Consider the following 44,707-nt stretch of genomic DNA (forward strand, 5'->3'; position numbering starts at 1 on the left):
CACTCTTTCTTCTTCTGTATATTTTCTTATGAAATTCATAAAAACCCCCTCTCAAAACTCTAAATTAATTTTAAATTAACTGAGTTAATTATTCCAGCTTTATGAGGGGGCCTATGAGCTATTAATTCTTCATTATTAATTCTTAACTTGACAAGCTTTACTTCGCATTGTTTTTATTAAGTCAAAATTTTATATGTGTGAAAATTTGAGTAAATTAATAATTAAACATTGAATATAAACGTTATTCAAGAAAAAACTTTTTTACTTTCCATATAAAGACACATTCTTAATATGCTGGGCATAGGTTTCTGCAAATACATGTGTATTGGTCTTAGTGTCCAATACATAATAAAGATAATTAGTTCTTTCAGGATGAATTGCAGCATTTATGGACTTTGTCCCTGGATTACATATTGGAGATGGCGGCAATCCTTTATTTAAGTAGGTGTTATAAGGAGATTTTACAGTTAAATCCCTATTATATACCTTATCTTTATGTCCTATTACGTAGAGAATAGTTGCATCTATTTGTAATGGCATATTTTTATTTAATCTATTGTAAATAACACTGGCTATCTTTGGCCTGTCCACATCTTTTCGGGCTTCTTTTTCTATTAGAGAGGCTGTTATTACAACATTTCTTATACTTAAATTATTTTTAGTTATATAACTTTTACTTGGTTCTATATTTGTTTCAAAAGTTTTAAGCATTTCATTTATGATTTCTTTACTTGATGTGTTTTTTTCAAAAGTATATGTAGCAGGATATAAAAAACCGTCCAGCCTATGTTTGTCCTGAGGAAGACCTTTTAAAAACCAGTAACTGTTATCTGACCAGTTTTCCACTTGATTTATAAAATCTTTTTCTGTAACTAATCCTGATTTTTCTAATGTCTTTCCTATTTGTTCATTTGTATATCCTTCAGGTATAACGACTTTTACTACAGCTCTGTTAACTCTATTATGCCTATTAATTAATTTATTCCTTACATAAAATGAACCGTATAATGCTAAAACAATAACAACGAATATAGATATGATTTTTTTAAGTTTCATAATTATAATGTCTATATCAACCATGAATTATTAGGTTAATAAGAACAACTTCACTCCTTTTTATTGTTTAAATATTTTTATTATTAGTATACCATATTTTACTTAGGCATATTTAAAAAAATAACTAGTCAGTATCTAGCATATTTTACTGGTTATTTTCTTTTATATACCTTAGATTATTTTTTGTGAAACTTTAGAATATAACTGATTTTTATACAAAAAATAAATACAATAATTAAGGCATTTTCAAAAAAATAACTAGTCAGTATGCTAGCCTATTTTTTCAAATGCCTAATATATGGAGGCTTGTATTAATTTGAAGAAAAAATTAATTGTTATGGTATTTATTATTATAATGTTTATGGGTAATAGTACTTTTGCTAAATATGGTATTTGTGAAGTACATTTTATAGATGTAGGCCAAGGTGATTGCACTTTAATAAAGTTAGCTAATAAAAATTATTTAATAGATTCAGGAGCTGCATACTATACTAACAGGGTTATAAAATATTTAAGTTCAAATAATGTAAATAAAATAGAAGGGATAATACTAACTCATTATCATGATGATCATTATGATGGTATATGTAATATAGCTAAATCGGTAAAGGTTCATAAAGTATATTTACCTGATCATGAAAACAATATTAAATATTCTATAGAAGATAAATTGATTAAAATGGGAGTATCTGTGGAATATATAAGAAGAGGTTGGAGTGTAAAACATTATGGTATGAATCTTAAAGTTGTTGGGCCTATCTTTAAAGATGACAGTGTAGAGAACAACAATTCAATTGTACTTCAAGGAAAAATAGGAAGTTTAAATTATTTATTTGCAGGAGATTGTGAGAAAAGAGAAGAGAATGACATGATAAGGACAAAACAACTTAAAAAATGTGATGTACTAAAGGTGCCGCACCATGGTCTTAATACCAGCACAATGAGAGAATTTTTAAATAAGTTACAACCTAAAGTAGCAATTGTAACTAGTGATGGAATAAATACACCAGATAAACGAGTTGAAAAAAGATTGATAAATAAAGGAATTACAGTATGGAGAAGTGATATACAGGGAAATATTGTGATTAAAAATGAAATATTATTCTGCGATAAGAATAATACTACTATAAAATTAAAATAATCCTAATATAGTGTATATAATTAAGATAAGTGTCCATAATATTCAAAAAGGAGGGATATTATGGATAATAGAAAAGTTCGTACAATAGTATTAGTTATATTTACTATTTTAATTTTAGGTTTAAGTTGCTACATATGTGTAGTTGGATTTCAAAATGTAAACATGGATAGAGAAATAAAACAAGTTAGACAAGGAAATAAAACTTATGACACTGTGAAGACAAATTCTAGTATAAATACAACTGTTCCTGAAAAAGCTAAAATTATATTTAAAATAAAATATAATAAAAGTGGAGAACTTAAGACGGAAAAAGAAGAATTGGCTGGAAAATTAGCAGGTAAGACCAAAAATGAAGTTGAAAATATATACAAAACTGCTGGATATAAGGTTAATAAGTTCAGTGCAAAAGAAGTAGTACTTGTAAAAGAAGTGGATAAATATGAGCCTAATAAATATGTACTTGGAATAAAGAATGGTCTAATTGCTATATATAAGACAGATAATCAGGGGAATATGTTTATAGAAAATGAAAAGAGAGATGTAACTGATATAAAGACAAGCAAATTAAAAGAAGAAGATATAAGGCTTTTAACTAAGGGAGATAAGTACTTTGAGTGTAATACAAGAGACGAAGCAGAATCACGCCTTGAAGACTATGAATAATAGCCTTTGAGGCTTTTTTATTTATATTATTAAAAAATTTAAAAAAGATTAAAGTCCAAATAATGATGACTCCTTCGTACCTCAGGAAATCTATAATTTTAATACTTTCTGACGTTAGTGAAAAAAGTATCATTATCTGTTATTTGTTATTTAGCAAATTTTATATTGCCAATTGCAGTACTTGAACTAAAGTACTTAAAATGATAAAGTATTATATGTTACAATATAACGCTTTGTTTAATTTTAATAAGTCTCGATATTTTGGAGGAATTTTAGATGTATGAATATATAAAGGGAATATATAAAGGTGTAAATAAAGATTATATAGTAGTTGAGAATAATGGAATTGGCTATAAAATAAATACATCTGGCAGTACTATTGCAAAAACTCCAAAGGTAGGAGAAAACATAGTGTTGTATTTGCAGCAGATAGTGAGAGAAGATTTTATAGGGTTGTACGGCTTTTTAACTAAAGAAGAATTGAGTATGTTTAACCTTTTGCTTACTATAAATGGTATAGGGGCAAGAGCAGCACTTTCACTTTTATCAATAAGTGACGTAAATAATTTAAAATATGCTATAATATCTGAAGATGAAAAAAACTTGGTAAGGGCTCCTGGAATAGGTAAGAAAACCGCCCAAAGAATCATACTTGAACTTAAAGATAAGATAGATGTAGGTGAAATTACCAATGGAGAGGATAATATTGGCAATATAAATGCAACTCAAAATACTACTGAGGTTTTGGAGGCTCTTATAGCACTTGGATATTCGGAAAAGGAAGGAAATAAAGCCTTAGCTTCCATAGATAAAACAAAAGAAAGTTCTACTGAGGATATGATAAAGAAAGCTCTTAAATTTTTAATGAATTAGGTTAGGTGATAGGTATGGAAGATAGAATAGTTACCCCCCTTAACATTAAAGAAGATACAGAAAATGAGTACAGTTTGAGACCTAAGAGACTTAATGAATATATAGGTCAGAAAAAGGTAAAGGATAAATTAAAGATATTTATAGAGGCGGCTAGAAACAGAAAAGAAGCACTAGATCATGTACTTCTTTATGGACCACCAGGTCTTGGAAAAACTACTCTTGCTAATATAATTGCTATGGAAATGGGAGGAAACCTAAAAATTACTTCGGGACCAGCTATAGAAAGAGCAGGAGACCTGGCTGCAATACTTACCAGTTTAAATGATATGGATGTACTTTTTATAGATGAAATACACAGGTTAAATAGAAGTGTAGAGGAAATATTATATCCTGCTATGGAGGATTATGCACTAGATATAGTTATAGGAAAAGGAGCTGCAGCAAAGTCTATAAGATTGGATCTACCTAAATTCACTTTAATAGGTGCTACTACAAGGGTGGGACTTTTAACAGCACCACTAAGAGATAGGTTTGGGGTACTATGTCCTATGGAGTTTTATGGAGAAGATGAACTCAGTGAAATTATAGTTAGATCAGCTGATATACTTAAAGTAAAAATAGAAACGGATGCAGCTTTTGAAATAGGAAAAAGGTCTAGGGGAACTCCTAGGATTGCAAACAGATTATTAAAGAGAGTTAGAGATTATTCCGAGGTTAAGGGAAATGGTGTAATAGATATTAAAACAAGTCAAGCAGCTCTTGAAATGATGGAAGTTGATAATGAAGGTTTTGATAGTATAGACAATAAAATATTAAAAGCCATAATTGACAATTTTAATGGAGGTCCTGTGGGAGTAGAAACTTTAGCCTATTTTATAGGAGAAGAGCTAGATACTATACAAGATGTGTATGAGCCTTATCTACTCCAAAAAGGTTTTATAATAAGAACCCCAAGAGGTAGAGTGGCATCAGACAGTGCCTATAGGCATTTTAACAGAAAGAGAAGTACAAATTCTAAAAAAAATTTTAACCAGTCTTCATTGTTTGACGACAAAATGTGATTTACACAAGATGAATGGAGTGAAAATATTGAAAGTTACAGATTTTGATTTTTATTTACCAGAGGAATTAATTGCACAACATCCTTTAATGCAAAGGGATGAAGCTAGGCTTATGGTGCTTGATAAAAAAACTGGTGATATAGAGCATAAGGTATTTAAAGATATACTAGATTATTTGAATCCAGGTGACTGCCTTGTATTAAACGATACTAGAGTTTTGCCAGCAAGACTTATAGGTGCAAAAGAAGGCAGCGGTGGTAAAATGGAAATTTTACTTCTAAAGAGAAATGAAGATGATACCTGGGAAACTTTAGTTAAGCCTGGAAAAAGAGCTAAGGTAGGAAGTAGGTTTGGCTTTGGAGATGGAGAACTTAAGGCAGAAATAGTTTCAGTAAAAGAAGATGGAAATCGAATTGTTAAGTTTGAATATGAAGGAATATTTGAAGAAGTACTTGATAGGCTTGGTCAAATGCCTCTGCCTCCATATATAAAAGAAAAATTAGAGGACAAGGAAATGTATCAGACAGTGTATTCTAAAGAAGAAGGCTCTGCGGCAGCTCCTACAGCAGGTCTTCATTTTACCAAGGAACTGCTGAAAAAAATAGAAGATAGAGGAGTAAAACTTGCGTTCTTGACTTTACATGTTGGACTTGGAACTTTTAGACCTGTAAAGGTTGAAAATATAGAAGAACATAATATGCATTCAGAGTACTACTGCATGACGAAAGAAACTGCAGATATGATAAATGGAACTAGAGAAAAAGGAGGAAGTATAATTGCAGTGGGTACTACTTCCTGTAGAACACTTGAAACCATTGGAGATGAAAATGGAAGAGTCAGAGAACAATCTGGTTGGACGGATATATTTATATATCCTGGATATAAATATAAAGTAGTAGATAAACTTATAACAAATTTTCATTTACCCGAGTCTACACTTATAATGCTTGTAAGTGCGCTTTGTGGAAGAGAAAAAATACTAAATGCATATAACTGTGCAGTTAAAGAAAAATATAGATTTTTTAGTTTTGGAGATGCTATGTTCTTAAAATAGATTTGAGGTGTTTGAATGTATAAATTACTAAAGAAACAGGGAAGTGCTAGAAGAGGTGAATTTACTACACCTCATGGAGTAGTTCAAACTCCAGTTTTTATGAATGTAGGTACCTTGGCAGCTATAAAAGGAGCAGTTTCTACCTGCGATTTAAAAGAAATTGGATGCCAGGTGGAACTTTCAAATACTTATCATTTAAGTTTAAGACCTGGAGATAAGATCATAAGAAAACTTGGTGGATTACATAAATTTATGAATTGGGATAGACCTATTTTAACTGATTCTGGAGGATTTCAGGTATTTTCTCTGTCAAAGATTAGAAAGATAAAAGAAGAGGGAGTATATTTTAATTCACACATAGATGGAAGTAAAATATTTATGGGACCTGAAGAGAGTATGCAAATTCAAAGTAATTTGGCATCTACTGTAGCTATGGCTTTTGACGAGTGCATAGAAAACCCGTCTCCCAAAGATTATGTTGAACGTTCTGTTGAAAGAACCACAAGATGGCTCAAAAGATGTAAAGTTGAAATGGATAGATTGAATTCTTTGCCAGATACTATAAATAATAAGCAGATGCTGTTTGGTATAAATCAAGGTGGTGTCTACGATGATATAAGAATAGAGCACGCTAAAATAATAAGTGAAATGAATTTAGACGGATATGCTATTGGAGGTTTAGCTGTAGGGGAAACTCACGAGGAAATGTATAGAATTATAGAAAAAGTAGTTCCTCATCTTCCACAGGATAAGCCTATATATTTGATGGGAGTTGGAACTCCAGCAAATATACTTGAAGCAGTGGAAAGAGGAGTAGATTTCTTTGATTGTGTACTTCCTGCTAGAAATGGAAGACATTCTCATGTGTTTACATCACAAGGAGAGCTAAATCTTTTAAATGCCAAATATCAGTTGGATGATTTCCCTATCGACAGAGGATGCCAGTGTCCTACTTGTAAAAATTACACTAGGGCATATATAAGACATTTGTTTAAGGCAAAAGAAATGCTTGCTATGAGGCTATGTGTGCTTCATAATTTGTATTTTTATAATAATTTAATGAAAGAAATAAGAGATTCTATTGATGGAGACTATTTTCCTAAATATAAAAGGGAAAAGCTCGAGGAATGGAATCAATAAAATTAAAAACTCTGTTAAAAAAAGGAGGTGAAAAAATTGGATTCATTGGTTAGATTAGCACCACTTTTATTTATAGTAGTAATCTTTTATTTACTTATATTTCTACCAGAAAGCAAGAGAAAAAAGAAATATAATGCAATGCTTGAAAGCCTTAAGGTTAATGATGAGGTTATGACTAAAGGTGGCATAATAGGAAAAGTTGTAAATATTCAGGATAGAAATATAACTATTCAAACAGGACCAGATAGAGTTAGGATAAAGTTAGATAAGACAGGAGTACTAAATATTTTATCTGAACCTAAAAGTCAAGAAAATTCTTCTAAGAAAATAGAGGAAAAAAAAGAAGAAAAAAAAGAAGAAAAAAAAGAAGTTTAAAAATTAGGTATAAAGCACCTTTTATCTACATAAATACTATTAGATGGGAGGTGCTTTAATTTGGAAAAAGGTAGTAATTATCTTCCTGCAGTGGAAGGAGTTCTTAGAGGTTTTACAATTACAGTTGTTTTACTTTTAATTTTTGCAGTTATAATGACTTTTATAGATATAGGTTCAAGAGTAAGATACATATTTTATGTGATTACAAACATACTTAGTATAATGTATGGGGTTATTTATGCAGTGCGAAGAATAGGTAAAAAAGGATGGCTTGTAGGTATTGGAGTAACTCTTTTATATTTGTTTATACTGTATATAGTTTCTGTAGTCTCTGGAAACTCTGCAGCTATAAGTTCCTATGGAGTAAAACGATTGTTGCTTGACCTTATAGTAGGAGCTTTATCAGGTATGATCGCAATTAACTTATAAGGAATTTCTTGAATTTCACATTTGTGGACAACTTTATTTTATTATAGGTTTATGTTATAATCAAACAGATAACTTTATTAATTGGAGGAACTTAGTATGAAACATATAAAAACTTTAAATAATGCTAATATAAAAGAAAGTTTAAAAAAACCAGGATGCAAGGAATGTGCTAATTCATGCCAATCAGCATGCAAAACTTCTTGCACAGTTGCCAATTTAGCTTGTGAAAACTAATATGAATTTTAGGCAGTAACAAAAATAGTTACTGCCTAAAATTTATATAACGAAAAATTATACACTTTTATTAGGAGGAGAACAATTTGGCTAATATTCATAAATTTGTCCAGGGTGGATATAGATATGTTATAGATGTAAACTCTGGTACACTTCATGAAATTGATGAACTAGTATATGATATTTTAGATGATGAAGGACTGCCAGAACTTGAAAAGGCGGTAGAACTTCTTAAAGATAAATATAAGAAAGAAGAAGTTGAGGAGGCTTATGGTGAGATACAACAGCTAATTGAAAAAGAAATGTTGTATTCTAAAGATTTATATGAAGGAATTGCAAAAAAGCATGAAAGTGAACCTTCATTTATAAAAGCATTATGCCTTAATATTGCCCATGATTGTAATTTGAGATGCAAATATTGTTTTGCAGATGAAGGTGAGTACAAAGGACGAAGAAAACTCATGTCTGCAGAAATAGGAAAAAAGGCCATTGATTTTGTCATAGAAAAATCAGGACCTAGGAAAAATATAGAGGTTGATTTGTTTGGTGGAGAACCACTTATGGCCTTTGATGAAGTAAAGGAAATTGTAGAATATGCTAAGAAGCAGGAAAAGCTGCACAACAAAAATATAAGATTTACAATGACTACTAATGCTACCCTATTAAACGATGAGATAATGGATTATCTTGATAAAAATATGGGAAATATAGTACTTAGTATTGATGGAAGAAAAGAAGTAAATGACAAAGTAAGAGTTAGAATTGATGGAAGTGGAAGTTTTGATTCCATACTGCCTAAAATAAAAAAGATGGTAAAAATGAGGGACAAGTCTAAACAATATTATGCAAGAGGTACTTTTACTAGAAACAATACTGATTTTTTTGAAGATATAAAATACCTTGCAGATCAGGGATTTGATGAAATATCTGTAGAACCTGTTGTACTCCCAAAGGATGATCCATTATCTCTTAGAGAAGAAGACCTTCCGGTTATTTATGAACAATATGATAAATTGTATGATGAAATGATTAGAAGAAACAAGGAAGGAGGAAAGTTTAAATTTTACCATTTTAATATAGATATTACAGGCGGTCCTTGTGTATATAAAAGAATATCAGGATGTGGGGCAGGACATGAGTATGTAGCTATAACACCAGATGGAGATATATATCCTTGTCATCAATTTGTAGGTAATGAAGATTTTAAGATGGGAAATTTAAGTGACGTTGACAACTTGAGGAAAGACATTCCTAAGCAATTTAAGTCTGCTCATATATACAATAAACCGGAATGCAGAAAATGTTGGGCAAGATTTTACTGCAGTGGCGGCTGTCAGGCTAATAATTACAATTTCAATAAAGATATGAACATACCATATAGTCTTGGATGTAAAATGCAGAAAAAGAGAATTGAGTGTGCCATTGCACTTAAAAGTAGAATTTTGAAAAAATAGTAATAACATTTACAAAAACTTAATACATCATATTACTTTATTTGCAATATGTGTATTGACGGTGTTTTTTTTAAGTAATATAATTGCTAATGTAAACAGGTGAGGATAAAGGTATTTGGTTATTGACGAAGGAGGATAAAAATGAAATCTAAGGCGAAAAGTACCGTAGTTTTCTTTCTATGCGTAATTTTAATAGGCTTTTTAGCTTATACTGGAGCATATGGAGTAACTTTAGGTGGATATAAATTGAAGCCATTTAGTGAAGTAATAAACAAAGGACTTGACCTTCAAGGTGGAGTTTCTGTACTTGAAGAAATACAGTCTAAAAATGTAGATCAAGATACTGTAAATAGAACTGTAGACATGATTTCACAAAGGGTTAATAAATTAGGAGTAAGTGAAACTACGACTGTAAGAGAAGGAAAAGACAGGATAAGAATTGATATACCTGGAAAATTTGATGCAAAAGAAGTAGTAGATGGTGTAGCAAAAACTGGTGATCTTAAGTTTGTTGGACCGGATAACAATACTATACTTACAGGTAAGGATGTAAAAAATGCTACAGCTTCTATTGACTCTCAAAACGGCAGCCAAGGTGTAATAAATTTGGAGCTAACTCAATCAGGTGCTCAGAAGTTTGCAGATGCCACTCAAAAATTTATGGGACAAAAAATTACTATTTACTTAGATAAGGATAAACTGTCGGATCCGCAGGTAGATGCACATATAACGGATGGTAGAGCTATTATAAGCGGTCACATGACCATGAAAGAGGCTCAAACAAAGGCAAACCTGATAAAATCAGGCGCACTTCCAGTTACTGTAAAACCAGTACAGGTTAAAACTGTAGGAGCTTCTCTTGGTGCAAATGCACTCCCACTTAGTATATTAGCAGGTAAAATAGGTATAGGACTAGTAATGATATTTATGCTTTTATATTATAGATTACCTGGACTTGTTGCAGATATAGCACTTGTACTATACGTATATATAGTTTTAGCAGCTTTTGCTAACGTAAATGTAACTTTGACATTAGCTGGTATTGCAGCGTTTTTGTTAACAGTAGGTATGGCAGTAGATGCCAATATACTTATATTTGAGAGAACTAAGGAGGAGCTTAAAAGTGGTAAATCCATTAGGGCCTCTGTAGATGCGGGATTTAGAAGAGCTATGACGTCAATACTGGATTCAAATATAACTACTATTATTTCAGGATGTGTCCTTTATAATATTGGTACAGGTTCCGTAAAAGGATTTGCACTTACGCTTATTATAGGTACAATTTTGAGTATGTTTACGGCTATAACGGTAACTAGAACTCTTATGAAGTTACTAGCTAATATGGGTTGGTTTAACCATAAAGAGACAATTGGAACCTTTGGTGTGCATGACTTTAGAAAGGGGGTAGTAAAGTAATATGTATAAGATTATTGAGAAAAGAAAAATATGGTTTACTATATCCCTTATAATAATTGCTATTGGAATATTTACTATGGCTACTAAAGGTCTTGAATATGGACTGGATTTTAAAGGCGGTACAGTAGTTGAAATAAATGTGGGTCAGGATTTTAATAAACAGGATGTAGATAATATAGTAAAGAAATACTCCAGTGATTTTCAATCCAATAAAGTAGATAATAAATCTATATCTATAAAGGCTGCCACTTTAACTAACAATGATGTTAGTAATATTGTAAAAGCTATAAAGGCAAAGTATAAAAAAAGTAGTTTGACGAATCAAGAAAATATAGGTGCGGTTATAGGGCAAGAAACAAGGACCAAAGCTTTGCAAGCTGTTATAGTGGCAATTATAGCTATGTTTATATACATAGGTATAAGATTTGAGTTAAGTTTTGGTATAGCAGCTATTATATCATTAACTCACAATGTGCTTGTAATGCTTTCTGTATACGCAGTACTTAGAGTTTCCATAGATTCTAACTTTATAGCAGCAGCACTTACGGTTATAGGTTATTCTGTCCATGATACTATAGTTGTTTTTGATAGAATAAGAGAAAATCAAAAATATATGAGAGGACAGGAACCTATAGTTGTTGCAGATGCCAGTGTAACTCAGACATTGGCAAGATCTATAAATACAGTATTGACTGTTGTAATAACTCTAACATCAGTATATGTTTTAGTGCCTTCTGTAAGAATTTTCTCAGAGCCGATACTTATAGGAATAATTACAGGATGCTATTCTTCTATATGTATAGCTAGTCCGTGCTGGGTAATTATAAAGAAACATATGCTTCGAAATAAAAAAAAGTTGCATACAGTAAGTGAATAAGCTATAAAATATACATTAAATATGATAAAATAAAAAATCTAGAGTATATTGGTACTCTGGATTTTTTTATTGCAAATAATCTAACCATAATGTATTTGTAATAGAAGACAATATCATTTATAATATAAGTGCTTTCGATAAATTTGGAGGATTTTATTATGGAGAGGCAAAAAGATAATATACAGGATTTTAATTTTTTAGGTATGCATAACCCTTTTCTTTTAAAGGATATGGAGAAAGCTTTAAAAAGAATAATAAAAGCAGTAAATGAGAGAGAAAAAATTGTAATTTATGGTACATGCGACTTGGATGGTATAACTTCGGTGTCACTTATGTTATTAGTGTTAAAATATTTAAATGCAGATGTAGAATATTTTATTTCTGATAAAATTAATGATTATAGTATAAAGTCAGATATAATAAAAAACCACATAAAATTTTTAGGTGCAAAGGTTATAATAACAGCTGGCTGTGGAATTCAAAGCATTTCACAGATAGAGTTATGCAAAACTTTGGGTATTGATGTTATAATAACAGATTACCATAAATCTGGGGAAATTTTGCCGAAAGCCATTATTGTGAATCCCAATCAGAAACAGTGTACATATCCATTTAAAGATTTAACAGCGGTAGGTGTTACCTTTAAGTTATCTCAGGCCATATCAATGTATTATGATATGAAGTACATAAGTAAGTATTTAGATCTTGTAGCTTTAGGTATTTTTTCTCGTGGAATTGATATAACTGGTGAAAATAAGATAATGGTAAATGAAGGTATGTATTATTTAAAATGTACAAATAATTATGGAGTAAGGGCACTGCTTAAAGTGAACGATATTTCTAGTGTGAATATGGAGAATGTATGTGAATTGTCAAATAAAATGATGTGTTCAATTAAGAATAAGAGATATATAGATAATGCAAGGATTGCAGTAGAGCTTTTTATAACTGAAAATATGGATAGAGCAGAACAAATAGCTAAATATTTGAAAAATGAGATTATATAAAGGTAAAAATCTCTTAAACTTGAATATGTATCAATATTTAATATATAATTGTAAAGTAGGTTTCTATTGGAATGATTAAGTTATTTTTAGGGGGGATTACAGGTGGATTTAAAAGATAAAATAAGAGTAATAGATGGGTTTCCAAAGGAAGGAATAAGTTTTAAAGATATAACTACTTTGCTGCAGGATAAAACAGCTTTTAAGCATACAGTAAATAAAATAGCTAGATATTTAAAAAATAAACATATTGACGTAGTAGTAGGGCCTGAAGCAAGAGGATTTTTATTTGGAGCACCTATAGCCTATGCCATAGGTGCAGGTTTCGTTCCTATAAGAAAAAAAGGAAAGTTGCCTTATGATACTTTTAGTGTTAGTTATGACTTAGAATATGGCAGTGATGTACTTGAAATGCACAAAGATGCAATAAAAAAGGGAGATAGAGTGGTAATAATTGATGACTTGCTTGCAACAGGTGGCACTACTGCTTCTGTGGTGAAACTTATAGAACAAGCAGGTGGGGAAGTTGTTACTATAGGATTTGTTATAGAATTGACGGATTTAAAAGGTAGGGAAAAATTAGAAGGCTATGATGTAATTTCTCTTACTAAATATAATGTTTAGGATATATAAAATTTCAAATTGCAAGTTTTTTTAGTATATAATATAATATTAGTAAAAAATAATGGCTGGTTTGTTAAACCAGCCATTGATTTTAGGGAGTATCGGTATGTTAGAAAAATTAATGGAGTTAATAGATAAAAACTGTAATAACGTAGATAAAAAAATAGTAGAAAAGGCTTATTATTTTGCCGATGAAGCTCATAAAAAACAGAAAAGGGAATCTGGAGAACCTTATATAAGCCATCCTGTAGAAGTAGCTTATATATTGGTAGAAATGGGACTTGATACTAGCACCATAGTAGCAGGACTCCTTCATGACGTAATAGAAGATACACAATTTAGCTATGAAGACATAGAAAGGGAATTCAGTGTAGAAGTTGCAAACTTAGTAGAAGGTGTTACTAAATTAGGTAAAATAGAATGCAAAACTAAGGAAGAGCAGCAAGCTGATAACGTTAGAAAGATGCTCCTTGCAATGGCAGATGACATAAGAGTAATACTTATAAAATTAGCAGATAGACTTCATAATATGAGAACACTTAAATACATGCCTGTAAAAAAACAGAAAGAAAAAGCAAAAGAAACCTTTGACATATATGCACCTCTTGCCCATAGACTTGGAATGTCTAAAATCAAATGGGAACTTGAGGATTTAGCTTTTAGGTATATAAATCAAAATGAATATTATTTTATAGTTAGAAAAATTGCTGAAAAAAGAGTAGAAAGAGAAAAATATATTGATGAAATAATATCTCAATTAAAAGATAATCTTAAAAAATCGGGAATAGATTCAGACATTGAAGGAAGACCAAAGCATTTTTATAGTATATATAGAAAGATGGTAAAGAAAAATAAAACTATAGATCAAATTTTTGATTTAACTGCTGTAAGAATTTTAGTAAATACAGTAAAGGATTGCTATGCTGCACTGGGAATAGCACATACTATATATAAGCCTATGCCAGGAAGATTTAAGGATTATATTGCTATGCCTAAACCAAACATGTATCAGTCATTACATTCTACAGTTATAGGTCCTCAGGGCAAACCTTTTGAAATACAGATAAGAACTTTTGAAATGCATAAAACAGCAGAATATGGAATAGCAGCTCACTGGAAATATAAAGAGGGCGTTGATACAGCAAATGATATAGATAAGAAACTTACCTGGCTAAGGGAAATACTTGAGTGGCAGAGAGAAACTTCAGATGCAGAAGAATTTATGGAAAGATTTAAAATAGATTTGTTTTCAGATGAGGTATTTGTATTTACCCCAAATGGAAAAGTAATAAATTTACCTTATGAAGCAACCCCTATAGATTTTGCGTATAAGATACATACAGAGATAGGAAATAGTTGTATAGGTGCAAAGGTAAGTGGTAAGATGGTACCTCTTGACTATCATTTGAAAACAGGGGAAATTGTAGAAGTGCTTGTATCAAGTACGCCCAAAGGTCCAAGTATTGATTGGCTGAATATGGCGAAGAGCAATCAGGCAAAAAGTAAGATAAGATCCTGGTTCAAAAAGGCTAAAAGAGAAGAGAATATAGTAAAAGGAAAGGACCTTCTTGAAAAGGAAACGAAAAAGCAGGGATATAATTTTGGAGAAATTGCAAAGAAGGAAATCCTAGATACAGTTCTTAAAAGATACAATATGAATTCCATAGATGATTTGTATGCTTCTGTAGGAATTGGTGCTGTAACCTCTTCTACTATAGTTTCAAGAATAAAAGATATTTATATGAAAACTTCAAAGATGGATGAAATTGACTGGAAGAAGATTCAAGAGAATCTGGATCAACCTATGGGTAAGTCTCATAAAGCAGAGAAAAAATCTCCAGGGATAATAGTAAAGGGTGAAAGCAATGTGTTAGTCAGATTTGCCAAGTGTTGTAATCCTGTTCCGGGCGATGACATAATAGGGTATATAACAAAGGGAAGAGGAGTGTCAATCCATAGAAAGGATTGTAAAAATGCAGAATTCTTATTAAAGAACAAAGATAACATGGTGGTTGAAGTTTCCTGGGGAAGACCAAAAGGAGCAGAGTATATTGCTCAGATTAAAATAGAAGCTGAAGATAGGGGAAAACTTTTAGCTGAATCTATGGAAGTTATAAGTAATAGTAAGACTGCACTTTATGCTGTAAATGCTAAGCCAGTAAAAAATGGATTGGCTGTTATAGATATAAAATTAAAAATATCAAATGTAGATGACTTAAAAGATGTAATGAAAAAGTTTAGAAAATTAGAGGGAGTTATTCAGGTTTATAGGACCAAAAATTAAGGAGATATGTTATTATGAGAGCAGTAGTTCAAAGAGTCAATAGTTCTAAAGTTGAAGTGGAAGGAAAGGTTATAGGACAAATACAGAAGGGGTTAAATGTACTTCTTGGAATATCTAAAGAAGATACAGATGAGGATATAATTTATATGAGGGACAAAATATTGAACCTCAGAATATTTGAAGATGAAAATGGAAAACTAAATAAATCCTTGTTGAATGTAAACGGAGAATTAATTATAATTTCCCAGTTCACTTTATATGGAGATTGTAGAAAAGGCAGAAGACCTAGTTTTATAGAAGCCTTGGGTGGAGATGAAGCCGAGAAAATATACGAAAAGTTTGTAAATCAATGCAGAAATTTAGTAGGCAAGGTTGAGACAGGAAAATTTGGTGCAGATATGTTAGTGAGTATAGAAAATGATGGACCTGTCACTATTATGATAGACAGTAAGAAGAAATTTTAGTGAATTATTCAATTTTTATACATAGGGAATTTTGACTTAATATAAGAATTTTGCGAAGCAAAGTTCTTGAAAATAACAAAGTTCAAATAACAAAGAACAGATAAAGATGATTTCCCTCGTACTTCAGGAAATCTATGATTTTAATATTTTCTGACATTAGGAAGAAAATTATCCTTATTTGATATTTGAACTTTCAACTTTGTTCTTTAAAAAAATTGTTTTGCAATATTTTTAAATTATGTAAATTGAGTTAATTATCAAAGTAGGAAAAGATAAGGAGGTATTTTTATGAAATTGAGGAAAGTCATAGTAGGAGCATATGCAGCTAATTGTTATATAGTGATAGATGAAAAAGAGGGTAAGTCTGTAGTAATTGACCCTGGCGATGATGTAAAAAATATAATAGATGCTATAGATGCTTCAAATACGAAAGTAGAATATATATTGTTAACTCATGGCCATGCAGACCATACAAGTGCAGCTGAGGAAATAAGGAATAAATATAATGCACCTATAGCAATAAGCAGAGAAGATTATAACATGATGAAATCAAGAGAACTTATGTATGGAAAGCTTATAGATAAAGTTGACATATACGTTGAAGATAATCAAGTGTTTGAATTTGGAAATATAAAGTTAAAGGCACTTTATACACCTGGACATACACCTGGTGGAGTGAGCTTCTTAGGAGAAAACATGGTGTTTACAGGGGATACGCTTTTTCAAAGCTCTGTAGGAAGAACTGACTTTACAGGGGGAGATTTTAATGCAATCATAGATAGTATAAAAAATAGGCTTATGACTTTACCAGATGAAATGGTTGTATTTCCAGGTCATGGCCCTAAAACTTCTATCAAAGAAGAAAAAATGCATAATCCATTTTTATAGATTTAAATAGCCATAGTAGAAAATTAATTTATTCTGCGTATATTTTTACAACATTCATAACGTTAAATATTTTGATAAGTCTAAGCAAAAAATTTTAAAAAATACTGAGAACTTTTGAAAACTCGTACCTCAAACAATTCAAAAGTTTTAGATTTTTAAAAAATTTTTTACTAAGACTTATATGTAAAATATTTAAATGTTATTCATTCATGTAAAAATATTCCTGCGAATAAATTAATTTTTACTAATATGTCTATAAATTTATCAAGTGATTCTTAGGTTCAGGTGGAGTTTGCTTATAAGGAATACCTTTTCTCCATCTGAACATTAGAAGAACTTATCCAGGTGCGTAGCAGTGCTTATCTCCAACTTTGAAAAAGATGGGGGTTAGCAATGGTAGCGATCGGATAAAAATTCAAGTGAAATTTAAATCTATACCAGAGAAATATGCTGACAAAATAGAAAACACCTTTAAAAACTTTTCCGTAAGTCTTAGTGAGGTATTTTAGAAAATCTTAGGAGTTTAGGTATGTTTGAGGTACGAGTTTAACTAAACTCCTTTAGATTTTCAAAATACCAAACTTTAGACTTGTCAAAAGTTTTTACGGTGTTGAGATTTGTCAGCATATGATCTGGTATAATTTAATTTTTTACTTAAGATTTTTATAAAGAAAAGAGATGACAATTTTAATTGATATGGAGATAAAAGTTAAACTAAATAGTAAGGAATATAGATATCACATATTTCAAATGATCAATTTGTTTTATGATTTTGCAGATATAAATTTCGTAGAAGATGAAAGTTGGAATTTTAATATAGAGTTACTGCAGAATGAAGTTATTATAGATGATAAAAATGACGTATGCAAAATGCAATTTGAAAGTGGTTTAAGCGAAAGGGAAAATATAAAAAAAGCAGTATTTTTGTATTTTACCAATAAAACAGGGAAAACTTTACCATGGGGAACCTTAGTTGGAATAAGACCTAGTAAGATAACTTTAAAATTTATAAAGGATGGCAAGAGCAGGGATGAAATAATAAAATATTTTGATAAACATTTTTGTTGTAATAAAAGTAAAGCAGAACTTTGTATAGATGTAGCAAATTCGGAAAAAAACTTAGTGAATTCGAACAGCAGAAATATAAGCGTATATGTGGGGATGCCTTTTTGTCCAACTAAGTGTCTCTATTGTTCCTTTGCTTCAAATCCTATTAAAGGTTGTAAGGACTTAGTAGAACCCTATCTTAAAAGTTTGACTTATGAGATAAAAAAAATGTCTGAATACATAAAACAACATGAGCTAAATATAGAATGTGTATATTTTGGAGGGGGAACTCCAAGTTCTATAGACGATGAAAAATTTGAAAAATTAATGCATGAAATATATAATAGTTTTGTACGGGACTATAAAATAAAAGAATTTGATGTAGAATGTGGCAGACCTGACAGTATTACTTCAAGTAAACTTGAAACCATGAAAAGATATGGAGTAAATAGGATGAGTATAAATCCACAGACTATGAATGACAGCACATTAAAATTTATTGGAAGAAATCATTCAGTAAATGAGGTAAGGGAAAAGTTTCATATGGCAAGAAAATATGGATTTGACAACATAAACATGGATTTGATTGTAGGATTGCCTGGAGAAGGAATAGAGGAGGTAAATAAAACCTGTGATGAAATTGAAAAACTTGGGCCAGATAATTTAACTGTGCATGGTATGTCTGTAAAAAGAGCATCTAGGTTATATGAAAACATAGTGAATAATATAAGTTATTCTATTGCAGGTCATGAAGAATTACATCTCATGTATGAAAGAACTGCACTTTTGGCTAAATCAATGAACATGAAACCATATTACATGTATAGACAAAAAAATATGGTAGGTAATATGGAGAATATAGGATATACATCAGGAAAACATAGAGGACTTTATAATGTGGAAATGATTGAAGAAAGGCAGACTATAATAGCTTGTGGGGCAGATGCCGTTACAAAAGTTATGTTTTTAGATGAAAATAGATTCGAAAGACAGGCTAATATAAAAGATGTAGGAGAATATGTGAGAAGAATAGATGAAATGGTGAAAAAAAAGATAGATCTTTTAAATACTTTGTATTAAAATTTTTAAATGGACTTTTAAATTTCACTTATAATCTATAATTTAAGAAAATATAAAACAAAAAAGGAGTAAATTAATATGGCTATACAAGCACCTAAAGGTACTAAAGATATATTACCTACAGAGTCTTATAAGTGGCATTATTTAGAAGATAAGTTCAAAAATATAGCAGCTTCTTATGGATATAGAGAAATAAGGACACCAGTATTTGAATATACGGAACTTTTTGAAAGGGGAGTAGGTGAAACTACAGATGTTGTTCAGAAGGAAATGTACACCTTTCAAGATAAAGCTGGCAGAAGCCTAACCCTTAAAGCAGAAGGTACATCCCCTGCAGTGAGGGCTTTCGTGGAGAGCAGTTTATATAATGAAGTTCAGCCAACCAAATTATTTTATTTTACCCCAGTTTTAAGATATGAAAATGTTCAAAAAGGAAGACTTAGAGAACATCACCAATTTGGTATAGAGGCATTTGGGTCAGAAAATGCTTCACTGGATGCTGAAGTTATAAGTTTGGCTATGCGAGTATATAAGGAACTGGGAGTAAAGGGAATTGAATTAAATATAAACAGTATAGGATGTGCTACTTGCAGAAAAAAGTATAATGAGGCATTAAAAAAATTCTTGAAGGAAAATTACGATGCATTATGTGACACCTGCAAAAGCAGGTTTAGTAAAAATCCTATGAGAATACTGGATTGTAAAGTGGAAAGCTGCAAGGAAATAGTAAAAGATGCACCTTTGATGATTGATTATTTATGCGATGATTGTAAGGAGCACTTTGAAAGTCTACAAAAGTATTTGTCTGCTGTAAATATAGAATTTAAGATAAATCCATTAATAGTAAGAGGACTTGATTATTATACTAAAACCGTATTTGAAATAATAAACAATGATATAACAATATGCGGTGGTGGAAGGTATGATTATCTAATAGAGGAAGTTGGAGGCCCTAAAATGCCTGCTGTAGGTTTTGGAATGGGAATAGAGAGGACACTTCTTACTCTGGAAGAAAATAAAATAGAGATACCAAATAGACCATACATAGACTTATATGTAGGAGCTATGGGAGATGGCGCTAAGTTAAAGGCTCTGAATTTAGTAAATCAATTGAGAGAAAAAAATGTAAGATGTGAATGTGACCATACAAATAGAAGCGTAAAAGCTGAAATGAAGTATGCAAATAAAATAGGAGCTAGGTTTACAGTAATACTTGGAGACAACGAACTAGAATGTGGAATTGCTAAATTTAAGAGAATGGAAGATGGCAATCAATTTGAAATTAAATTAGAAGAACTAGACAAAATTTCAGATTTAATTAGATTATAAACGGAGTGTGTTAACATGGGAGAATCATTAAATGGACTAAAGAGAACCAACATGTGTGGTGAACTTAGAGAAAGTAACATAGGTGAAAAGATTACAGTAATGGGATGGGTTCAGAGAAAAAGAAATTTAGGTGGACTCATATTTGTAGATTTAAGAGATAGAACAGGAATACTTCAAATTGTATTTGGAGAGAAGATAAATAAAGAAGCTTTTGAAAAATCAGATAATGTAAAATCTGAATACTGCATAGCAGCTACAGGAACTATTGTAAAAAGAGAATCTCCAAATACGGAAATCCCAACAGGTATGGTAGAAGTAAAAGGAGAGTATATAAAGATATTTTCAGAGTCTCAAACACCTCCTATATACATAAAGGAAAACTTAGATGCAGCTGAAAATATAAGACTAAAGTATAGATATTTGGATCTAAGAAGACCAGATATGCAGAGAATACTTATGACAAGACATAAAACTGCAAAGGTAGTAAGAGATTTTTTAGATGAAGAAGGATTTTTAGAAATAGAAACTCCAATGCTTGGAAAAAGTACACCAGAAGGTGCTAGAGATTATCTTGTACCAAGCAGAAATTATAATGGAAAGTTTTATGCCCTTCCTCAATCACCACAGCTTTTTAAACAGCTTTTGATGGTTTCAGGATATGATAGATACTTTCAGATAGTTAAATGCTTTAGAGATGAAGATTTGAGGGCGAATAGACAGCCTGAATTTACCCAGATAGATATGGAGCTTTCTTTTGTAGAACAAGATGATGTAATCAATTTGAATGAAAAGTTTATTCAAAGGGTATTTAAGAAAATCCTAAATGTGGATGTAAAGCTACCTATAGAGAGAATGCCTTATAAAATTGCTATGGAGAAATATGGATCAGATAAACCTGATTTAAGATTTGGCATGGAGATAAATGATATAACTGAAGTTGTAAAAAATATAGATTTCAAGGTGTTCCAAAATGCCATTGAAGCTGGTGGCTCTGTAAGAGCTATAAAGGTACCAAATTCAGCTCAAATGGGAAGAAAACAGATCGATAAGCTAGTTGAGTTTGTAAAAGATTATGGTGCCAAAGGACTTGTATGGATGGCATATAAAGAAGATGGGATTAAATCTTCTATATCAAAGTTCTTAACTGAGGAAGATACTAAAAATATATTAAATAAATTGGAAGCAATACAAGGAGATCTTATTCTTATAGTTGCAGACAGAAATAAAGTTGTATTTGAAAGTCTTGGTGCACTCAGAGTTCATATGGCAAAAGAAACAGGTATATTGGATGGAAATGATGAGTTTAGATTTGTATGGGTAACTGAGTTCCCTCTTCTATCCTATAATGAGGATGAACAAAGGTATCAGGCAGAACATCATCCATTTACAGCACCTATGGATGAAGATATACAGTATTTAGAGAGTGATCCTGGAAGAGTAAGAGCAAAAGCTTATGATATAGTTTTAAATGGAGAAGAATTAGGCGGAGGAAGTATAAGAATACACGATACTAAACTTCAAGAAAGAATGTTTAAAGTAATTGGTATTTCACAGGAAAAAGCTTGGGAGAAGTTTGGATACTTGCTTGAAGCATTTAAGTTTGGACCACCACCACACGGCGGACTTGCTTATGGATTTGATAGGATGGTAATGTTTTTAGCAAAGACAGATAACATAAAGGATGTAATAGCTTTCCCTAAAAATCAGAATGCATTTTGTCCACTTACGGAAGCTCCTAATGTAGTAGATGAATCTCAGTTAAAAGAATTGGGTATATCTATAAAATAATATGAATTATTCAAAGAGTAAACATAAATATTAAAAAGTGTAGTATAATAAAGTTAGAAATATTCCTGCTGTGTGCGTGGAATGAGTTAGTCTTGACCGAACATTTTATAAACGGGAACCGGACTCTTCTTGTGGAATGATATCCATTTATAATGGAGACAGGAAGCAAGAAGGAGATTCCCACCTGCTCTGGGGCGGGTTCAAAATAACTCATAATACGGCATGGTGGGATTTTATTTGTTTTGTAACATGTTTCTTAAAGAAGACAAGGAATCTTCTATTTCTTCTCTTGGTAGGTTCCCAGAGTTTAGATCATTATCAGTTTTTAAAAGTAATTTTTCGTAAAATTCTATTGAAAATTTTACACATTTTGCATCATGGTTATTTTCTTCAAGCATTTCATAGATTATATCATCTGATTTATCATATTTTTTGGTCTCTGCATAGTAATCCGCTATTTTGCTTAAAAGAGTAAAAGAAAGCTTATATTCACAAAGTTTATTTATTAAAGGATCTATATCTGAAAAATAATTTTTTAAATCACAGTTGGTGCTTTCATTTAAATAAGCTTCCAAAAACAAATTTAATGATTTTTGATGTATATAAAAAGCATCATCCAATTTGCACTGGAACTCCAAGGCATTTCCTTCTTCTTCCAACAATTTAGCCATGATTATACACTTATCTGTAACTATGCTCCCATTAATTTTTACCATTTCCATTATATTTTCTAGAGATAAGGAATTAAAAAATTTTATGCTCAATCTAAAAATATCTTTAAAGGCGGTATCTATTAAATCTAAGGCTCCTTCATAATTTTCATTATCCATATCATCTAGTATTTTATATAGCATTTCATTAAATTTCTTAATTAATTCAGCAGTAATAGTTCTTTTTAACATTTTGTATGCCTCCATAAATTTTGCAAATAATAATATAACAATACTTATTATACTAAAAAATCAATCTATTTACTATAAAAATAGAAATAGATATTGAACTTATGTATATATCATGTTATCATATATACATATCACAAAGTAGTTTTAATAACTACATGACAAACATACAAAATTTATTAAGGAGTGGTTTAATATGGATAATCAACTTAAATTTTATACAAGAGGAGAGGAAATAGCTAATGCTGTAACACATGGAATAGGCACACTTCTGTCAATTGCAGCTCTTGTATTATTGATTGTATTTTCCGCTAGAATGGGAGATAAGTGGTATATAGTAAGCTATACTATCTATGGCGTTTCTATGCTTATTCTATACCTAGAATCCACTTTATACCACAGCATAACTAACTTAAAGGCAAAAAAGGTTTTTAGAATATTTGATCATGCATCTATTTATCTATTAATAGCTGGAACTTATACTCCTTTTACACTTACTATTTTAAGAAGTTCTATAGGATGGATGATATTTGCTATAGTATGGATTATGGCTATTTGTGGGATAGTAATGAAAATATTTTGGATAGGCAAACATGAGGTTGTGTCTACACTGATATATATTGCCATGGGATGGATAATAATTTTTGCTATGAAAAGACTTTTGTTGCTTCTTCCTCCAGCTGGAATAGCTCTTTTGGTGGCAGGTGGAATCATATATACGGTGGGGGCTTTTTTATACATGTTAGATAAAATACCTTATAATCATGCCATATGGCACCTTTTTGTCATAGGTGGAAGTGCTTGTCACTTCTTCTGTGTGCTTTTATATCTATAAATGACAGAAAAAGTTCTATCCGATGCCAAGAAACTTGTTTATCTTATTATGAGAAAGAGGGAAGTCCTGGAGAAAAATTTTCTGATACAATAAGTAGAACAGGGTGGAACAATGTGAAAAATGAAATACTTTATAAAAATTAAAGTATAAAAATACAAATACGTGACGAAATATTTTGTAATATACTTATGAATATTAAGAGGAGTATTTATATATTATGTAGAATACATAAGCAATAAACTTATTGTAAAGGATAAAAAGGTATGATTAATCGTAGTATTTTTGGACTTAATTCTTCATTTTATTATTTTGGCTTAGAACATTTAATTATAAATATGTATCAATATATAAAAGAGGGTATTGAAAAGAAAGAGAAAACCTGCGTATACACGGATTTAAAATTGTATAAGAAATTATTAAAGTATTTTGACACAAAAAATAATTGTGTGGAATACGTTGATATGACACAAGTGATTAATGAATATCCAAAGTTGGGAGTAGACAACATAAGAAAAGAAGTTTTAAAGTGTATAGATGAAATTAATAAAGAGGGATATGTGGGCGTAAGATTTATTATACAGGTTGATTATGCCATCTATAGTACCTCTCAGAATAATTTCTTAAATTTTAATAGAAATATATTAAATATAATTTTAGAAATGAGCGCTTCTTGTATGTGTATTTATAATTTTGAAGATTACTTAAAGAATAAAAGGTTTATAAATGAAAAGGTTATCAAAGAATCCTATAAAATTCATAATTATAGATTGTATGATAGAAAATTAATGAGTATAAAATAATCCTAGTTTAAACTAGGATTATTTTATATAGAATTAATGGGAGTTATCATATCATCAAGGCAGTATAAGTTTAACCTAAATTAGCAAAAAGTATTCTTAAAAATTTAAAGTTTAGGCACTATGATGACATGTAGAATAATCTATGTAAATATTTTGCAATTTTCTAGGCTGAAAAGGAGGTAATGTGGAAGAATTTAATATATCCAAAGATTCCTCTAAATTATCTGATAGGGTTGTATTATTAGATTTTAAGTCTTCTTTTAAGCACTCATTAAAATAGTTACAATAAGCATAATAATCCTTTCGTTCTCGAGAATACATGGTGTATTCTTTACCTGCCAATTGAATCGCTTCTCTACATAAATATAAATTACAGGGATGTGGGCGTAAAGAAAAACTTAATTTGCATCCATCTTTTTTTAAAAAAGGACATAATCTAAAAAAGAGACTACTGTCAAAATCACTGTATTTTATATTGTTTTCAGTGTAATTGTCATATTGATTTTTGAAAAAAGTTCCTTTTACCCTGATATCATAACTTTCTACACAATTTGGAATAGAAGATAAATAGTATATAAAATTTATGTTTCCATTGTTTATTATATTTTTAATATCTACTAGATTGTATTTTGGAAAGTACCAGCAGCAACCTCTGTTTTTTATATTTGTGTAGGATATGGATTCTACAAAATTACTGCAGTTTCCGCAAATATCACATTTAAATAGAGGAATGTTGTTTGTAAATTTATAGCTTAGTAACATATAAAAGCCTCCTTGAAAATAGACTGCAATTAGTAATACATAGGATATTTATATATATACATATATTTAGTATAGAAATTAAATAGAAAATATTTTGGACCTGAATTGCTATATTAAAGATTTTTAATTAGTTGAAATTATTAATTGCAGTGAAAGTAAAAATTAATTATAGAATTATTAATTTGTACATGATATAATTATAATTTTAATGTGTTTATATTAATTTTAGAATAAGATAAAAATTTTTACAATACTTTATTTCTAATTTACAATAAAAATGATACTATATATAGAGTGTACAGTTTCTTCATAAATGAAATTTTGGAGGTAATTCAATGAATGATGAAAAGTTGCTGATATTAGATGGACATAGTTTGATGCATAGGGCATTTTATGCACTCCCAGATTTAACTAATCTAGAAGGAACCCATACAAATGCAGTTTATGGTTTTTTAAATATGCTTCTTAAAATGAAGGAGGAAATTAAACCAGATTATGTAGTATGTACTTTTGATAGAAGTGCACCTACTTTTAGACATAATAAATACAGTGAATATAAAGCCGGAAGAAAAAAGATGCCTCCTGAATTATTAGAGCAATTTCCAGTAATTAAGGAAATATTAAAAATGATGTCCGTAAGTATTTTTGAAATAGATGGATTTGAGGCAGATGATCTTATGGGAACACTATCTGTCTTTGCTGAAAAAAATGGTATACAGGTCTATATAGTTACAGGAGATAGGGATGCCCTTCAGCTTGCTACAGATAAAGTAAAGATAGTTATCACTAAAAAAGGTATCACTCAAAAAGAGGTATATGATAGCGATAGAATGATAGAAGAGTATGGGGTAACTCCTACACAGTTTATAGATGTTAAAGGCCTTATGGGCGATACATCAGACAACATACCGGGGGTTCCTGGTGTAGGGGAAAAAACTGCTTTTAAATTAATAAAACAATATAAGAGTATAGAAAATGTATATGAAAATATAGAGGATATAAGTGGAAAAAAGCTAAAGGAAAACTTAAAAGATAATATGGAGCAGGCTATTTTTAGTAAAAAACTTGCAACTATTATGACTAATGTACCTGTGGAAATGGATCTTGAGTCTATTGAGTCAAAGGAAGAGTATGATGCACAGGGATTAAAGAAGATGTTTGAAAAACTTGAATTTAAATCTTTGATAAGCAAAATTCATGGGCTTAACGAAATCCAGGAGGATAAAGCACAAGAATTTGATGTTGAATTTACGGAAATAGATACTTTAAACAAGTTTAGTGATTTTGTAAATTCTTTAAAAAATAATGATTTAGTATATATAAACTTTAAGGTGGAAGACGAGGAAAGTTATTCTAGAAATTATATAGATAAGGTATTTATAAGTTTAAATGAAAAAAATTTTCAGATACATATAAATGAAATATATAATGAAGATAAAAATAAAGCAGTAGAACTTTTTAAGCTTCTATTTGAAAATGAAGATATATCCAAGGTAGGATATGATGTAAAAGTTCCTTGCAGCATATTATATAAAATGGGTATAAGATTTTTAAAATTAGAATTTGATATAAAAATAGCAGCTTATCTTATAGATTCATCGAGACCTGACTATGAACTTAAGGATATTATAAGGCAGTATACGGGAGTTGAAATTTCAAAAGATGACGAAAAACTTTTTGCTAAGGAAACTGTGCTTTTTAGTAAAGTTTATTCCGAGCTTACAAAGAAAATAGAAGAAGCTCATATGGAAGAGCTTTTGTATAAAGTGGAACAGCCTCTTATATACGTGCTTGCATCTATGGAATGTGAAGGCTTTAAAGTTAATAAAGATAAGCTTGTGGAACAGGAAGGTAAATTTAAAGTTGAAATAGATAAAGTACAGAAAGAAATATATTCTCTTTCTGAAGAAGAATTCAATATAAATTCTCCAAAACAGCTTGGGAAAATTTTATTTGAAAAGTTGGATCTACCTGTAATAAAAAAGACTAAGACGGGATATTCCACTAATGCAGAAGTACTTGAAAAATTAAAAGATAAACATCCTATAGTTGAAAAGATAATTTACTATAGACAGCTTACTAAATTGTATTCAACATATATTGAAGGACTTAAAGCAGTAATACAGGAAGATGACAAAATTCATTCCAGTTTTAATCAAACGGTAACAACTACGGGAAGACTTTCAAGTACAGAACCTAATCTTCAAAATATACCTATAAAATATGAAATGGGTAAAGAGATAAGAAAAATATTTGTTCCACAAAATGAAGACTGTGTTATACTTTCAGCAGACTATTCACAGATAGAATTGCGAGTACTTGCTCATATTGCTGATGATGAAAATTTGATAAGTGCATTTATAAATCACAGTGATATTCACACAAAGACTGCTTCAGAAGTGTTTAAGGTACCTATAGATGAAGTTACATCTGCGCAGAGAAGCAATGCTAAGGCAGTAAACTTTGGTATAGTCTATGGAATAGGTGACTTTAGTTTGGCTAAAAATTTAAAAATATCTAGAAAAGAAGCAAAGCTTTATATAGACACCTATTTTGAAAGATATCCGAAGGTAAAGTTATATATGGACGATATAGTAAAAGAGGCTAAAGTAAATTCTTATGTTACTACACTTATGAATAGAAGGAGGTTTATACCTGAGATAAAATCTTCAAATAAAATAGTGAGGTCATTTGGAGAAAGACTTGCAATGAACACACCTATTCAAGGCAGTGCAGCGGACATAATAAAAATAGCTATGGTAAATGTGTATAGAAGATTAGAGGAGAGTAAATTAAAAAGCAAACTAATACTTCAAGTACATGATGAACTGATTCTAAATGTATATAAAGAGGAAATTGATAATGTAAAATCTGTAGTAAAAGAAGAAATGGAAAAAGTTTTACAACTGAAAGTTCCTCTTGAAGTGGATATAAGTGTGGGAAGTAATTGGTACGAGGCTAAGTAAATTAGTATAAAGGGGAAGAAAACTGTGATTAAAATAGGGCTTACTGGAGGTATAGGAAGCGGAAAAAGCACTGTTTCTGATATACTAAGAGAGCACGGCATAAGTGTAGTGGATGCAGATATTATAGCTAGGGAAGTAATTGAAAAATATCCTGTAATAATTGAAAAAATTAAAAATATTTTTGGAGAAATATTTATTGATCTTTCAGGTAAACTTAAAAGAAAAGAATTTGGAAATTATATATTTTCTAATGAAGGAGAAAGAACTAAATATGAAAGTATTATAATGCCTTTCATTAAAAATGAAATATTAAAAAAAGTAGAAGAATTAGAACAAAAATGTGAAAAAATTTGTGTTATAGATGGAGCTACCCTCATAGAAAATGGATTTTGTAGTTATTTGGATGAAATGCTATTAGTTTGGGTAAATAAAGGAGTACAGATAAGCAGAGTAAAAAGTAGAGATAAATTAACGGAAGATCAAGTGCTTAGCAGAATAAACTCTCAGATGCCTTTGGAAGAAAAGAAAAAGTATGCGGACTTTGTATTAGATAATTCTAATACCTTAGATGAAACTAAAACACAATTAAAGGAGATATTTATAAGAATAAGCAGAAAATATGGGGGGGGTGAAGTGTCCTAAAATATAATTTTTAAGACACAAAAAAATTGAGGTTTCTAAAAAAAGTAGCAATAGTTATAATACTAATAATGGTAGCTGTATTATGTGTAAAAAGTATTGCAAGATATTGTTATCCATTAAAGTATTCAACTTATATAGCAAAATATGCAAAACAATATGATTTAGATCCCTACTTTGTAATGGCTGTGATTAAGACAGAAAGTAACTTTAAAGAAAACGTAAGATCTAACAAAAATGCCATAGGACTTATGCAGATAACTCCAGATACTGCAGAATGGGCTGCAGATAAGATGGGAGTATCAAATTTCCAAGATAACATGTTAAATGATCCTGAGTTTAATATAAGAATGGGATGCTGGTATTTGAATAATTTGAAATCAGATTTTGATAACAATATGGATTTAATTTTGGCAGCTTATAATGGAGGTAGGGGCAATGTAAAAAAGTGGTTAAAAGATTCTGATCATTCTAAAGATGGAAAGAATATACAATACATACCTTTTAAAGAAACGGATAAATATATTAAACGTGTAAAAGTAAATTACAGGGTATATAAGTACTTATATAAAAATTTGCAGATAAATACTTCTGTAATAATTGTAAGTTTTTTGTAATCTTAAATTTTAGTTGACAGTTTCATAAAAAGTTAGTATAATATCTATTGTAATGCGAGGGTGGCGGAATAGGCAGACGCGCACGTTTGAGGGGCGTGTGAGTAACATCGTACGGGTTCAACTCCCGTTCTTCGCACCATTTAAGAAATGTTAGGCAAGTTTAAAACTTGCCTTTTTTTATTTGTCCGATGACTACCTGCTCTAATACACCTACTTCTCCAAGTAGGTGTAAAGAGCAGCTACGTCCCTGGATAACGAGTTCTAAGCATCAGGTGGAGCCAAAACTCCATCTGATGCTTAGAACTCTGTTTATATTATTTATATTTGTGAAACTCTTTTTGAAGGTAGAGAGAAATCTCATTTAAGGCTTTCTCTGATTTATTTGTTATTTTACTCATTGAAATAAATCCGTGGGGTACACCATTGTACCGGGTAACTTGTGTATTTATTCCTGCCTCCTTTAACTTTTTACCATAAGCTTCACCTTCATCTCGGAGGGGATCAATTTCTGCTGTTATTATAAGTGTGTCAGGTAACTTTTTGAAGTCTCTAGCTAAAAGAGGAGATGCATAAGGATTTTTTCTATCCTCTTTTTGGGGAACATATAGTGAGATATACTTTTCCATATCCTTTTTTGAGATGTTAAGATCATTGGCAAAATAGGACCAGGAGTTACTATTTAATTGAAATATATTTGTAGATGGATATATTAGTACATCACAAGCTACAGGAGGACCATTTTTATCTCTTGACATGAGAGAAACTGCAGCAGAAAGATTTCCGCCTGCACTGTCCCCTGTAAGTGCTATGTATCTTCCATCTCCATTTATACTTGATGCATTTTTATGAGTCCATTGGAGTACATTATATATATCATTAACTGCAGCAGGAAAAGGATTTTCTGGAGCAAGGCGGTATCCTACAGATATTACTATTGCATTCGTATTCTGCGAAAGTTTTCTGCAAATACTATCGTAATTATCAATACTTCCTCCAATCCAGAAACCACCGTGAGAGTAAATAATAATAGGGAGTTTGCTGCTATCTTTAGGGGTATATATACGTATTGGTATTTTTTCAGAGTTTACCTTTATAGTAGTGTTTTTTATATTAGAAAATGGTATGGGCTTATTAGACCATTTAGTTGATTGAGTATTTAAGTATTCTCTGATTTCTTTTATTGATTTATCATTTATTGAGTTAGGGGTTAAAATTTTGTTTAAGTGTAATTTTACTGCAACATAAGTATCAAGTTTACCACTACTTGTTTTAGTTAAATTTTCAATAATAAAAAAACCCGCTGCTATAATTATAAATAGAATAACTGATATTATTTTAATAAATTTTTTCATTTTCTTTACATCCTCCGCCCATTGTGGAATTCAGTAATATGCATTTCTGCTGAAACAGAATATATTAAACAATGTTTGGATCAGGTTTATTTGGCTTTTCTCTAAAATGATTTAATCTACGGTGGGTAGGACCTTCTACTACATCACCTTCGTAGCTGAATCTAGAACCATGACAAGGACAATCCCAGGTCTTCTCAGCATCGTTCCACACTAATTCACATCCTATATGGGTACAGGTAATATCTACTATATGGGTAATGCCATCTTCATTTTTATAAGCTCCATACTTATTTCCATTAAAAGTAAAAACTGTTCCTTCACCTTTTTTAATTTTGAGTTTACTTGAGGCATGACTAAGCTTTCCTTGTAGTAGTTGTTTGGCTACGTCAAAGTTTTCTACAAAAAAGTTTTTAGTAGAATTAAGTGTTATAGAACGAGAAGGGTTATAAACTTCCTCCCAAGGATTGTCATGATTCATAATTAAATCCTTTAATAGGACAGCAGCAGCGGTGCTGCCCGTCATTCCCCATTTTCCAAAACCTGTGGCTACATAGATATTTTCTGATGATGAAGTCAATTTGCCTATATAAGGTACTCCATCTAATGTTATATAATCCTGTGTAGACCATTGGTACAAAATCTTTTCAACACTAAATATATTTTCAGAAAAACATTTTAAATTATTATAATGATTTATAGTATTTTCACCATGGGCTGTTTTATGACCTTCTCCCCCAATAAGTACAATTTCTTTCCCATTATCTGTCTGAGAACGAAGGGAGCGGCCAGGACTTTCTGCATTTATAAATGTACCCTCTGGAAATTTTTCTTTAATTTTTAATGCTAATACATAAGATCTATCTGGTTTAAGTCTAGTAAAATATAAACCTAAGTTATCATAACACGGAAAATGTGAAGCTATAATGAGTTTTGATGAGGTTACTTTTTTACCATTATGGGATAAAAGTATACAGGGACTTTCACTTTCTACATCTATTATAGTAGTGTTTTCGAATATATAGCTGCCATCTCCAGGTATTTTATCAGCAAGGGATAAAAGATACTTTTTAGGATGAAATTCAGCCTGGTCTCTAAAACAGACAGCACCTTCTATGGTTAATGGAAGAGGTATATTGTCCAAGTATTCTGCTTTTAATCCAAGACTTTGAGCAGCTTTTACTTCCTTTTCTAGACTTTTTACATAATTTTTGTCCTGGGTATACATATAAGCAGGTACATGTTTATAGTCACAATCTATGTTGTATTCTTTTACTAAATTTTCTATAAATCTAATAGAATTTTCATTTGCTTCTGCATATTGTCTTGCCTTTTCCATACCAAATTCATTTATTAATTTATCATATATTAAATGATGTTGGGAAGTTATTTTAGCAGTTGTATGACCGGAGGTACCATTTGCTATGTTGTCTGCTTCTAATAGAGCAACTTTAAAACCTTCTTTTTTGAGTAGAAAAGCACAAGTAATTCCAGCTATACCGCCGCCTATGATTGCAATATCAACTTGTACGTCTTCTTTTAAAGAAGGATAATTTGTTTTGGATGTGGAGTCTATCCAGTAAGACTCTAAAATTCCTTCTATAGCATTAGGATTAGTACAACATTTATTCATAAACTTTTGCTCCTTTACATATTTAGATAAGATTAATTTTTCCTTTTAATAAAAAAATATTCAATAAGGCATTTGAAAGAAAATAACAAGTCAAATATGCTAGCATATTTGACTTGTTATTTCTTTGAAAATGCCTAAGAGCTTATGTTAAATGATCTTGAATCTTATATACATAAATTTGATTTATAAGGTAATAATATACTTGTAAAAAAAATTAGGGAGGTAGAAATTATGACAACTGGCAACAAACAATTGGATACTGGAAATTTAAAGGTATTGAAGGATCAAATTGAATACGAAGCACTGATGAACAAGAAATTTAATGATTGTTCAGGAAGATGCAGTGATACACAAATAAAAAATTTGTGTAATGAAGCTGCACAAGTTCATAAACAAAACTTTACATCTTTAAAATCCTATTTAGATTCACATCAATAAAAAGAAAGGGGAATTAGATTATGAATGAACAAGAACTTATGCACGACCTTTTAGCTAGTGAAAAACAGGTTATTTCAGCATATAGTACAGGAATAACAGAAACTTCTTGTACTAATTTAAGAAATACTTTAGTAAACAATTTTAAAAGTGCCCAGGATATTCAATACAAGATTTTTGATACTATGAGACAAAAGGGATGGTATCCTACAAAAGATGCCCCAGAATCGGATGTACAACAATTAAAAAATGAATCTAATCAAATGATGAGTTCATTAAGATAGTAAAATAAAAAACAATCTCAATTTTGAAATTGAGATTGTTTTTTATTTGCTAAGTGTTTTGCAGGAGGTATATTTTAATGAATCTAAAGTAATGTTAAAATTAAATTGAAATGTTTAATTTAATGTGATAATATACATATATAGAATGATAGCAAACTTGTTTTAAGTTTACTAAAGGTATTGATTTACAGTAGTTTAGGGTAGTTTCTAATAAGTGAAGTTTGAGGGGCGTGTGAGTAATTACTAGAGATTTAACTTCCGTTCGTCACATTAAAAGAAAATAATTTCTGAAATATTCGATTAGCTTCTTATCTTGATCCTACAGTATTTATAAGGGAGTTCAATATTTTGATGTGTATATGTACCTTCTGTGAGACCTTTAAGGCATTTAAGAGATAGAAACATCTGTGAGGGCACCCACCTATCAGTGTGATAGGTTTCAAGAAAAAAGCGGCGGTATTTCGGATAAACATTAGATAAGTGAAGAGAGGTATTTATATCTCTCTTTTTGTTGCAATTAAAAGTAAACATTTTTTTAAAAACAAACAAATATTGTATTAGAGTCTTGCTATGAATAAGAGGTATGTGTACTATTAATTTATAAGGTACTTATAAAAGTGAAAAATAAGTAAGGTTAATTTGATATAATAATGATTATTTCAAGATGAAGTATATAATTTTTTTACATAAGACACAATACATAATGAATGGAGGAAATATGAACAAATGAATAAAACATATGATTGCCTAGTAATAGGCTGTGGACTTGCAGGGGCGGTGATATCTAGGGAACTAGCAGAGCGGGCAGGTAAAAAGGTATTGATTATGGAAAAACGCAGCCATATTGCAGGTACTACTTATGATTTTTTAAATGAGGATGGTATACTAGTACATAAATATGGACCTCATATATTTCATACTTATAACAAGCGTGTATTTGACTATATCTCTCGATTTACAAAGTGGAGGGATTATTCTCATGAAGTTTTGGCAAATATATATGGAAAATTGATGCCTGTCCCATTTAACTTAAATTCTCTTTATATGGCCTTCGATTTGAAAAAAGCAGACAGGTTAGAACAAAAGCTTGTTTCTGATTATGGTATGGGTCAGCGATTAACCATTGCAGAACTGCGAAATAATAAGGATAGTGAATTTCAGGAACTTGCTGATTTTGTTTATAATAATGTGTTCCTCAATTACACTCAAAAACAGTGGGGCGTTACTCCAGAAGAAATAGATTCGTCTGTTATAGCTAGGGTCCCAATACTAATTTCACGTGATAATCGTTATTTTCAAGATACATATCAGGGAATTCCAGCTAATGGATATACTTCTCTTTTTGATAAGTTATTAGACCATCCTAATATAAGTTTGCGTCTCGATACTGATGCAAATGCACTTTTGAAAATTATAGAAGGTGATATATTTTTTGAGGATAGACCATTTAAAGGTACAGTGATATATACTGGTGCTTTAGATCAATTTTTTGACTGCCAGTTTGGGCGTCTTCCCTACAGAACTGTAGATTTTTTGTTTGAAACACATGATGTAACATGGTATCAGTCAAAGGGAACTATAAATTATACGGTAGATCAGCCTTTTACACGAATTACGGAATTCAAGCATTTAACAGGTCAGAATGTTTATAATAAGACGACTATAATGAAGGAATATCCAAAGTCATATACAGGTTCTGAAGGTGAAACACCTTACTATCCTATAATTAGTTCGGACAATTTTAAGCTTTACGAAAAATACAAACAACTTACTAATAGCTTACATGATTTTTATTTGTTGGGTAGGCTTGCAGAATATAAATACTATAACATGGATGCAATAATTGAGAGGGCACTAATTTTGGCAGATGAAATTATTTGTAGCAGGAAAGGAAATAATATTGATGAAGATAATAACATTTACAGTTCCGTGCTATAATTCAGCAGATTATATGGGACATTGTATAGAAACTCTCCTTCCAGGTGGCGAGGATGTAGAGATAATAATTGTTGATGATGGTTCTTCTGATAATACTGCAGAAATTGCAGATGATTATGCAGCAAGATATCCTAATATTATAAAGGCAGTACATCAAGAGAATGGAGGCCATGGTCAGGCTGTAAATACGGGTATTAAAAATGCCTCGGGTATATACTTTAAAGTTGTAGATTCTGATGATTGGCTTGATGTATCCGGAATGTTGAAAGTTATAGATGTGCTGAAAAGACTCTATAAAGAGGGAAAAACACTAGATATGATGATATGTAATTATGTCTATGAGCATTCTAAAGATAATACCAGTCATGTAGTTAACTATAAAAATGTGTTGCCTGAGAATCATATATTTGGATGGGATGATGTAGGTAAATTTAAGATATCCCAGTATATTCTCATGCATTCTGTTATATATCGAAAATCTCTTTTGTGTGAATGTGGACTTGAGCTTCCAAAGCATACTTTTTATGTGGATAACTTGTTCGTTTATGAGCCTCTTCCATATGTGAAGACAATTTACTACATGGATATCAACTTATATAGATATTTTATTGGCAGGGAAGATCAATCTGTAAATGAAAAAATCATGATAAAAAGGATAGACCAACAGCTTTATGTGAATAAACGTATGATAGACTTTTACTGTAAATTTGATAAAATACCTAATAAACGTTTGGACAAGTACATGAGAAACTATCTTTCTATGATGATGACAATTTCTTCAGTGCTCCTTATAGTTTCGGGAAGTGAGGAAAACTTTAAAAAGAAAACTGATTTGTGGTCCTATTTAAAGAGTGTAAATAAAAATCTCTATTCAGATATGAGACATTGTTTATTTGGTATAATATCTAATGCTCATGGTAGTTTTGGGAAAAAAGTAGTTGAATATGGATACCGCTTAACCAATAAAAAATATAAATTTAATTAGATAGAAAGGTGATAGTCTGGAAAGTTGAATTTCTCAGACTATCATTTTTAATAGTTTATTGAATGTTTTTTCCTTTACTTTTTAAGAAACTGAGAAAATCTTTTTTACTCCTGTTTATGATTAGTTCCTCTGGCATATCTATTTGTTTTAACATTTCTATTGCAGCCTCGAAGCCGCCGATGCGGTAGGCAAAATGGGAATCACTATTTAATATTATTTTTACTCCGTATTCTTTACATAAACTTGCTATTTTCGTACAATTCTTTTCGCTGCCTTTTCGTGAACTTACAAAGGAACTATTGTTTATTTCAATAAGTATATTTTTTTCTTTGGCCTTTTTAACTACTTCTTCTGCATGAATTGGAAACTTTGGATTACCGGGATGGCCTAAAATATGTACATTAGGGTTATCCATAACTTTTAATAGAGTGGAGGTATTTAAGTCTGGATTTTTATTTGCCTCCATTATAGGTTCGTGGATACTTGCTATAATTATATCTAATTTTTCCTGAAGATCTGTTGATAAATCAAGATTTCCTTCATAATCTATGATATTTGCTTCACATCCATAAAGCATAGTTACACCAAAAAGTTTTCTTGGAAGTACCTTAAGATTTTCAAAATACCATTTATGAGGAGCACCAGGCATAGAAGGCCCATGTTCTGTTGAACCTAAAAGCTCTAGGCCTATTTTACTAGCATATTTAGCATTTTCTAATAAAGTAGAATAAGCATGGCCACTAACTATAGTGTGGGTATGTACGTCAAGAACGTATTTCATTTATATTAACTCCTTTCAAAATCAACAAATGTTGTTATATTAATTATATATTAGAATTTGCATTTTTGTCATTTAAAATCCAATAAGAATTCAAAGTATTGGAAAGGCATGAATATATGATAAAATTCATAGCAAAGGTTTCAAAATAGGTGTATTATATATAGTATAAAATAACATAATTATCTAATTTAGGTGAAGTTTCGTGTATTTATTTATAAAATTAATCCATTTTAATAGAGTTTTAGTTTATAGGAGGATTTACAATAGTAAATGGTAAAAATTACAGAAAATAAGAAAAAAACAATAAAACTTAAAATTAATAAAAAGAAAATGATAAGGTCACTATGCATACTGATCTTATCAATTTATGTTTTACATCTATTCTTAGTGCATTTTGTAGTTAATAGATATAATGAGCGTATATATCCTGGAGTTAAAGTAGAGGGCATAAATTTAAGTGGGGAAACTGAAAAAGAGGCTGTAGATACTTTAAAGCACAAATATGTAAATGAAGCATTGAAAAAAAATATATTGATTAAAGCTGGAAATAAAGTGTATACAATAAACTATTCAAAGCTGAATATGAATTATAACATAGAGGATACTGTAAAAGATGCTTTTAAATATGGCAAAAAGGGTGATATTTACGATAAATATAAAATCATAAGAAGTGCAAAAGAAAAACAGTTTAGTTTAAAGTACAGCTATAATAAAAACGAAGTTGAAGAAGTTATATCAAAAATTGAGAATGATTTTGATAGAAAACCAATAAACGCCAAAGTAACTAGAGATAAAAATGATAAATTTCAAATTACTTCTGAAAAGCAGGGGCAAGAGATTGATAAGGACAAGCTTATTGAAGATATGGAAACTGAAATTAATAGCAAAGATACTAAAGATGTAATGGTTAATGTTAAAATGAAAAAAATTCAGCCTGTAATGAAAAAATCAGATTTAAAAAAGATAGATACAAAAATATCTAGTTTTACAACTGATTTTTCATCATCTACAGATAGTAGAGCTAATAATATTAGTGTGGCAGTAAAGAGTTTAGATGGAATTACAATAATGCCTAATCAAATATTTAGTTTTAATAATATAGTAGGAGAAAGAACAGAAAAAAGAGGATATGAAGCCGCTGGAGTTATTGTAGGCGATAAGTTAGAATCTGGTTTTGGGGGTGGCGTATGTCAGGTATCAAGTACTCTTCATAATGCTATAATAAGGGCAGGTATAGTACCTATAGAGAGGGACCATCATAATTTACCTGTTAGCTATGTTGGACTTGGAATGGATGCAACAGTAGACTACGGAAATATAGATTATAAATTTAAAAATACATTGAATTATCCAATATATATAGAATGTTTAGAAAAGGATGGAAGCTTAACATTTAATATCTATTCTAATTCTAAGCTAACTGAAAAAACCTATAATCTTGTAAATAGTGTTAAAACAACAAAGGAAGATAATAAAACAGTACTAACGGTAAAAGCTTACAAAGTTACTTATAAGGATGGAAAACAAATTTCTAAGCAAGAGATAAATACTGATAAATATAGACTCCCAAACTAGGAGCTCTATAGAGTTTCTAAACGAAAGATCGACTTATACTCAGGATATTTTGATAAGGTTAAGTAAAGAGTATTAAGCCTTATATGCAAAATATTTAAAATACAATACTATTGAAGTTAGAGGCATCTTTTACAAATTTTTATTGGTGACTTAAATATTATAACAAGGTATAATATTTACAAGCATATATTTTTAATTTAATAGTAAAAGCATTAATAGATTTCATTTAAGCTAGGGGGGGAAATTTTAAAATTATGAGCAAACTTGGGGTAAAAATTCTCAGGTTAGTATGTGTAGTTGTTGGTGCTATTGTAGCGATATCTTTGATAAGTTCTACTATTGTACTTAAAAGGGCGGAATCACAACTGAGAGACAAAGCAAAACAGTCTATCACAGAATCAGTTAGTATTATTGACAAGAATAAGATAGAAAAAATTATAAAGGATAGATCTAACAATTCTAAAGAATATGGTGAAGTACTAAATTCTATGATAGTGTTCAAGGCAAAAAAAGATATCAAAAATTTTTATGTTTACATAAAAAAAGACAATAAAACTGCACAATTTTTGATAGATGCTTCACCTGATCCAGCAGGTTATTTGGAAAACTACGAAATGCAGGGGGGAATGATCAGTGCTTTTGATGGTAGTATTGCTGTTGATAGCGAACCATCGTCAGATAAATGGGGAACTTATATGTCAGCTTATGCTCCAATAAAAAATTCATCTGGACAAGTTATAGCTGCCATTGGAGCGGATGAAGATGTGTCCACATTTGAAAATATTAAAAAATTGTTTTTTTATCTCTCCATCTTACAAGTCATAATTGCTGTCATTATATCTCTAATTTCGGTGTGGTTATTTTCAAAAAAATTAAAGTATAACATTGGCATAATTGAAAGTAAATTAGTAGATATGAGTGAGGGTAATTTGCAGGGGAATGTGGAATTGAAGACAAAGGACGAAATCGAACAAATAATGCATTCTTTAAATGATTTTAGGTTAAAAGTTAGTAATATTTTAATAAATATAAAAGAACATGTAAGTAATGCCCATGGAAGTTCTGATGATTTATATAGTATATCTAAAGAAATGTCGCTGTCTGCAGAAAATGTTTCTTTAATCATTCATAAAGTGTCAGAAAATTCCGAAAAACAAGCCTACCATATTGTAAGCATGGAAGAGGTGTTTGATGAATTTGGAAAAAGAATAGAAAATGCTACTAAGATGATAAATGAATTTAGCGTTATGGGAAATAATATTAGCGAAAAGTCCAAGAAAAGCAGTACTGATGTGAATTTACTAATAAAATCAATAACAGATTTAAATGTTCAATTTAAATCTGTTGCAGAAAAGATTCAAGGATTAGGTGCTAATATTGATAAAATAAGTGATATTACAAATTTAATAAATGATATATCAGATCAGACTAATTTACTTGCATTGAATGCATCCATAGAAGCATCTAGGGCTGGAGAAGCTGGGAAGGGATTTAGTGTAGTGGCAGATGAAATTAGGATTCTTGCAGAACAGTCAAAAATTTCATCTGAAAATATTAATGAACTTTTAAAAAATGTTTCTAATCAAAGTACTGCTGTTGTTGCTGATACTAAAAATGTAGATTGTCAATTTTCAAATCAAATTGGTATTGTAAACAACATTGCAAGTTCTTTTAGGGTAATAATTGATGATATAGAAAAATTGCTGCCAGGAATAAATCTAGTTAATAAATCTATGATAGAGGCTGACAATAATAAATCTATTATAATAAATAATTTAGAGACGTCATCCTCTTCAGCAAAAGAAATTTCTACATCTTCTAAAGATATAGCTGCCATAGCTGAGGAATTGAGTAGTTCTGCAGAAGAGGTTACTAATTCAGCTGAAAAGCTATTATATGTTGTCAATAATGTAATGGAAAATGTAAATAAGTTCAAAACAGAAGAATAAACAGAGTTCTAAGCATCAGGTGGAGTTTTGACTCCACCTGATGCTTATTAACAGGATTCTTAGTGCTTCAGCACTTAGAAGGCGTTATCCTTTTTACTATTTTTTATGGGGATTATAAACTACTTGAGTTAATTGATGATATCTTATTGAAATTACTTATTCTGTAGAAAACCATAGAAATTTGTAGTATTTTAATAAATTTAGTACAAATTGACATATAGTAGCTATTAATGATATAATTTTCTTAATATAGTAAATAAAAAAATAAATTTTAATATTAGCAAAATTATAAAGGAGGTAAAATAAGGTGGCTTATGAATTTTCACCTATAAAGTTTGATAATACGGGTTATATTAGAGATTCGGTATTTTCTATCTTACGTAATGCTATTCTTGATGGGAAATTAGAACCAGGTCAGCGTCTTGTAGAACGTAACATTGCAGAGCAATTAAGAATAAGTAGGACTCCAGTAAGAGAAGCTATTAGAAAACTTGAAATCGAGAAATTGGTTACTCATATCCCTCGCAAAGGTGTGGTTGTTTCTGGATTTACTAAAGAAGATATAGAAGAAATTCAGGTAATTAGAATATCATTAGAAGCTCTCAGCTGTAGTATTGCAGCGTCAAAAATAAAAGAACCTGAGTTAAAAAGTTTAGATTCTATTAATAATAAAATGTTAGAAGAGTACCAAAAAGGAAACGTTGCCAAATCAACTTCACTAAATAGAAAATTTCATGAAAGTATTTATAAGGCTGCAAAAAGTCCACATCTATATTATTTTGTTAGTACACTTCGTGAGTACATTAGTAAATTTACAAAACTAACCTATACAAAACCTGGTCGACTTCAGGAAGCTTTTACTGAGCATAGTGAAATTATCAAAAATTTGCGTCAACATAATAGTGATGGATCATATAATTCGGCTAAGAAACACGTTGAGAAATCCAGTGAGGCATTTTTAAAAATGGCATATTTTGAAAAAAAGTAATAATTTTTTCAAAATATTTTAATGGATATTATAAATAGTGCAGACTGCAAAATTACTGATTTTTTAGTATTATTTGTATGATTATATAAATAATATATTTTAAGGTAAACTATTGAAATCATTAATTACTTGTGATACTATAAATGTGGAGATGAAATTAAAATGTTTTTAGTTAGAATTGGTATACCGTATACCAATTTAAAAAAATAAAAACACCAAAGTTTAACTTTACTAAAAAAATTGTAGTTACTTCAATTTTTCTTATTAAAAGTAAAAAGAGGTGCATGTCAAAATAGTATAACCTAATAGTATTAGATTGAAAGTTACGGAAAATTTAGTAGGATATGTAAGTAAACTCATATAGAGAAATTACTTATATATTATTACAAATATAACAGTTAAATCTGAACATTCAAAACATTTCACAATTATTTAAAGCTTTTAATAATATATGACACAATATAATCTATTAATAAATTATATACCAAGTATCATATATTACTTTTCACAGTAATAAATATTATAATCATGTTTTCTTAATTAAGTGGTCTTTATCTAATAATTATCCGTTCTAATATTTTTATCTCATATTGTAAACTTATAATGAATCAAATTTTAAACAATGTATATAGAATATATCATTAAAATGTTTTTATCCAAATTTGGTATACCGTATACCAAATTCAATTAAATAAAAATGCTAAAGCCCAATTTTATTTAATTGAATTTTCCCAAGTGTATGTTGTGAGCAGCTGCGTCCCTAGATAACGCATTTTACCTAAATGATAACGTCTTCTAAGTGCTAAAGAATCCTGTTTATTAAAAGTAAAAAAAGAGGTGTATGTCAAAATGGTACAACTTAATAGTATTAAGCTAAAAGTTAAAGAAGGCTTAGTTGAAGATTCTCGAAAAGGCATCATTCGCATGAATCGAGAAGATATGGAATTATTAGGATTGGATACGGGACAATTTGTAAATATCAAAGGAAAAAGAAATACTGTAGCAAAAGTTTATCCATCATTTAACGCCATTTATGGAATGCCTCTTATTCAAATGGATGGAATTATTAGAAGAAATGCTGGTACGGGCATTGATGATATTGTAACTATTAGTAAAGCTGAAGTGAAAACAGCACGCAAAATAATGCTTTCTCCCATAGACACATTTTTCAAACCTAAAGAAGATGATAAAAAGGAAATTAGAAATATGCTTAAGGGAATTCCAATGATTAGTGATGATGAATTGTCTTTAATGATCTTTGGACACAATGAAGTTGGGTTTTATGTAAGTGGAACAGCACCATCTGGCCCAGTGAAAATAGATGAAAAAACTGATCTTATTTTTGTAGAAGGGGAGCTTGGAGATGTACGAGCAAGAGTTACATATGAAGATATAGGAGGTTTAAACAAAGAAGTTAAAAAAATAAGAGAAATTGTAGAACTTCCTTTTAAATATCCAAGTATATTCAAAAAATTAGGATTTGAAGCACCAAAAGGCATTTTGCTTTACGGGCCTCCAGGTACAGGAAAAACTTTAATAGCTAAAGCCATAGCATCAGAGACGAAAGCTCATTTTATTCATGTAAATGGTCCTGAAATAATAAATAAGTTTTATGGTGAAAGCGAAGCAAAAATTAGAGAAATATTTAAGGAAGCTAAAAGTAGAGCGCCAAGTATAATTTTTCTTGATGAACTTGATTCAATAGCACCAAGAAGAGAATATGTACATGGTGAAGTTGAAAAGAGAGTTGTAGCACAACTTCTGGCACTTATGGATGGTTTAGAGAGTCGAGGACAAGTTGTCGTAATCGGTGCTACCAATATACCTGATTCACTAGATCCTGCATTAAGGCGGGCAGGAAGATTTGATAAAGAAATTGCAATAATGCCTCCAGATAAAAAAGGAAGATTCAAAATATTACAAATTCATACAAAGGGTATGCCTCTTGACGAAGATGTAAAATTAGAGGAGTTAGCTGATATTACCTATGGATTTGTTGGATCAGATCTTTCAGCCTTATGTAAAGAAGCTGGTATGATAGCTTTACGTAATATATTATCGAAAGTTGGATTAGATGAAATACTTCCCCCATTTAAAGTTTCTATGGACAATTTTATTGAAGCTCTGCGAGAAATTCAACCTTCTTCTACTCGTGAATATTGTACAGAAGTCCCTGATGTAAAGTGGGAAAATATTGGAGGATTAGAAGAAGTTAAAGATACTTTAAAAACTTTAATAGAGCTTCCACTACATGATCTCAATTTATGCAAAGAATATAATTTTACCCTCCCAAAAGGTATTTTATTGACAGGTCCCTCAGGTAGTGGAAAAACTTTACTTGCAAAAGCTGCTGGTAATTCTACAAAGGCAAACTTTATTACTATAAGTGGACTTACTCTAGCATCTCATGGGATGGGGGAAGCTGAAAAGGTTTTACATGATATATTTATTAAAGCAAAACAAAGTTCTCCTTGTATTTTGTTTTTCGATGAAATCGATGCTATATGCAGCTACAGATCTAATTCAGCAAATAATTTATCAGATAGGCTTATAAGTCGTCTTATACTCGAATTTGATAACCTAGAAAAATCTAATGAAGTCATAGTATTAGCTGCTACAAATAGAATAAATCTAATTGATCCAGTTTTACTACGAGAAGGACGATTTGAATATATACTAGAAATTCCGCTGCCAAATGTAGATGAGAGGGAGGCTATTTTAAAAATCCATTCTCAAAAGTTACCTATTTCAGAAAGTGTAGATTTTAGGCAATTAGCTGAAAACACCAAGGGAATGACTGGGGCAGAACTGGCTACTTTATGTCATAAATCTTCATTTATAGCACTTACACAAGCAATGAAGATAGGATTAAAGATTAAAATAGATGATAAAATCTTTAATCAAGCCATTGCTGAGGTAAATCATAAAAAGAAATTTGAGGAGGTGATTGCCCCCAAATAGCAGCTTTACAGCTGTGTACATTACCAAGTA

At 30.4% G+C, this 44,707-nt stretch carries 39 protein-coding genes, 1 tRNA gene and 2 other RNA genes; 36 read left to right on the forward strand and 6 right to left on the reverse strand.

What is annotated here, in order from left to right:
- Positions 1-261: 261 nt before the first annotated feature.
- Complete coding sequence (gene mltG, locus CLRAG_RS12055) at positions 262-1,056, reverse strand: endolytic transglycosylase MltG (RefSeq protein ID WP_242872141.1); 795 nt, start codon at positions 1,054-1,056, stop codon at positions 262-264.
- 316 nt (positions 1,057-1,372) lie between these two features.
- On the opposite strand from mltG, the gene CLRAG_RS12060 reads away from it, so the two are divergent.
- From CLRAG_RS12060 to ssrS (CLRAG_RS12160), 21 genes are all read left to right on the forward strand, one after another.
- Positions 1,373-2,197: a ComEC/Rec2 family competence protein gene (locus tag CLRAG_RS12060; protein ID WP_065078659.1), complete on the forward strand. Its 825-nt coding sequence runs from the start codon at positions 1,373-1,375 to the stop codon at positions 2,195-2,197.
- A 60-nt stretch (positions 2,198-2,257) separates the two neighbouring features.
- On the forward strand, positions 2,258-2,860 hold the full coding sequence (locus tag CLRAG_RS12065) for a hypothetical protein (protein WP_065078660.1): 603 nt from the start codon (positions 2,258-2,260) through the stop codon (positions 2,858-2,860).
- 276 nt (positions 2,861-3,136) lie between these two features.
- Entirely contained in the window at positions 3,137-3,733 is a 597-nt protein-coding gene (gene ruvA, locus CLRAG_RS12070; RefSeq protein WP_065078661.1) for a Holliday junction branch migration protein RuvA, read from the forward strand.
- Positions 3,734-3,747: 14 nt separating this feature from the next.
- Positions 3,748-4,794 carry a Holliday junction branch migration DNA helicase RuvB gene (gene ruvB / locus CLRAG_RS12075; RefSeq protein ID WP_065078662.1) on the forward strand — a complete coding sequence of 349 codons (1,047 nt, stop codon included), beginning with the start codon at positions 3,748-3,750 and terminating at the stop codon, positions 4,792-4,794.
- A 28-nt stretch (positions 4,795-4,822) separates the two neighbouring features.
- On the forward strand, positions 4,823-5,848 hold the full coding sequence (gene queA, locus CLRAG_RS12080; RefSeq protein WP_065078663.1) for a tRNA preQ1(34) S-adenosylmethionine ribosyltransferase-isomerase QueA: 1,026 nt from the start codon (positions 4,823-4,825) through the stop codon (positions 5,846-5,848).
- Between the two features lie 15 nt (positions 5,849-5,863).
- Positions 5,864-6,988 carry a tRNA guanosine(34) transglycosylase Tgt gene (tgt, locus tag CLRAG_RS12085; RefSeq protein WP_065078664.1) on the forward strand — a complete coding sequence of 375 codons (1,125 nt, stop codon included), beginning with the start codon at positions 5,864-5,866 and terminating at the stop codon, positions 6,986-6,988.
- A 36-nt stretch (positions 6,989-7,024) separates the two neighbouring features.
- Positions 7,025-7,363 carry a preprotein translocase subunit YajC gene (yajC, locus tag CLRAG_RS12090; RefSeq protein WP_065078665.1) on the forward strand — a complete coding sequence of 113 codons (339 nt, stop codon included), beginning with the start codon at positions 7,025-7,027 and terminating at the stop codon, positions 7,361-7,363.
- A 60-nt stretch (positions 7,364-7,423) separates the two neighbouring features.
- Complete coding sequence (locus tag CLRAG_RS12095) at positions 7,424-7,792, forward strand: TIGR04086 family membrane protein (RefSeq protein WP_065078666.1); 369 nt, start codon at positions 7,424-7,426, stop codon at positions 7,790-7,792.
- Positions 7,793-7,888: 96 nt separating this feature from the next.
- Positions 7,889-8,026 carry a six-cysteine ranthipeptide SCIFF gene (gene scfA / locus CLRAG_RS12100; protein ID WP_013240005.1) on the forward strand — a complete coding sequence of 46 codons (138 nt, stop codon included), beginning with the start codon at positions 7,889-7,891 and terminating at the stop codon, positions 8,024-8,026.
- 86 nt (positions 8,027-8,112) lie between these two features.
- The gene (scfB, locus tag CLRAG_RS12105; protein WP_065078667.1) at positions 8,113-9,480 is read left to right on the forward strand and encodes a thioether cross-link-forming SCIFF peptide maturase; all 1,368 of its coding nucleotides are present in this window, start codon (positions 8,113-8,115) and stop codon (positions 9,478-9,480) included.
- A 141-nt stretch (positions 9,481-9,621) separates the two neighbouring features.
- A complete protein-coding gene (gene secD / locus CLRAG_RS12110; RefSeq protein ID WP_065078668.1) occupies positions 9,622-10,896 on the forward strand; it encodes a protein translocase subunit SecD in 1,275 nt (424 codons plus the stop codon).
- Between the two features lies 1 nt (position 10,897).
- Positions 10,898-11,773: a protein translocase subunit SecF gene (gene secF, locus CLRAG_RS12115; RefSeq protein WP_065078669.1), complete on the forward strand. Its 876-nt coding sequence runs from the start codon at positions 10,898-10,900 to the stop codon at positions 11,771-11,773.
- 158 nt (positions 11,774-11,931) lie between these two features.
- Positions 11,932-12,780 carry a DHH family phosphoesterase gene (locus tag CLRAG_RS12120; protein WP_065078670.1) on the forward strand — a complete coding sequence of 283 codons (849 nt, stop codon included), beginning with the start codon at positions 11,932-11,934 and terminating at the stop codon, positions 12,778-12,780.
- 102 nt (positions 12,781-12,882) lie between these two features.
- Positions 12,883-13,401, forward strand: a complete 519-nt coding sequence (locus CLRAG_RS12125) for an adenine phosphoribosyltransferase (RefSeq protein ID WP_065078671.1) — start codon at positions 12,883-12,885, stop codon at positions 13,399-13,401.
- Positions 13,402-13,507: 106 nt separating this feature from the next.
- Positions 13,508-15,685 carry a RelA/SpoT family protein gene (locus tag CLRAG_RS12130; RefSeq protein ID WP_065078672.1) on the forward strand — a complete coding sequence of 726 codons (2,178 nt, stop codon included), beginning with the start codon at positions 13,508-13,510 and terminating at the stop codon, positions 15,683-15,685.
- Positions 15,686-15,699: 14 nt separating this feature from the next.
- A complete protein-coding gene (dtd, locus tag CLRAG_RS12135) occupies positions 15,700-16,149 on the forward strand; it encodes a D-aminoacyl-tRNA deacylase (protein ID WP_065078673.1) in 450 nt (149 codons plus the stop codon).
- Positions 16,150-16,437: 288 nt separating this feature from the next.
- A complete protein-coding gene (locus CLRAG_RS12140; protein ID WP_065078674.1) occupies positions 16,438-17,037 on the forward strand; it encodes an MBL fold metallo-hydrolase in 600 nt (199 codons plus the stop codon).
- A gap of 696 nt (positions 17,038-17,733) precedes the next feature.
- Positions 17,734-19,164, forward strand: coding sequence for a coproporphyrinogen III oxidase (locus tag CLRAG_RS12145; protein WP_065078693.1), 1,431 nt, complete (start codon positions 17,734-17,736; stop codon positions 19,162-19,164).
- 78 nt (positions 19,165-19,242) lie between these two features.
- The gene (hisS, locus tag CLRAG_RS12150) at positions 19,243-20,493 is read left to right on the forward strand and encodes a histidine--tRNA ligase (protein ID WP_065078675.1); all 1,251 of its coding nucleotides are present in this window, start codon (positions 19,243-19,245) and stop codon (positions 20,491-20,493) included.
- A 15-nt stretch (positions 20,494-20,508) separates the two neighbouring features.
- Positions 20,509-22,281: an aspartate--tRNA ligase gene (gene aspS, locus CLRAG_RS12155; RefSeq protein WP_065078676.1), complete on the forward strand. Its 1,773-nt coding sequence runs from the start codon at positions 20,509-20,511 to the stop codon at positions 22,279-22,281.
- A 59-nt stretch (positions 22,282-22,340) separates the two neighbouring features.
- Positions 22,341-22,517, forward strand: a non-coding RNA gene (gene ssrS, locus CLRAG_RS12160) — 6S RNA.
- Here ssrS (CLRAG_RS12160) and CLRAG_RS12165 read toward each other — a convergent pair.
- Positions 22,515-23,183, reverse strand: a complete 669-nt coding sequence (locus CLRAG_RS12165) for a DUF6483 family protein (RefSeq protein WP_065078677.1) — start codon at positions 23,181-23,183, stop codon at positions 22,515-22,517. The genes ssrS (CLRAG_RS12160) and CLRAG_RS12165 overlap by 3 nt on opposite strands.
- Before the next feature lie 193 nt (positions 23,184-23,376).
- On the opposite strand from CLRAG_RS12165, the gene trhA reads away from it, so the two are divergent.
- Both trhA and CLRAG_RS12175 read left to right on the forward strand, forming a co-directional pair.
- Positions 23,377-24,015, forward strand: coding sequence for a PAQR family membrane homeostasis protein TrhA (trhA, locus tag CLRAG_RS12170; protein WP_065078678.1), 639 nt, complete (start codon positions 23,377-23,379; stop codon positions 24,013-24,015).
- Between the two features lie 263 nt (positions 24,016-24,278).
- Positions 24,279-24,815, forward strand: coding sequence for an MEDS domain-containing protein (locus CLRAG_RS12175; protein ID WP_065078679.1), 537 nt, complete (start codon positions 24,279-24,281; stop codon positions 24,813-24,815).
- 111 nt (positions 24,816-24,926) lie between these two features.
- On the opposite strand, the gene CLRAG_RS12180 is transcribed toward CLRAG_RS12175, so the two are convergent.
- Entirely contained in the window at positions 24,927-25,577 is a 651-nt protein-coding gene (locus tag CLRAG_RS12180; protein ID WP_065078680.1) for a hypothetical protein, read from the reverse strand.
- A gap of 335 nt (positions 25,578-25,912) precedes the next feature.
- Here CLRAG_RS12180 and polA point away from each other — a divergent pair, with 335 nt between their 5' ends.
- From polA to CLRAG_RS12200, 4 genes are all read left to right on the forward strand, one after another.
- Entirely contained in the window at positions 25,913-28,543 is a 2,631-nt protein-coding gene (polA, locus tag CLRAG_RS12185; protein WP_065078681.1) for a DNA polymerase I, read from the forward strand.
- Positions 28,544-28,567: 24 nt separating this feature from the next.
- Positions 28,568-29,185 carry a dephospho-CoA kinase gene (gene coaE / locus CLRAG_RS12190; protein WP_065078682.1) on the forward strand — a complete coding sequence of 206 codons (618 nt, stop codon included), beginning with the start codon at positions 28,568-28,570 and terminating at the stop codon, positions 29,183-29,185.
- A gap of 26 nt (positions 29,186-29,211) precedes the next feature.
- Positions 29,212-29,799, forward strand: a complete 588-nt coding sequence (locus tag CLRAG_RS12195) for a lytic transglycosylase domain-containing protein (RefSeq protein ID WP_065078683.1) — start codon at positions 29,212-29,214, stop codon at positions 29,797-29,799.
- A gap of 54 nt (positions 29,800-29,853) precedes the next feature.
- A tRNA-Leu gene (locus CLRAG_RS12200) sits at positions 29,854-29,938 on the forward strand.
- A 175-nt stretch (positions 29,939-30,113) separates the two neighbouring features.
- Here the strand turns inward: CLRAG_RS12200 and CLRAG_RS12205 are convergent.
- Positions 30,114-31,151, reverse strand: a complete 1,038-nt coding sequence (locus CLRAG_RS12205) for an alpha/beta hydrolase (RefSeq protein ID WP_065078684.1) — start codon at positions 31,149-31,151, stop codon at positions 30,114-30,116.
- Positions 31,152-31,215: 64 nt separating this feature from the next.
- Positions 31,216-32,781, reverse strand: coding sequence for an FAD-dependent oxidoreductase (locus tag CLRAG_RS12210; protein ID WP_065078685.1), 1,566 nt, complete (start codon positions 32,779-32,781; stop codon positions 31,216-31,218).
- 231 nt (positions 32,782-33,012) lie between these two features.
- Here CLRAG_RS12210 and CLRAG_RS12215 point away from each other — a divergent pair, with 231 nt between their 5' ends.
- From CLRAG_RS12215 to CLRAG_RS12235, 5 genes are all read left to right on the forward strand, one after another.
- Entirely contained in the window at positions 33,013-33,219 is a 207-nt protein-coding gene (locus CLRAG_RS12215) for a hypothetical protein (protein ID WP_013239984.1), read from the forward strand.
- A gap of 20 nt (positions 33,220-33,239) precedes the next feature.
- A complete protein-coding gene (locus tag CLRAG_RS12220; RefSeq protein WP_065078686.1) occupies positions 33,240-33,500 on the forward strand; it encodes a spore coat protein in 261 nt (86 codons plus the stop codon).
- A gap of 281 nt (positions 33,501-33,781) precedes the next feature.
- A non-coding RNA gene (gene ssrS / locus CLRAG_RS12225) (6S RNA) lies at positions 33,782-33,972 on the forward strand.
- 254 nt (positions 33,973-34,226) lie between these two features.
- Positions 34,227-35,438 carry a UDP-galactopyranose mutase gene (glf, locus tag CLRAG_RS12230; protein WP_065078687.1) on the forward strand — a complete coding sequence of 404 codons (1,212 nt, stop codon included), beginning with the start codon at positions 34,227-34,229 and terminating at the stop codon, positions 35,436-35,438.
- A complete protein-coding gene (locus CLRAG_RS12235; RefSeq protein WP_065078694.1) occupies positions 35,404-36,423 on the forward strand; it encodes a glycosyltransferase family 2 protein in 1,020 nt (339 codons plus the stop codon). The genes glf and CLRAG_RS12235 overlap by 35 nt, the downstream gene beginning before the upstream one ends.
- Before the next feature lie 55 nt (positions 36,424-36,478).
- Here the strand turns inward: CLRAG_RS12235 and CLRAG_RS12240 are convergent, their stop codons facing one another.
- Positions 36,479-37,204, reverse strand: coding sequence for a phosphatase (locus CLRAG_RS12240; protein ID WP_065078688.1), 726 nt, complete (start codon positions 37,202-37,204; stop codon positions 36,479-36,481).
- A 270-nt stretch (positions 37,205-37,474) separates the two neighbouring features.
- Between CLRAG_RS12240 and CLRAG_RS12245 the strand changes: the two genes are divergently transcribed.
- The 4 genes from CLRAG_RS12245 to CLRAG_RS12260 all read left to right on the forward strand — a co-directional run bounded on the left by CLRAG_RS12245 (position 37,475) and on the right by CLRAG_RS12260 (position 44,677).
- Positions 37,475-38,779, forward strand: coding sequence for a VanW family protein (locus CLRAG_RS12245; protein WP_065078689.1), 1,305 nt, complete (start codon positions 37,475-37,477; stop codon positions 38,777-38,779).
- 254 nt (positions 38,780-39,033) lie between these two features.
- The gene (locus CLRAG_RS12250; protein ID WP_065078690.1) at positions 39,034-40,728 is read left to right on the forward strand and encodes a methyl-accepting chemotaxis protein; all 1,695 of its coding nucleotides are present in this window, start codon (positions 39,034-39,036) and stop codon (positions 40,726-40,728) included.
- 307 nt (positions 40,729-41,035) lie between these two features.
- Positions 41,036-41,716 (forward strand): GntR family transcriptional regulator, encoded by a 681-nt coding sequence (locus CLRAG_RS12255; protein ID WP_065078691.1) that lies wholly within the window; start codon positions 41,036-41,038, stop codon positions 41,714-41,716.
- An 849-nt stretch (positions 41,717-42,565) separates the two neighbouring features.
- The gene (locus CLRAG_RS12260; protein ID WP_065078692.1) at positions 42,566-44,677 is read left to right on the forward strand and encodes an AAA family ATPase; all 2,112 of its coding nucleotides are present in this window, start codon (positions 42,566-42,568) and stop codon (positions 44,675-44,677) included.
- The last annotated feature ends 30 nt before the right edge of the window (positions 44,678-44,707 follow it).

This window comes from Clostridium ragsdalei P11, from assembly GCF_001675165.1.
Lineage (GTDB): Bacteria > Bacillota > Clostridia > Clostridiales > Clostridiaceae > Clostridium_B > Clostridium_B ragsdalei.

Coding starts and splice junctions, on each gene's coding strand:
- CLRAG_RS12140 (WP_065078674.1), top strand. CDS start 16,438: ATGAAATTGAGGAAAGTCATAGTAGGAGCATATGCAGCTAATTGTTAT.
- CLRAG_RS12220 (WP_065078686.1), top strand. CDS start 33,240: ATGAATGAACAAGAACTTATGCACGACCTTTTAGCTAGTGAAAAACAG.
- polA (WP_065078681.1), top strand. CDS start 25,913: ATGAATGATGAAAAGTTGCTGATATTAGATGGACATAGTTTGATGCAT.
- CLRAG_RS12065 (WP_065078660.1), top strand. CDS start 2,258: ATGGATAATAGAAAAGTTCGTACAATAGTATTAGTTATATTTACTATT.
- CLRAG_RS12240 (WP_065078688.1), bottom strand. CDS start 37,204: ATGAAATACGTTCTTGACGTACATACCCACACTATAGTTAGTGGCCAT.
- CLRAG_RS12250 (WP_065078690.1), top strand. CDS start 39,034: ATGAGCAAACTTGGGGTAAAAATTCTCAGGTTAGTATGTGTAGTTGTT.
- secF (WP_065078669.1), top strand. CDS start 10,898: ATGTATAAGATTATTGAGAAAAGAAAAATATGGTTTACTATATCCCTT.
- CLRAG_RS12130 (WP_065078672.1), top strand. CDS start 13,508: ATGTTAGAAAAATTAATGGAGTTAATAGATAAAAACTGTAATAACGTA.
- CLRAG_RS12210 (WP_065078685.1), bottom strand. CDS start 32,781: ATGAATAAATGTTGTACTAATCCTAATGCTATAGAAGGAATTTTAGAG.
- dtd (WP_065078673.1), top strand. CDS start 15,700: ATGAGAGCAGTAGTTCAAAGAGTCAATAGTTCTAAAGTTGAAGTGGAA.
- CLRAG_RS12235 (WP_065078694.1), top strand. CDS start 35,404: ATGAAGATAATAACATTTACAGTTCCGTGCTATAATTCAGCAGATTAT.
- ruvB (WP_065078662.1), top strand. CDS start 3,748: ATGGAAGATAGAATAGTTACCCCCCTTAACATTAAAGAAGATACAGAA.
- aspS (WP_065078676.1), top strand. CDS start 20,509: ATGGGAGAATCATTAAATGGACTAAAGAGAACCAACATGTGTGGTGAA.
- tgt (WP_065078664.1), top strand. CDS start 5,864: ATGTATAAATTACTAAAGAAACAGGGAAGTGCTAGAAGAGGTGAATTT.
- CLRAG_RS12165 (WP_065078677.1), bottom strand. CDS start 23,183: ATGTTAAAAAGAACTATTACTGCTGAATTAATTAAGAAATTTAATGAA.
- mltG (WP_242872141.1), bottom strand. CDS start 1,056: ATGAAACTTAAAAAAATCATATCTATATTCGTTGTTATTGTTTTAGCA.
- CLRAG_RS12215 (WP_013239984.1), top strand. CDS start 33,013: ATGACAACTGGCAACAAACAATTGGATACTGGAAATTTAAAGGTATTG.
- secD (WP_065078668.1), top strand. CDS start 9,622: ATGAAATCTAAGGCGAAAAGTACCGTAGTTTTCTTTCTATGCGTAATT.
- trhA (WP_065078678.1), top strand. CDS start 23,377: ATGGATAATCAACTTAAATTTTATACAAGAGGAGAGGAAATAGCTAAT.
- CLRAG_RS12120 (WP_065078670.1), top strand. CDS start 11,932: ATGGAGAGGCAAAAAGATAATATACAGGATTTTAATTTTTTAGGTATG.
- CLRAG_RS12205 (WP_065078684.1), bottom strand. CDS start 31,151: ATGAAAAAATTTATTAAAATAATATCAGTTATTCTATTTATAATTATA.
- CLRAG_RS12180 (WP_065078680.1), bottom strand. CDS start 25,577: ATGTTACTAAGCTATAAATTTACAAACAACATTCCTCTATTTAAATGT.
- hisS (WP_065078675.1), top strand. CDS start 19,243: ATGGCTATACAAGCACCTAAAGGTACTAAAGATATATTACCTACAGAG.
- CLRAG_RS12145 (WP_065078693.1), top strand. CDS start 17,734: ATGGAGATAAAAGTTAAACTAAATAGTAAGGAATATAGATATCACATA.
- ruvA (WP_065078661.1), top strand. CDS start 3,137: ATGTATGAATATATAAAGGGAATATATAAAGGTGTAAATAAAGATTAT.
- CLRAG_RS12175 (WP_065078679.1), top strand. CDS start 24,279: ATGATTAATCGTAGTATTTTTGGACTTAATTCTTCATTTTATTATTTT.
- scfA (WP_013240005.1), top strand. CDS start 7,889: ATGAAACATATAAAAACTTTAAATAATGCTAATATAAAAGAAAGTTTA.
- glf (WP_065078687.1), top strand. CDS start 34,227: ATGAATAAAACATATGATTGCCTAGTAATAGGCTGTGGACTTGCAGGG.
- CLRAG_RS12245 (WP_065078689.1), top strand. CDS start 37,475: ATGGTAAAAATTACAGAAAATAAGAAAAAAACAATAAAACTTAAAATT.
- CLRAG_RS12260 (WP_065078692.1), top strand. CDS start 42,566: ATGGTACAACTTAATAGTATTAAGCTAAAAGTTAAAGAAGGCTTAGTT.